The sequence below is a fragment of the Candidatus Neptunochlamydia vexilliferae genome (assembly GCF_015356785.1).
GTDB lineage: Bacteria > Chlamydiota > Chlamydiia > Chlamydiales > Simkaniaceae > Neptunichlamydia > Neptunichlamydia vexilliferae.
Genome location: NZ_JAAEJV010000012.1, coordinates 1 through 47,007, shown reverse-complemented (window position 1 = coordinate 47,007; position 47,007 = coordinate 1). Strand labels below are relative to the sequence as shown.

At 47.3% G+C, this 47,007-nt stretch carries 50 protein-coding genes and 1 tRNA gene; 15 read left to right on the top strand and 36 right to left on the bottom strand.

Going from position 1 to position 47,007, the window contains the following annotated elements; all coding sequences use genetic code 11:
• The 19 genes from NEPTK9_RS09630 to tsaD form a co-directional block, all read right to left on the bottom strand.
• The coding region (locus NEPTK9_RS09630; protein ID WP_228547008.1) for a hypothetical protein at positions 1-263 on the bottom strand (263 nt) is incomplete at its 3' end.
• 46 nt (positions 264-309) lie between these two features.
• On the bottom strand, positions 310-900 hold the full coding sequence (locus tag NEPTK9_RS03615) for a DNA-3-methyladenine glycosylase (RefSeq protein WP_194847464.1): 591 nt from the start codon (positions 898-900) through the stop codon (positions 310-312).
• Positions 804-2,795 (bottom strand): ribonuclease R family protein, encoded by a 1,992-nt coding sequence (locus tag NEPTK9_RS03610; RefSeq protein ID WP_194847463.1) that lies wholly within the window; start codon positions 2,793-2,795, stop codon positions 804-806. The genes NEPTK9_RS03615 and NEPTK9_RS03610 overlap by 97 nt, the downstream gene beginning before the upstream one ends.
• Positions 2,796-2,873: 78 nt before the next feature.
• On the bottom strand, positions 2,874-3,026 hold the full coding sequence (locus NEPTK9_RS03605; protein ID WP_194847462.1) for a hypothetical protein: 153 nt from the start codon (positions 3,024-3,026) through the stop codon (positions 2,874-2,876).
• A 191-nt stretch (positions 3,027-3,217) separates the two neighbouring features.
• Complete coding sequence (locus NEPTK9_RS03600; protein WP_194847461.1) at positions 3,218-4,006, bottom strand: FAD:protein FMN transferase; 789 nt, start codon at positions 4,004-4,006, stop codon at positions 3,218-3,220.
• A complete protein-coding gene (folD, locus tag NEPTK9_RS03595; protein WP_194847460.1) occupies positions 3,997-4,848 on the bottom strand; it encodes a bifunctional methylenetetrahydrofolate dehydrogenase/methenyltetrahydrofolate cyclohydrolase FolD in 852 nt (283 codons plus the stop codon). The genes NEPTK9_RS03600 and folD overlap by 10 nt, the downstream gene beginning before the upstream one ends.
• Positions 4,835-5,695, bottom strand: coding sequence for a nucleotidyl transferase AbiEii/AbiGii toxin family protein (locus NEPTK9_RS03590; protein ID WP_194847459.1), 861 nt, complete (start codon positions 5,693-5,695; stop codon positions 4,835-4,837). Before NEPTK9_RS03590 ends, folD begins: the two co-directional genes overlap by 14 nt.
• On the bottom strand, positions 5,688-6,302 hold the full coding sequence (locus NEPTK9_RS03585) for a type IV toxin-antitoxin system AbiEi family antitoxin domain-containing protein (protein WP_194847458.1): 615 nt from the start codon (positions 6,300-6,302) through the stop codon (positions 5,688-5,690). The genes NEPTK9_RS03590 and NEPTK9_RS03585 overlap by 8 nt, the downstream gene beginning before the upstream one ends.
• A 237-nt stretch (positions 6,303-6,539) precedes the next feature.
• Positions 6,540-7,364, bottom strand: coding sequence for an inositol monophosphatase family protein (locus NEPTK9_RS03580; protein ID WP_194847457.1), 825 nt, complete (start codon positions 7,362-7,364; stop codon positions 6,540-6,542).
• Positions 7,354-7,854, bottom strand: a complete 501-nt coding sequence (locus NEPTK9_RS03575; protein ID WP_194847456.1) for a hypothetical protein — start codon at positions 7,852-7,854, stop codon at positions 7,354-7,356. Before NEPTK9_RS03575 ends, NEPTK9_RS03580 begins: the two co-directional genes overlap by 11 nt.
• Positions 7,827-8,789 (bottom strand): UDP-glucose 4-epimerase GalE, encoded by a 963-nt coding sequence (galE, locus tag NEPTK9_RS03570; RefSeq protein WP_194847455.1) that lies wholly within the window; start codon positions 8,787-8,789, stop codon positions 7,827-7,829. Before galE ends, NEPTK9_RS03575 begins: the two co-directional genes overlap by 28 nt.
• The gene (locus NEPTK9_RS03565; protein ID WP_194847454.1) at positions 8,789-9,448 is read right to left on the bottom strand and encodes a sugar transferase; all 660 of its coding nucleotides are present in this window, start codon (positions 9,446-9,448) and stop codon (positions 8,789-8,791) included. Before NEPTK9_RS03565 ends, galE begins: the two co-directional genes overlap by 1 nt.
• Before the next feature lie 31 nt (positions 9,449-9,479).
• Entirely contained in the window at positions 9,480-11,060 is a 1,581-nt protein-coding gene (locus NEPTK9_RS03560) for an ATP-binding protein (protein ID WP_194847453.1), read from the bottom strand.
• A 634-nt stretch (positions 11,061-11,694) separates the two neighbouring features.
• Positions 11,695-12,531, bottom strand: coding sequence for a polyprenyl synthetase family protein (locus NEPTK9_RS03555; protein WP_194847452.1), 837 nt, complete (start codon positions 12,529-12,531; stop codon positions 11,695-11,697).
• Entirely contained in the window at positions 12,506-13,864 is a 1,359-nt protein-coding gene (locus tag NEPTK9_RS03550) for a UDP-glucose dehydrogenase family protein (protein WP_194847451.1), read from the bottom strand. The genes NEPTK9_RS03555 and NEPTK9_RS03550 overlap by 26 nt, the downstream gene beginning before the upstream one ends.
• Positions 13,865-14,030: 166 nt before the next feature.
• Positions 14,031-14,684 carry an ABC transporter ATP-binding protein gene (locus tag NEPTK9_RS03545; protein ID WP_194847467.1) on the bottom strand — a complete coding sequence of 218 codons (654 nt, stop codon included), beginning with the start codon at positions 14,682-14,684 and terminating at the stop codon, positions 14,031-14,033.
• Positions 14,685-14,847: 163 nt separating this feature from the next.
• Positions 14,848-16,857, bottom strand: coding sequence for an ABC transporter permease (locus tag NEPTK9_RS03540; protein ID WP_194847450.1), 2,010 nt, complete (start codon positions 16,855-16,857; stop codon positions 14,848-14,850).
• A 224-nt stretch (positions 16,858-17,081) separates the two neighbouring features.
• Positions 17,082-17,243, bottom strand: coding sequence for a 50S ribosomal protein L33 (gene rpmG / locus NEPTK9_RS03535; protein ID WP_194847449.1), 162 nt, complete (start codon positions 17,241-17,243; stop codon positions 17,082-17,084).
• Between the two features lie 11 nt (positions 17,244-17,254).
• Positions 17,255-18,253, bottom strand: a complete 999-nt coding sequence (gene tsaD, locus NEPTK9_RS03530; RefSeq protein ID WP_194847448.1) for a tRNA (adenosine(37)-N6)-threonylcarbamoyltransferase complex transferase subunit TsaD — start codon at positions 18,251-18,253, stop codon at positions 17,255-17,257.
• A gap of 72 nt (positions 18,254-18,325) precedes the next feature.
• On the opposite strand from tsaD, the gene NEPTK9_RS03525 reads away from it, so the two are divergent.
• A complete protein-coding gene (locus NEPTK9_RS03525) occupies positions 18,326-21,097 on the top strand; it encodes a hypothetical protein (protein WP_194847447.1) in 2,772 nt (923 codons plus the stop codon).
• Here NEPTK9_RS03525 and pgl read toward each other — a convergent pair whose 3' ends face one another.
• From pgl to zwf, 3 genes are read right to left on the bottom strand one after another with little or no spacing between them, the layout of a single operon-like run.
• Positions 21,098-21,856, bottom strand: coding sequence for a 6-phosphogluconolactonase (gene pgl, locus NEPTK9_RS03520; RefSeq protein ID WP_194847446.1), 759 nt, complete (start codon positions 21,854-21,856; stop codon positions 21,098-21,100). It abuts the gene before it with no gap.
• The gene (locus tag NEPTK9_RS03515; protein ID WP_194847445.1) at positions 21,849-22,871 is read right to left on the bottom strand and encodes a glucose-6-phosphate dehydrogenase assembly protein OpcA; all 1,023 of its coding nucleotides are present in this window, start codon (positions 22,869-22,871) and stop codon (positions 21,849-21,851) included. The genes pgl and NEPTK9_RS03515 overlap by 8 nt, the downstream gene beginning before the upstream one ends.
• Positions 22,872-22,897: 26 nt before the next feature.
• Positions 22,898-24,433 carry a glucose-6-phosphate dehydrogenase gene (zwf, locus tag NEPTK9_RS03510; RefSeq protein ID WP_194847444.1) on the bottom strand — a complete coding sequence of 512 codons (1,536 nt, stop codon included), beginning with the start codon at positions 24,431-24,433 and terminating at the stop codon, positions 22,898-22,900.
• 91 nt (positions 24,434-24,524) lie between these two features.
• Between zwf and NEPTK9_RS03505 the strand changes: the two genes are divergently transcribed.
• Positions 24,525-24,962 carry a hypothetical protein gene (locus NEPTK9_RS03505; RefSeq protein WP_194847443.1) on the top strand — a complete coding sequence of 146 codons (438 nt, stop codon included), beginning with the start codon at positions 24,525-24,527 and terminating at the stop codon, positions 24,960-24,962.
• On the opposite strand, the gene ruvX is transcribed toward NEPTK9_RS03505, so the two are convergent.
• Entirely contained in the window at positions 24,951-25,373 is a 423-nt protein-coding gene (gene ruvX / locus NEPTK9_RS03500; protein ID WP_194847442.1) for a Holliday junction resolvase RuvX, read from the bottom strand. The genes NEPTK9_RS03505 and ruvX overlap by 12 nt on opposite strands.
• 92 nt (positions 25,374-25,465) lie before the next feature.
• Here ruvX and NEPTK9_RS03495 point away from each other — a divergent pair, with 92 nt between their 5' ends.
• Positions 25,466-26,380, top strand: a complete 915-nt coding sequence (locus tag NEPTK9_RS03495) for a DMT family transporter (protein WP_194847441.1) — start codon at positions 25,466-25,468, stop codon at positions 26,378-26,380.
• Here NEPTK9_RS03495 and NEPTK9_RS03490 read toward each other — a convergent pair.
• From NEPTK9_RS03490 to NEPTK9_RS03480, 3 genes are read right to left on the bottom strand one after another with little or no spacing between them, the layout of a single operon-like run.
• Positions 26,337-26,936 (bottom strand): inverse autotransporter beta domain-containing protein, encoded by a 600-nt coding sequence (locus NEPTK9_RS03490; RefSeq protein ID WP_320412047.1) that lies wholly within the window; start codon positions 26,934-26,936, stop codon positions 26,337-26,339. The two genes, NEPTK9_RS03495 and NEPTK9_RS03490, sit on opposite strands and share 44 nt — an antisense overlap.
• On the bottom strand, positions 26,915-27,316 hold the full coding sequence (locus NEPTK9_RS03485) for a type II toxin-antitoxin system PemK/MazF family toxin (RefSeq protein WP_194847440.1): 402 nt from the start codon (positions 27,314-27,316) through the stop codon (positions 26,915-26,917). The genes NEPTK9_RS03490 and NEPTK9_RS03485 overlap by 22 nt, the downstream gene beginning before the upstream one ends.
• Positions 27,291-27,473 (bottom strand): hypothetical protein, encoded by a 183-nt coding sequence (locus tag NEPTK9_RS03480; protein WP_194847439.1) that lies wholly within the window; start codon positions 27,471-27,473, stop codon positions 27,291-27,293. The genes NEPTK9_RS03485 and NEPTK9_RS03480 overlap by 26 nt, the downstream gene beginning before the upstream one ends.
• A 795-nt stretch (positions 27,474-28,268) precedes the next feature.
• Here NEPTK9_RS03480 and eno point away from each other — a divergent pair.
• Positions 28,269-29,513, top strand: coding sequence for a phosphopyruvate hydratase (gene eno, locus NEPTK9_RS03475; RefSeq protein WP_194847438.1), 1,245 nt, complete (start codon positions 28,269-28,271; stop codon positions 29,511-29,513).
• 158 nt (positions 29,514-29,671) lie between these two features.
• Here the strand turns inward: eno and NEPTK9_RS03470 are convergent, their stop codons facing one another.
• Complete coding sequence (locus NEPTK9_RS03470) at positions 29,672-31,894, bottom strand: hypothetical protein (RefSeq protein WP_194847437.1); 2,223 nt, start codon at positions 31,892-31,894, stop codon at positions 29,672-29,674.
• Between the two features lie 114 nt (positions 31,895-32,008).
• On the opposite strand from NEPTK9_RS03470, the gene NEPTK9_RS03465 reads away from it, so the two are divergent.
• The 3 genes from NEPTK9_RS03465 to NEPTK9_RS03455 all read left to right on the top strand — a co-directional run bounded on the left by NEPTK9_RS03465 (position 32,009) and on the right by NEPTK9_RS03455 (position 33,048).
• The gene (locus NEPTK9_RS03465) at positions 32,009-32,422 is read left to right on the top strand and encodes a hypothetical protein (protein ID WP_194847436.1); all 414 of its coding nucleotides are present in this window, start codon (positions 32,009-32,011) and stop codon (positions 32,420-32,422) included.
• A 92-nt stretch (positions 32,423-32,514) separates the two neighbouring features.
• Positions 32,515-32,760, top strand: coding sequence for a hypothetical protein (locus NEPTK9_RS03460; protein WP_194847435.1), 246 nt, complete (start codon positions 32,515-32,517; stop codon positions 32,758-32,760).
• The gene (locus tag NEPTK9_RS03455; RefSeq protein ID WP_228547006.1) at positions 32,761-33,048 is read left to right on the top strand and encodes a type II toxin-antitoxin system RelE/ParE family toxin; all 288 of its coding nucleotides are present in this window, start codon (positions 32,761-32,763) and stop codon (positions 33,046-33,048) included.
• A gap of 23 nt (positions 33,049-33,071) precedes the next feature.
• On the opposite strand, the gene NEPTK9_RS03450 is transcribed toward NEPTK9_RS03455, so the two are convergent.
• The 8 genes from NEPTK9_RS03450 to NEPTK9_RS03415 all read right to left on the bottom strand — a co-directional run bounded on the left by NEPTK9_RS03450 (position 33,072) and on the right by NEPTK9_RS03415 (position 36,904).
• Entirely contained in the window at positions 33,072-33,656 is a 585-nt protein-coding gene (locus NEPTK9_RS03450) for a peroxiredoxin (protein ID WP_194847434.1), read from the bottom strand.
• Between the two features lie 42 nt (positions 33,657-33,698).
• Positions 33,699-34,328 (bottom strand): MBL fold metallo-hydrolase, encoded by a 630-nt coding sequence (locus NEPTK9_RS03445; RefSeq protein WP_194847433.1) that lies wholly within the window; start codon positions 34,326-34,328, stop codon positions 33,699-33,701.
• Positions 34,329-34,490: 162 nt separating this feature from the next.
• Positions 34,491-34,564: transfer RNA gene (locus NEPTK9_RS03440), tRNA-Arg, on the bottom strand.
• Between the two features lie 98 nt (positions 34,565-34,662).
• Positions 34,663-35,499: a hypothetical protein gene (locus NEPTK9_RS03435; protein ID WP_194847432.1), complete on the bottom strand. Its 837-nt coding sequence runs from the start codon at positions 35,497-35,499 to the stop codon at positions 34,663-34,665.
• A gap of 121 nt (positions 35,500-35,620) precedes the next feature.
• Positions 35,621-35,959: a hypothetical protein gene (locus tag NEPTK9_RS03430; RefSeq protein ID WP_194847431.1), complete on the bottom strand. Its 339-nt coding sequence runs from the start codon at positions 35,957-35,959 to the stop codon at positions 35,621-35,623.
• A 90-nt stretch (positions 35,960-36,049) separates the two neighbouring features.
• Entirely contained in the window at positions 36,050-36,322 is a 273-nt protein-coding gene (locus tag NEPTK9_RS03425; protein ID WP_194847430.1) for a DUF4160 domain-containing protein, read from the bottom strand.
• 27 nt (positions 36,323-36,349) lie between these two features.
• On the bottom strand, positions 36,350-36,625 hold the full coding sequence (locus NEPTK9_RS03420) for a DUF2442 domain-containing protein (protein WP_194847429.1): 276 nt from the start codon (positions 36,623-36,625) through the stop codon (positions 36,350-36,352).
• 9 nt (positions 36,626-36,634) lie between these two features.
• Positions 36,635-36,904: a DUF4160 domain-containing protein gene (locus NEPTK9_RS03415; protein WP_194847428.1), complete on the bottom strand. Its 270-nt coding sequence runs from the start codon at positions 36,902-36,904 to the stop codon at positions 36,635-36,637.
• A gap of 60 nt (positions 36,905-36,964) precedes the next feature.
• Here NEPTK9_RS03415 and NEPTK9_RS03410 point away from each other — a divergent pair, with 60 nt between their 5' ends.
• From NEPTK9_RS03410 to NEPTK9_RS03385, 6 genes are all read left to right on the top strand, one after another.
• On the top strand, positions 36,965-38,302 hold the full coding sequence (locus NEPTK9_RS03410; protein ID WP_228547005.1) for an amino acid permease: 1,338 nt from the start codon (positions 36,965-36,967) through the stop codon (positions 38,300-38,302).
• A complete protein-coding gene (locus tag NEPTK9_RS03405; protein WP_194847427.1) occupies positions 38,289-39,521 on the top strand; it encodes an HD domain-containing protein in 1,233 nt (410 codons plus the stop codon). The genes NEPTK9_RS03410 and NEPTK9_RS03405 overlap by 14 nt, the downstream gene beginning before the upstream one ends.
• Positions 39,518-40,750: a M48 family metallopeptidase gene (locus NEPTK9_RS03400; protein WP_194847426.1), complete on the top strand. Its 1,233-nt coding sequence runs from the start codon at positions 39,518-39,520 to the stop codon at positions 40,748-40,750. The genes NEPTK9_RS03405 and NEPTK9_RS03400 overlap by 4 nt, the downstream gene beginning before the upstream one ends.
• Positions 40,747-41,997 carry an Npt1/Npt2 family nucleotide transporter gene (locus NEPTK9_RS03395; protein WP_194847425.1) on the top strand — a complete coding sequence of 417 codons (1,251 nt, stop codon included), beginning with the start codon at positions 40,747-40,749 and terminating at the stop codon, positions 41,995-41,997. Before NEPTK9_RS03400 ends, NEPTK9_RS03395 begins: the two co-directional genes overlap by 4 nt.
• On the top strand, positions 41,994-43,697 hold the full coding sequence (locus NEPTK9_RS03390; protein ID WP_194847424.1) for an NAD-dependent malic enzyme: 1,704 nt from the start codon (positions 41,994-41,996) through the stop codon (positions 43,695-43,697). The genes NEPTK9_RS03395 and NEPTK9_RS03390 overlap by 4 nt, the downstream gene beginning before the upstream one ends.
• 68 nt (positions 43,698-43,765) lie before the next feature.
• Positions 43,766-44,059, top strand: coding sequence for a hypothetical protein (locus NEPTK9_RS03385; RefSeq protein ID WP_194847423.1), 294 nt, complete (start codon positions 43,766-43,768; stop codon positions 44,057-44,059).
• Positions 44,060-44,379: 320 nt separating this feature from the next.
• Here NEPTK9_RS03385 and NEPTK9_RS03380 read toward each other — a convergent pair whose 3' ends face one another.
• A complete protein-coding gene (locus NEPTK9_RS03380; RefSeq protein ID WP_194847422.1) occupies positions 44,380-45,165 on the bottom strand; it encodes a sulfite exporter TauE/SafE family protein in 786 nt (261 codons plus the stop codon).
• Between the two features lie 162 nt (positions 45,166-45,327).
• Here NEPTK9_RS03380 and NEPTK9_RS03375 point away from each other — a divergent pair, with 162 nt between their 5' ends.
• Together NEPTK9_RS03375 and NEPTK9_RS09840 are read left to right on the top strand one after the other, a co-directional pair.
• Positions 45,328-46,317, top strand: coding sequence for a nucleoside hydrolase (locus NEPTK9_RS03375; protein ID WP_194847421.1), 990 nt, complete (start codon positions 45,328-45,330; stop codon positions 46,315-46,317).
• Positions 46,318-46,709: 392 nt separating this feature from the next.
• Positions 46,710-46,838: a hypothetical protein gene (locus NEPTK9_RS09840; RefSeq protein ID WP_267239224.1), complete on the top strand. Its 129-nt coding sequence runs from the start codon at positions 46,710-46,712 to the stop codon at positions 46,836-46,838.
• Positions 46,839-47,007: the final 169 nt, after the last annotated feature.

Sequence of the window (47,007 nt, the reverse complement as noted above, 5' to 3'; positions counted from 1 at the left end):
CAAAAAAAATCCACTGAACCGACACAGCTTCGGAGCCGAAGGCGAAGAAAAGCTACGTCGTGAAGTGTTACCTCAGCATGCTGTATTTTGAACCATGCCCGAACCACTGCTTCTTTGGAAAATGCATCGCGGAACTCACTGCTTTCGAGGTAGAGAAAAATTTTAGCCACAAAGGCTATAATTTTTTCTATTACTCCTTCTTCTAAAGGGGTGCTTTCCCACCCTAAACAACTATATTTTTTTTGAATTCCTTCTGTAGTCATTAGTTCCCTACTTTTTTATTTGAATGGCTACTATTATACCATATTTTTAATTTAAAAGAAAGCGCCAAGGGAGATTTTTATGTTCTTCGGCGTAATCGATTCCAATTCTAGGGGTTGCGATAATCTTTCCAAGGGGTGCTCCATGGTCTTCAAGCCATATCTCATTGCCTGTCAGGGGGATGCCCGAATGGTGGGTCTGGATTCCAAGGGCTTGGGTGAGAGTTCCTGGTCCTCCGGTGAGCTTTTTAGCTCCTTTGCGCCGCTTTTCCATCGTTTCAGTGCCATGGGTGGGGGCTAGGGCGCGGACAAGGACGGCATGGGGTGTCCCTTCCTTGTGGGTGACGATATTGAAGAGGTGGTGGATTCCGTAGCAGAGGTAGATGTAGGCCACCCCCCCTGGCTCAAACATCACCTGGGTGCGGGCAGTTTTTCGCTCTCCATAGGCGTGGCAGGCTTTGTCCTCAGCCCCTTTGTAGGCCTCGGTTTCGATGATCATCCCACCGGTGAGCTGACCCTCAAAGGAGGTAAAGAGGTACTTGCCTAGGAGCGCCTGCGCGACTTCGACCACCTCTTCTTCTTGGTAGAAGAGGAGCGGGACCGTTTTTTCTTTGTTTTGCTTTGGCGGGGAAGGGCCCATTTTGTCTCCATCATGATGAGATCGACCTCTTCGAGAAGGATCTCGAGAGGAGAGTCCATTTTATAGGTTTTTCCTGTATCTTGTCCAACAAGGAGTTCTCTTTGCTGGTTATAGACATAGTAGTCATCTTCCAGATCGGAGAGGTGGAGGAATCCCTCATATTGGAGGGGAGCGACCTCAAAAAAGACCCCAAAGGGTTTGATTTTACTCACGACTGCTTGGTGGAGACGGGTGGGATCCTCCTGCTGGCACTTTTGGAGGAGGCGGAGTTTTTTAAGCATCACAACGCTTGTCTCTGCCTTAAAAGAGACCCGCTCCTTGTCGGAGCAACTTTTGGCAACGAGGGTGAGGTCTTCCTCGGAATCTTCAAAGAGGCGGCGGTGGATAATGAGGTCACTATAGCGGCGGATCGGGCTCGTAAAGTGGCAGTAGTTTTCAAGGGAGAGGCCATAATGGCCCACATTATTTTCAGAATAGACCGCCAGTTTCATACTCCGAATATAGGCGATCGAAAGTTGCTCGGCGTGGGGACTTCCCTTCGCCTTTTCAAAGAGCCTTTGGATGTCGTCGACTTCGGGCTTATTCGGTAGAGAAAAGCCTAAACTCCGCGCTAGGGCATAAAAAGCTTCGAGATTATCCTCTCCGGGAGGTTCATGGATCCGGAATATCCCTTTTTTGTTTTTCTTCATGAAGTCTTGGGCAACGAGCTCATTGGCTTTCAGCATAAACTCTTCAACAAGTTGGTGGGTGATGTCATATTCGACCACCTCATGTCCAGTTGGTTCCCCCTTTTTGTTGACCTTGATCACTATCTCAGGAAGGGCGAGGTCGACGCTGCCCCGTTCCCGCCGTTTTTTCTTTAAAAGAAGGCAAAGTTTTTCGAGGCGTTTCAGTTTTTTTTCATGGGGACTTTTCAGCTCTCCATCGAGCACTTTTTTCGCTTCTTTGTAGGTGAACCGCTTTTGGCTAAAGATGGCCCCGCGGACAATCCGATAATTTAAGACCGTTCCCTCTTCATCGAGATCGATCAAGACCGAAAGGGTGAGTCGGGTGACCTGCTCTTTTAAGCTACAGAGATGGTTGGAAAGCTCTTCGGGAAGCATCGGGACGCACTGTCCCGGAAAGTAAGTTGAGTTGGACCGTTTTTTGGCCTCTTCATCAAGAGGGGTTCCCTCTTTCACATAGTGGGAAACATCGGCAATGTGAACCCCTAAATGGAAGTGTCCTTTCTCATCTTCGGTGAGCGATAAAGCATCGTCAAAATCGCGGGCGGTATCGGGATCGATGGTGACACACTCGAGGTAGGTGAGATTCTCCCGCCCCTCAATATCTTTTTTGTCGACCTCAGGGGGGAGTTTTTTCACTTGCTCGATCACCTCCTTGGGGAACTCCTTTCGGATCCCAAAGTCACGGATGGCTGAGGGGATATCGGTCCACGCCTCGTCGATCGTCCCCAGCTTCTCAGTAACGGTGCAGGTGGCAGGGGACTTTTCATCTCCCCAGTCGTCGACTTTTAAGATGAGGCGATCACCAATTTGGTACGTTGCCTTCTTGTTTTTTTTAACGAGTGCTGCTTTAGAGGGACCAAGAGAGTGGACGTAGAGGAGGTAGTGTCCCTTCGGGTTGATGATCCAGACGATGCCGACGAGCTCTTCTTTTCCCCGCTCGAGGATGGCTTGGACCATCCCTTCGGGGCCCTTACCTGCCTTTTGCTCTGCCGCAACGGCGACTTCCACACGATCGCCATCGACCGCATTTCCCTTCAAACTTTTGGGAATAAAAATATCCTCAGGATATTTTTTCGGGTCATCAGGAGAGACGAAAGCGAAACCTTTGGGATGAACAGAGATGGTGCCGGCCATTGTTCCGGCAAATGTTTTGTTTAATTTTTTCATTACTATTCGCTATTATACTCCATTAAAAAGATAATAGCAAATGGTGGGGGAGAGAAGTCTCTCCCCCGCATCTAAAATTTAATACTTACGGCAAGGGCCACCAGGTTTTTCTGGTGTTTCTTGTTGTGGTTTAGTGGGCGTCGGCTTAGGCTCTTCCTTACTACAAGAGGCTAGAGCTCCTCCAGCAAGTGTGAGTATTCCAGCAAAAAGTAAAATGGTTTTTTTCATCATGAACCTCCAATATTAAGAGTTTTTTCTAGAAATAGAGGTTTTTGGTTTCCAATGTCAAGATATACCGAAAAAAGTTCAAAAATCGGTTTTTGCCTGCGCCAGCATCACCACCTTTAGCCCCCTCTGCATCGCTCCTATCTCCTCGATAGGAGACTGCTTCGATGGGACTAAATCTGGAGTGCTGGCTTTGGCTAATTCCCGGTTTTTGAACTTTTTTCGGTATAAACAATCCAAAAATCGACGGGGAGTTTTTCTTTCATCGCATCAGCAAAGGTTTCGGAGCCTGAAGCCATGCAGGCAGTGGCAAGGGCATCGGCGAGGGCGCAGGTGGGAGCGCGGACAGTAACCGAGTAAATGCCCACCCCCACCATCTCTTGAGTGAAGGGATTGATGATGTGGGTATAGGTCGTGCCGTCAATATCCCAGGTTTGTTCGGCACATCCGCTTGTTGCAATGGCTCCATTTTCAAGAGGCACGACTTCATCATTCAATAGGATTTGCCAGGGGCGTCCTGAAGGGTGCTTCCCATGGACGCGGAGGTCTCCTCCCCACTCGACATAGAGGTTTGTATACCCAAGGGAAAGGAGCTGTTCGACAATCTGGTCGATCACATACCCTTTCAGCATCCCATCGAGGTCGTAGCCAGGAGAGTGGGCCGTTTGTGTTTTGAAGGTTTGGATCGGGCCGCGCAAAGTGGGGTCATACCATCCGTTGGTTAGGGTGCAAAAAGAGTGAGCCAAGGAGAGGATGGGCTGGAGCTCTGGGGAGTCGGGGTTTTTCGATAAAAGGGAGTCGGGGTTCCAGTGGTTATAGAGGGTATCGACCTCTTCGAATATCTCTTCTAGAAGCGCTTGGACATGGGTTTTATTAGGGGAGCCGCCGATTTGGATCCGGTAGGGATGGCCATGGGCTACTCCTTGAAAGTGGGAAGGCTCTTTACTGCAGCCAAAGAGTAAAGCGAGAAAGAGAATCAGCCACATCGTTTTTTGTAACTTTCGTAGGTGTTTGCAAGGAGCATCGCAATGGTCATCGGTCCTACTCCGCCTGGCACAGGGGTAATCGCAGAAGCCACCTGCTTCACATTGTTAAAGTCAACATCGCCAACAAGCCCTTTATCTGTTCGGTTGATGCCCACATCGATCACGACCGCTCCTTTTTTGACCCTATCGGCAGTAATAAAGTGGGGGCTGCCCAGGGCGGCGACTAAAATATCGGCCTCCCGACAGAGCTCTTGAAGGTTTTGGGTTCCACTGTGGGCGATGGTCACTGTGGCATTGGCTCCTTGTTTTTTTTGCATGAGAAGAGCAGCAAGGGGTTTTCCCACAATGTTACTGCGGCCAACGATGACAACATGTTTGCCCGCGGTGTCGATCTTGCTTTTTTCAAGGAGGGTTACGATCCCGAGGGGAGTGCAGGCGGCAAAGCCTCCAGAGACGCCGAGAAGGAGTTTGCCGATGTTGATGGGGTGAAACCCATCGACATCTTTATTGGGGTCAATCGCTTCGATAATCGCAGCGGTGTCAATCTGTTTGGGGAAGGGTTGTTGAACTAAAATTCCATCGATGTGGTCGGCCCTATTAAGACGATCGATTTCTCCAATGAGCCCTTCTTGGGTGATATCTCCTGGAAGGGAAAGGACTTCAGAGTGGATGCCGATTTGCTGACATCCCTTTTTTTTCATCGCGACATAGGTTTGTGAGGGGAGATCTTCTCCAATGAGGATAAAGGCCAGGCCAGGCTTGCGCCCGTCGATCTGGACGATCTCTTGTTTGAGGTGTTTTTGGATCTCTTTAGCAATTTTCTTGCCGTCAATCAGCTGCATTGGTGCTTGCCTTAATTAATGGAGTTAAATGATTAGAAATCTCATGGATGACATCTTGAAAGTTAATGGTATTTTTTCCAATAGATGAAAGGAAGTTATCCCACCGCTTTAAGGTGTCTGTGGCTTCGTAGAAAACAGGAGTAAATGCAATAGGATACTTAGTTTCCGAGGCTCGATTCATGAATACATTCTTAACGGCTAGTTCGAGTGTTTTAGGATTGAGCTTCTCTCTTTGGACAATTGTCCAAAGATCATAAAAATCTTTCATTCGCGTATTGATAAGCCCAAGCTTTACAATTGACTCGAGTTTTTCGGCAATGACGGTTTCTAGGGTATACCCTAGTAGTTCTAAAGTGGGCATTCCTAATAAAGTGGGGTAGTGGATCTGCTGGGGCTTTGGGACAATAATGTCGTTAAAACCAATATCAATAAGGACAGGTAACTTTGCTTTAAATAGCTTTGCAGAAAAACTGGCTCTTATTTCCTCATAGTCTCCTGCCGTTTGGGTCCGGCGAATCGTTAGGTGCTGAGTATCAAAGGTAATAGCATCTTCTTCATAGGGAATTGCAGCAATCTCTGTAATCACTTGTTTGAGATCTTTTATTTGGTTGGAAATACGCCCTAAAAGGTCGATGTCCATTGTTGCACGATGGTCTAAAGGATCCCAGACCTTGAGAATTAAGCCTCCTTTTAGGAAGAGTTTGGTATTGTATGGACTAGTGCTTAACCGGAAAAGAAAACGCTCCATTGCATAATAGCGAAGGATTTCATCAAAAGGACGCTTGCGCTCTTTTGATAAGTCTTTTAGTCGTTGACAAATAGACTCACCAAGGTTCTTTTTATCCACTAGTTATCGTCTCCATGATTGGCCTTAAGACGTTTTCCATTCGGAATAGTTTAGCATATTTAAATAACTTGTCCAAGTTTGCCCCCTTGCGTTCCCAATACATTTTGAGGGCTTCATAAACAACATCGGCTCCAATTTTATTGCGGAATTTTAAGCAATCGATCAAAGTTTTTTCAATATCAAAGATCTTAATAGTGCATCCGTCAACCATATGTTTTTCGACTCCGGTCATAAGAAGTTTTTCAGTATACCAAAAATAGCGCATTAGGGGATAGGAAATAGCAGGTTTATGAGCGCTACGAGGAAGTGCAACATAAACAAAGTGGGGGATTTGTGTTGTGATTTCATGAAATGATAAAGCAGAAATAAGACAAATAACTCCGCTAGGAACTTTTTTAGCTATAGGGATAAAGTCTGGCAAAGAGGGAAGAGGTATTTCAGTTAGCCGATATAAGCCTCTACTAATGACTTCTAATTCTCCGCTGTCTCTAAGGGAGTAGAGTTCTCTGCGGTGGATTCCTAGCTTAAGAGCTTCAGACATTCTAAGGATTCCTCCCGCTTTTCGGAAAATTTCTTTGGCAAGAGCTCTTTTTGATTTTTTCTTCATGGACCAAAATCTAGGACATTATTTGCTATATCCGTGATATTGTACCAAAAAAAGTGATAAGTCAACACAAATCAGCTGTATCGGTGGTCGCCTTATACCAATTCGGAAAAATAAATTGCAAAATTAGCTTGAGAGTTTTCGAGGAAAAACTGCGTTTGGAGATCGATGTAACCACTTGTTGGTTAGTGAGATCGAAAATGCAGTTTTAACCGAAAAGGCCAAGCTCAATTTACCAAGTTATTTTTCCGATTTGGTATTAATCCTCTTACTCATCTGCTCGTGCAGGAGTCCATTCGAGGCGATCACGGGTCCCTCTTCTAAAGAGGTATAGGGGCTACCCTCAAAGTTGGTAAAGGTGCCTCCTGCTTCTTCGATCAGGAGTTTTCCTGCAGCATAGTCCCAGGGTCTTAAAGAGGCCTCCCAGAAGGCGTCAAAACGGCCTGCTGCCAGGTAAGCTAAATCAAGAGCTGCCGACCCGATCCGTCGAATGGGAATCTCCATCTTAGCAAATGTGTTAAAATGATCCAAGCAAGAGAGGGGATTTTCATGCACATTATAGGGAAAACCGGTTGCAGCGATGGCGCTGTCGATAACCGCCGTCTCGGTGACTTTGAGTTTTTCTCCATTGAGGAACGTTCCCATCCCCTTTTCAGCAATAAAGAGCTCGTCGGTCATCGGATTATAGACCACTCCGGCGAGGATATCTCCCTGAAAAGCAGCGGCGATGCTCACCGAAAACATCGGAATTTTATGGGCAAAATTGACCGTTCCATCAATAGGATCGATCACCCATAAGACCCCCTCTTTTTGGGTTCCCGATTCGCCACTTTCCTCAGCGAGGAAAGCATGCTCCGGAAAGTGGGTCTTAATCGTTTTAATGATCGTCTCTTCGACCTTTTTATCCCACTCGGTGACAATGTTATGACGCCCTTCTTTATTTTCAAAGCGCATCTCGGTGCCAAACCCCTTTTTCAGCACCTCACCTGCTTGCAGGGCAGCAAGGGTGGCTACCATCGTTAGGCGAGAACGGAGAAGATTGGGTAGATCGAGCTCATTCGGCATGGACTTCCTCCTCTTCCTCCTTATACCACCATCCACGCAAAAGTAAAGGTTTTGCTAATCGCCAGACAGTCAAGGGGAAAGAGAAGAAGAGGTAGCCGTAGAGTCCATCGATCAGCGGAAAAATCATCAGGTCGGTCGCGACTCCCTTAAAAGTGAGGGGGAAAGAGAGATCATACAGGAAAAGGGAGAGGCGGGCCAGGAGGGTCCAGGTAAAGGCAATAAGCGCAGTATAAGAGACAAAGCCAATGGCTTTGTCGATCACATAGATCCGGTAGCGGTAGAGGATGAGGGTGACGCAGACTGCAATGAGGGGCTGAAGGCCAAAAGGGGAGGTGGAAAGAAGATCGAGGATGAAGCCGCATCCCGCTGCCACCCAAAGGGATTTGAGAAGCGAGGCGCGTCGATACAAAAGGGCAAAGAAGGGGGCAAAAAACTGAAGGGGAAAGGGGAGTAAAAGGGCGCTTAAGAGAGCGACGAAGAAATAGGGCACTGGTGCCACCTCCAAGCGGTTTCTAAAATGGTCGATAGGTCAGAATATTTTGGCTCCCAACCTAAAACGTCTTTGGCTTGACTGGCACCTGCCACCAAAATGGGGGGATCACCCGCAAACCGCTCCCCTTGGATAAGGGAAATTGGGTGGTTAAGTGTTTCGATCACCTCTTGCACCGAGTATCCTTTCCCCGTTCCTAAGTTGAGGGTGAGCGCTTTTTCTCCTTTTAGGAGTTTTTCAAGGGCAAGGACATGGGCATCAGCCAGGTCGGTCACATGAATGAAATCGCGGATCGGTGTGCCGTCTGGAGTGTCGTGGTCATTCCCATAAAGGGTAAAGGTCTCTCTTTGCCCCATTGCCGTTTGAATCAAAAGGGGAATGAGGTGGGTTTCTGGGGTATGGCATTCGCCGATTTCCCCTTCGGGATCAGCTCCGGAAGCATTAAAGTAGCGGAGGGTGGCAACTCTTAAGCCTGTTTTTTGGAGGGCCTTTTCAACCATCCACTTTGACTCTCCATAGGTACTGATGGGATACTGCGGATGGGTTTCCTCTATCGGAACGTGCTGGGGTATTCCATAGACAGCGCAGGTGCTTGAAAAGACAAAGCAAGGGACCCTCTCCTCTAGAACCTGAAGAAGATTAACCGTTTTTTCCACATTGTTTTGGTAGTAGGCTAGGGGGATTTGCTCAGACTCTCGCACATTCGAAAGGGCGGCGAGGTGGATTGTGCCGACAACTTGGTAGTCATCGATCACTTTCCGGACAAGCTCTTGGTCTCCAATGTCTCCTTCGATAAGAGGACCCCACTTGACGGCCCACGCATGACCTAAAGAGAGGTTGTCGAGCGTGACCGGCTCGTACCCTTTTTGAGCAAGCGCTTTACAGATGTGACTTCCAATATATCCCGCCCCTCCAGTGACAAGGATGCGGTCCACTACACTGCTCCTCGTGAAATAAGAACAAGAGGAATCGTCTTTAGCACAACCATCAGATCGTAGAAAAACGATTGTTTTTTGTAGTAAAGGCTGTCGAGCTCCACCCGATCCTCATAGGAAAGATGGTTCCGTCCAGAGATTTGCCATAGACCCGTAATACCCGGTTTGACCGACAAGACAAACTGGGCATATTTTTTTAAGGGGCTGTTCCTCTCTCCCTCAAGCTCTTCGATGTAGTGAGGGCGGGGACCGACAACGCTGAGGTCACCCTTAATGACATTCAAAAACTGGGGAAACTCATCGAGCGATGTTTTTCTTAAGAATTTTCCGATCGGGGTGCAGCGAGGATCATCTTGGAGCTTTTGGTACACCTCCCACTCTTCCCGCATCTTCGGGTTATTTTTGAGCATTTCCTCGAGTCGCTCCTCGGCATCGAGATACATCGTCCGGAACTTGTAAATCGTGACATGTTTTCCCCCTTTTCCGAGCCGCTTGCCGATATAGAAGATGGGTCCCTTCGATCCCAGCTTAATAAGGAGGGCTAAAGCGAGATACACCGGTGAGAAAATGGTGATGAAAGTGGTGCTAAACGCGAGATCGAAAAGGCGCTTGAAAAAAGGGTAGAAGGGATGGGTGTTTTTTTCTATCACTGCTTCCATAGGAGGCATTGTACATTTTTTAAGATATATTTCAAAGATCTTGGAGTTTCTGGCCCGTTTCGGAAAGAAGCTCTCCCTTCCAAGCAGAGATAGAGCGAGACTCTGACGAAAAGTTTACACCTAGTAAAGCAATTTTCTTTTTTTTGTGGGTGTAGCGCTCGAAATATTTTCGCTTATGGATTTGTGCTAAAGCTTCTTCTGGAGAGCCATTGAGCTTTAGTTCGAAGATGTAGGTGGTGTGCTCCATTTCTATAATGAGATCTGTCCGTCCTATATTGGTTGTCTGCTCAGCCTCCACCTCAAAATCCATCTCCTTAAGGATTCCTAGAAGGACAGACTGATAGGTTGCTTCAGTTGCTTTGACGAAGAGCTGATAGGGGAAGGCGGCAAGCATCGCTTTCATTTCGTTACAGAAGGAGGTAAGGTCTTGGTTTGTCAAAAAATCTTGCCACTTGGAGGAGACTGTTGGATTAATCGTTGCAAAATGGCCGAGGAGAGAGTCTAGGAAGGCCTCCTTAACTTCCCGGTTAGGAAAACCTAAGAAGTGCCGTTTGGTTGAGGTGTTATAGCTCTGAATCGTGAGATAACCGGTTTGAAACATCAGAGCTGCTAGGTCGATTTTCCCCAAGCTGCTGATATTCATCAAGTCGCTTTTTTTTGCTGAAACTCCATTTAAGGGAACAACAGACTGTGGGTGCTTTTCTACTTCGCGGATGAGAAACGAGGGAGTTCCACTGCTGTACCAGTAGGGCTCAGCCTCTTGTCTATCCATGAAGTTGAGGGTAGAAAAAGGGTTGTAAACGCAGGCATCGCTATTTGAAAACCGATATCCATTGTACCACTCCTTTGCTTCAGCAAAGATCTCGCTCTCTTTTTTGCCTTGCCTTTTTACCATTGCTGCAATGTGCTCTTGAAAGGTAAAGGCAAGCTGTTCTTGTGTATAGCCCACCATCGTCGCATATCTCGGGTCCATTGTGATGTCTTTGAGGTTGTTGAGGCCCGAGAAAAGAGAAACCTGAGAAAATTTACTAATCCCTGTCACAAATGTAAATCGGAGGTGCGCATCTGTCCCTTTTAACGTTCCAAAGAAACCTCTAAGGAGATCTCTATTTTGCCTGGCGGTATCGATGTCACTTAAGCGATCGATAATGGGTTTGTCATATTCATCAACAAGAACAACGACTCTACTCCCATACTTGTTTGATAATCCAACGATAAGTGTGTCAAGAGCCACTTGGACATCGGTTGTGATGATAGAGATGTCATGCTCTTTGGCAATGATTTCAAGGCGAACTTTTAATGCTGTCTCAAGATGTTCGAAGGTATGGTTTGCAATTTTTGAAAAGTCTAAATGAACAACGGGATGTTTTTCCCAGCCGTAGTCGCTTTCGTAAATAGCACATCCCTTAAATAGCTCTTTATTCCCCTTAAAAATTTCTTCTAATGTATTTAGGAATAAAGACTTTCCAAATCTTCTGGGACGAGAGATAAAGTAGTAAGGAGCTCCTTCATCGATGAGCTTTTTAGCAAACCCGGTCTTGTCTACGTAGACATAGTCTCTATTTGCGAGGATTTTGCTTAAGCTCTGGATGCCAATGGGTAACTTTTTCATTCCCCCATTTTACAGCATACGAGTAAAGGGATCAATGGTAAAATTTTTAGAATAATGAAACCTCTTCAGGGAGGATGCTGATCGCTTCGTCCATAAAGGGCCTGGCAAGAAAGTCGCTTTCTTCAGATTTTGGGCATGGTTCAAAATACAGCATGCTGAGGTAACACTTCACGACGTAGCTTTTCTTCGCCTTCGGCTCCGAAGCTGTGTCGGTTCAGTGGATTTTTTTTGTTAAGCTGAAAGTCGAGCAAAGCGAATATGGTAAGTGGCTAAAAACCTGGAAAAAAAGAGGCTTGTTCCTTGGTGAAAGATGTGCAAGGTTTTCTAGGAAAGAACCTTTCCAGCGAACTGACATGGCTTCGGAGCCGAAGGCGAAGAAAAGCCATGCGGTGAGCTGTCCGCGGCTTCAAAATGGCTCTGCAAAATCGCCCCGCACGAGGGGTGGAACAGTGCTTTGCACGGCCCCCCGAGGAGGGTCGATTTGGCTTGCCAGATTGAAGCTCAAGGGGGCAGCAGGGGGCTTGCCCCCGACGTATCTTTCATAAGACCAAAAATTGTTACCCTATTTTGAACTATGCCAGATTTTGCAATAATTTTCGAGAAAAAATGGAGAGTCTGCAAATCGACATATGCCTTAAGTATAGGAGATTTGCAGACTCTCCATTTTTCCCGAAAAGGATGCACAAGATGGAGGAATGGATTTTTTTGCCAGGCCCATAAAGGTTTGGGCCAGCGCTTCTGCGCGCGCCCGGCCAAAAAGAGTAAGGATATTGGCTTTACGGTTGGCAACATCGGAGCCCACCGGCTTTCCCATTGATTCTTCGGTTCCTGTTTCATCCAGGATATCGTCTTGGATCTGGAAGGAAATTCCATAGTAGTTTCCCGCCTCTTTGAGGGCGGCTTGGTCTTCAGTGCTTGCCCCCGCAATGACGCCACCTGCTTCAAGAGCTGCGGAGAAAAGGGCGGCGGTTTTTCCGAGGTACATCTGCTTAAGGGTGTCCCAGTCGATCTCTTTTCCTTCGGAAAGGAGGTCGATCACCTGCCCGCCGATCATCCCATGTCCGCCAGCCGCTTTTGCAAAGATCGTGATCACCTCGCGGGGGACGGCGCTTTTGGCAAGGACTTCAAAAGCGTAGGTAAGGAGGAAGTCTCCGGCAAGGACCGCTTGCCCTTCGTCGTAAACCTTGTGGAGGGTCGGTTTTCCTCGGCGGAGGTCATCATCGTCCATGCAGGGAAGGTCATCATGGATTAGGGAGTAGGTGTGGATCATCTCAAGAGCGGCTGCAGCATCGAGTCCCTCATGGGCTGGAATGTCATAAGCATCGAGCACTTTGAGGAGGAGCTCAGGGCGGAGCCGCTTGCCAGGAAGGAGGAGTGAGTAGCGAGCCGCTTCAAATAGGGGAGCGTGGGGTCCCTTTCCTGGAGGGAGAAGTTTTTCTAGGTGTTTATTGATCAAGGAGCGCAGTATCATAGCTCTTTTGGGTCCTAAGGAGTTTCTTTAAAAGAGCTCCCTTAGTCGGGGGAACTCCAACGCCCACATAGTGGAACCCCTTCGCCCCCATCTCTTGAGGGTTGTACTGGTTCCGTCCATCAAAAAAGGCGCTCCCTTTCATTTTAGACAAAACAGTCTTTAAATTGACAAACCGAAATTGTTTCCACTCGGTCACCAGAACGATCGCATCGGCATTTTGGGCCGCTTGATACTCGCTCAGACAAAAGCGGACAGGGCCATCGATCGCCTTTTTAGCATTTTCCATTGCTACGGGATCATAAACGCGGAGGCGCACTCCCTTCTTTAAAAGAGCGTCGATCAGGGTAAGAGAGGGCGCTTCGCGCATGTCATCGGTGTTGGGCTTAAAAGCAAGGCCCCAAATCGCAATCGTTTTTCCCTCTAGGCCACCTTTTTTAGAAAAGTAGCTAGAAAGTCTTTTGAAAAGGCGTTTTTTCTGTTTTTCGTTGATCGTTTCAACCGCTTCGATAAGGGGGGTGTCACAGCCAAGCTCTTCAGCAAGGGCGCGGAGGGCGCGGATATCCTTCGGAAAGCAAGAACCGCCGTAGCCTGCCCCTGCATAGAGGAAGTGATACCCAATCCGGTGGTCCCCACTCATCCCGATCCGGACCTGGTTAATATTCGCCCCCACCTTTTCACAAATTCCTGATAGCTCGTTCATAAAAGAGATGCGGGTGGCAAGCATCGCATTCGAAGCATACTTGGTCAGCTCTGCCGAGGCGAGGTCCATCACCAAAATCCGATCGTGATTGAGGGTAAAAGGGATGTAAAGCCGCTTTACAACTTGGGTGGCTTTCTCACTATCGCTTCCGATCACAATGCGGTCGGGCTTCATACAATCTTCGATGGCTGTCCCTTCTTTGAGGAACTCAGGACAAGAAACAATATCAAAAGGATGATTGGAGAGGATATGGTTTTTGAGTTTTTTGGCGGTTCCGACAGGAACGGTTGATTTGTTGACGATGACGGTGTAGCCGGTCATCTTTTCGCTGATCGCTTCCACTGCAGCTTCGACTTGAGAGAGGTCGGCAGCGCCCCCTTTTTTCGAGGGAGTGCCAACGGCGATGAAGTAGATCGCTGCTTCGGACAGCTTGGTGGTAAAGGTGAGGCGACCCTCTTTTTGGTTCCGGGTGACGAGCTCTTTGAGTCCTGGCTCATAGAAAGGGATGGTCCCTTTTTTAAGCCCTTCGATCTTTTCTTGGTCAATATCGACGCAAGTAACCTCATGCCCCATCTCTGCAAAACAGGTTCCCGTGACAAGCCCCACATATCCCACACCAATAACAACTATCATTGTGAACCTATCTGTGAATTAGAATACTCTTGATTTTTGATTGATTTTCTAGCAGATTTTTGGAAACTGATTTGAGGACATTGTCCAAAAGACAAGGCCGAAAAATCAGTTTCCAAAAAGATGCAGAAAGCACGAAAAGAAAGGGTGTTTGAATTTGCAGATAGGCTCACGTTAATACTCCGTTATGCAAAGTATAGGTGAAGTCACACTGCTTGGCAAGGGCTTGGTTGTGGGTAACGACGATGAGCCCTTTCCCCAAATTTTTTGCAGAAGAGATAAGAAGCTCATGGATCCTCTCCGAATTTGCATCATCCAGATTTCCGGAAGGTTCGTCAGCTAAGATGAGGTCGGGATCGTTACAGAGCGCTCGAGCAATCGCTGCCCGCTGCTTTTCCCCACCTGAAAGTTGCTTGGCGAGGTGATGCAGCTGAGGAGTCAGCCCTACCTCTTCTAAAAGGCCCTTGGCGACCTTTTCCTTGCCGCCGATCCGTCCAATCCGGGTGGGCATGAGAACGTTGTCGAGGACCGAATACTCGTCGAGGAGGTTGTAGTTTTGGAAGATAAAGCCGAGATGCTTGTTGCGAAGAGAGGGGGCATTTTCGCTAATTGCTGGCGTTCCCACAATTTCAAGGGTTCCTCCTGTGGGAAGGTCGAGCGTTCCCAAAACATGGAGGAGGGTACTTTTTCCAACACCTGATGGTCCCATAATGGCGACCGTTTCTCCCGCATGGACGGTCAAGGAGACCCCTTTTAAGATCTCTGTGGGGACCGGTTTGTCAAAAACCTTGGTGAGATTGGTTGCTACCAGTAACTTCGGTATACGATGAGAGGAATTTTTGCTCATATTTGCGCTCCTATTTTGCCGACATTTGTTCTCCTAAAATTGAGAACATTGTCCAGAAGACAAGGCGAAATTTTTGGAGGACAAAGGGCGGTTAAAAGAGAGGCCAAATAGGGGTGAAAATTGCTCTTTTCGTATACCATTATTCAGACCTCAGGATTTGGGAGGGGGCTAGTTTTGTTGCCTTTAGTGCTGGGACCAGCCCTGCAAGAAGAGAGATAATCGGTGTGGCGATGAGGATAAAGGTCAGCGCATGGTTGCTCAGCTCGTTGGGAAGAGATTTTCCATAAAAGACGGCGTTAAAGGCGTCGTGTCCTTGCAAGAAGCTGAGGAAACTGACCACCCCGTCGATATTGTGGAGGGTGAGCATCGCTGCAACCGTTCCGATGAGGGTGCTGAGCGTTCCCATAATGCCGCCGCAAAGGGTGAAGATGAGGGCGATACTTTTCTTCGACGCTCCCATGGCACTTAAGATGGCGATCTCTTTTTTCTTGTCGTTGACCAAGATAATCAGGAGGGAGATGATGTTACTGCAGGCAACAATTAAGACAATCGCTCCGATCAAGGTGAAGAGATACTTGTCACTTTGGAACTGCTGGAGAAGGTCCTTGGCAAAGTCATATTCGTGGAAGGTGGTGATCTTCCAGTAGGGGGAGAGCCCTTTTTCCACAAAGGCTGCTTCAAGAGCGGCTTTGGTCTCTTTGGCTTTATCGAGATCGCTCAAGTAAACCTGGATTCCATTGATCATATTAGGGTCAATGGTCCCATCGGTTGCAGCGTTGATCGCGTGGGGGAGGTCGGAGCTACTGAGGATCACTTTGGCCCCAATGGCCATCACACCGGGATCGTAAAAACCGGCAACGGTGACGGGAAGACGTTGCTCTTGGACCGAGCTACTTGTTGCCGCTCCATAAGAGAAGTAACCGATATCGCCCACTTCGACCTGACTATTTTGAAAGTGTTTGGGGAGGACCACTGCAGGTGCCTCTGTTTCAGGAAGGAATGCCTCTTCTCCCACAAAGTAGGGCCAAGGAGGAGAGATTTCGGGTTTTGTTTCAAAGTGATTTTTCACCTCTGCTGCAGCAATTTTGACCCCATCCCAAGGAATTTGTCCTTTCAGGGTCTTCCCTTGGAGGGGCATCTCCACCGCAAAGCGGAGATCGTTTAACCCTTTGAGTTTTTCGATTTCGTAAGGGCATAGGGCCGCTTCCATGGCAACCTTTCCTTCGACAAAGATCGGTACCGATAGGCTCACGATATGGCTACTGCCGTCCCGCCCCACATAGTGGAGACGTCCTTGGCTTTTTTTCACCTTGCCGGTGCATGGTTTTTTTTCGGTGGGGAAAACCAGCTGCGAAACCGCTCCATGTTTAATCGGAGCGTAGACATCGAACTCCTCTCCTTCGGAAAGTAAAGAGGCTAGGGGTTGGAGACGGTGAGAGGTCATCTCAAGTTTTTGAACTTCGATATGGGTTAAAAGGCTCTTGACCCGCTCTTGAAATTCCCGCACGGAGACTTTTTGGATTGCTTCGGGGGTGTCTTCAGAAATGCCCTGCGCCGAGACATCGGCGAGGAAAAAGAGGTGGTTGAGATCTTCCATCCGCGTTGGTTCTAAAAGGGAGGGGAGCTGAGGGCTTTGTCCATTGAAGGTGGAGATGTAAGAAACTTGGGTGAGAAATCCTTGCCCCTTTTCTTGATCTCTTGAAAAGGCGATGCCTTGGGGGCGGACCATCCGGAGTTTAAGAACGGCGCCCGACACTTCATAATCTTGCGCTTTGAGTCCCATCTCTCCAAGGACTCCAAAGGCCTCTTTAACGAGGTCTTTTGGGGTTCCATCTTTATGGACCATTTTTTCAGGCCACCGTTTCGGGATGGCTTGGTCTTCTTCAGGGGCATAAGGGTCGGTCAGAAGGGCTGACTGCTTTTCTCCGATGCTCTTTAGTGTATAGTCGGAGCCGCTACTGATACTATCGATCTGATAGTAGTAAGAGTGGTAATACTCTTCAGTCGGGGTAATCCGAATCGGAGCGTTTAAAGAGGTGAGTTTTTTAAGCCAATTCTTTTCGATCCCATCTGTCACAGAGAGGAAGACGAGGACGAGCCAGACGACGAGGGAGATCACCCCGACCGACATCAAAGCGATCAGAGACATCGACAGCTGCCGTCTCCTCGGAACGAGGTACTTACGGGCAATCGAAAACTCGAACATTACGTGAGGCAATTGCAACACTCCTGATCAGTTGATTTTTAGGGCATTTTTGCGAATTTGGGCACGTAACACAAATTCACATACCTTATTAAGGTAGGGTATTTGTGTTACGTGTTCAAATTCGTGAAAAGGGCCAAAAAGCAACCATCTAGAGTATTGCAATTGGCTCACTTAGCTTCTTTAAAAATGACGTGACGTCTTACTTTTTTATCAAACTTCTTTAGCTCAATCCGGTCAGGGGTATTGCGCTTATTCTTAAAGGTCCAATAGGTTTCTGCACTTTCGGTGCTCTTGAGTCTAATTTTTTCGCGTGCGCCTTTCTTTGCCATGATTCAAATCCTTAGTTGTTTTTCATCCGAGTGTAGCATTTTTCTGGAAAGATGTCTACCAAATGATTTCTTTGATAGAGATGGTAGCCGAGACCAGCGATCATTGCGCCATTATCAAGGCTGAGTCCTGGCCCGGGCCAGAAGGTCGGGTAGGGGGCTGTTTCAAAGAGCTCTCGTAGCCTTCTATTCTGGGTGACACCCCCTCCTAAATAAATCGCTTGGCAGTCAAAACTTTTTGCAGCAAGCAGAGCTTTATTAAAAATATCTTCAATGGCAGCCCGCTGAAAGCTCGCCGCAATATCTTTTTTTGCCGCTTCATCGATCACCGTTGGCCCTTTTCGACTTCCTTGCGCTCCCTTCACCTGGTAAAGGACATTAGTTTTAAGACCACTAAAGGAAAAGTCGAGGGGACGTCCCTTCACCCGCCCACCGCGGAAGCTATACCGCTCGGGGTCTCCCTCCTTAGCCAAAGTTTCGATATGGGGACCACCTGGGTAGGGGAAGTCTAAAAGGGCAGCAACTTTATCAAAAGCTTCGCCCACTGCATCATCGACGGTTGTTCCTAAAATTTCATACTCGCAAATGTCGGTCATCTTAGCGAGGAGGGTGTGTCCCCCCGAAACGACCACTCCCAACGCGGGAAAACGGGGCTCCTCTTCCATCATAGCGGCGTAGAGGTGGGCTTCGACATGGTTGACCCCAACCAGCGGTTTTTGCCACCCATAGGCAAGGGCTTGTGCGCCGGTCACTCCCATTAAAAGAGCTCCCATAAGACCTGGGCCATTCGCAACCGCAATGAGATCAATCTCATGCTCTTTAGTGGCCTCTTCGACAAGGGGGAGGAGCTGATCGACATGGTGGCGTGACGCCACCTCTGGGTAGACGCCCCCATACTGCTCGTGGATCTTTGCCTGCGAGGCGACTAAGTTGACTAAAATGTGTTTTCCTTCTGCAACAACCGCAACAGCCGTTTCGTCACACGAGGTTTCAATGCCTAAAACTTTTTTCATCTGAATGCTTGCTAAAAACTCGAACAGTATTTTAGCATAACGATTTATTTTCACTCAAGGGTGTATGATTCAATGAGTATTACTTTTATTAAAGCCCCCCCGTTTAGGGTTGATTTTGAGCAGTATCGCAAAGAATCCATAGAGCCAATACTCTCCTTAGAAGACCAGATTTCCAGGGTAACGGGGATCATCCTGCGGGCAGCGGGCTACTCTGCTTTTGAGACCCTCAAACATTTACCCACTTCTTTTAAGCATATCGCCCTTGGATACCGCGGTTCGATAACGGTCTGGTATCCTCCTAAGAGTCTTCATTTCGCTGTTTTTAAGATGTTTTTTTGGGTTCTCCGAATAGGGCTTTCTTTCCTTGAAATGACCTATCAAGAGGTGATGCAAGCGCTCGGTCCTTCTCACCACCTTTACCTCCAAAAGTATGCGGGGGAAGATATCGATCCAAGACATCTCCGGACAACACATCTTGAGATCGATGTAAGCCATGTTCCTGCAGATGTGACGATCAGCCGCCTTTTAACTGAGTTCGATAAGCTTAACTTTGACCGGTCCAAAGAGCCTGGGCACCGCAAATGCCCTGATGGCTTTACGGTGGAGCGACTTCGGGCAGGACTGAAGAGATTTGTTGACAATGTCAATGGACGGGTGCCCTTCCTTGCAACCCCACCTGCCTCCCAGACTGCTCATCTTTTGGCCTTTTATGACCATATGGAGCGGGCGACGCGATGCGCTTTTCATGCGGTTCTCAAAGCTCTTGAAGAGAAAGCGGATGAAAATACTCTTGAAGATCACTCGCGCTTCCTTATTGATTTTGCAATGTCTGGGGAGTATTGTGGAACTCGCTTTATGTCACAGGCAATGAGGGCTTATGGCCACTACTGTGGAGGGAGTGTTCCAAGTGGGACCCTTGAGGATTCGATCGTCGAAACCTTGGCTCAGGCAAGAAATGATATTGCCAGTAAGCAGATAGCTAAACATTTTGGAGGCGATGTTCATGGTCATGGAAAGTATATGGACCACTTGGGAGAGCTATTAGGAATTCCGGGAACAGCTCATGTTATTGAAACCTTGTCTCAGGACTTTGATACAGATCATTATCTAAAACTGTTCTTCGAGGCTTATACCCCTAATTTTATCATCAAGACCATTCAGAAAAAAGTGAAGAAGTCTGCAGTGCTTCGGGAACAGGTTTTCGATTGGTTAAAAGACCAAAGGGGGAACTGGGTTGCGAAGAAGCCTGACAGTGCCAAAGAGCTTGAAGAAAAGATTCAAGCAGTCTTGGAAAAAGAACCTTCTGTTGATGGTTCCAACCTTTGGAAGGGGGTCTCCCGATTTTTAAATTTACTTACACACCTTAAAAACAAGGGAGTTAAGTTTCCCAAAAGAACCGACTGGCAGACATTCGTTTTTAGATTATTTATCCTAAAAGAGTCTAAAAATTGGATAAAGGATAGAGGGCTGATTATGAGAGCTTGCAATCACCCTCACTTAGCCCCTCTTCTTAATCAGGATAATATTGATAAAGAAGCTCTTCGTCCAATAATTGCTAATCTCGTTAAGGTGGAAGAAATACGAAAAATTGCCTATATCGGCACAAGTGATTTGCTACAAGTGATCGACAATCAAGCTGATCTATCTAAGGTGGTTAAAAAGTTTCTAGAGAGTTGCCTGAATGTTACTGAATCTCATGTGGAGTTTCTCCAAGCTCTTGATGTCGGAGAAGCTGCTAAAAATGGCTTTTCCACTGAAATTATTGAATGGCTTCTTGTTCACTATAAAATCTTTCGTCCCCAGGAGGTACCGAAAAAAACTGAGCAAGCAGCAGACACCACTTCAACCCAAAAGATAGACCTCAAAAAAGTAGAACTCTCGGAACTAAACCTCCCGATGAATGATGCTGTTCATGTAGCAATTGGGGTCGATGCTTTTTTTAAAGATAGTAAATTAAAACAGGAGCTGAAAGCTTCAATCAAAGTACTTCCCTTCATCTTGGATCCTCTTGCAGCGGTATTGCTTCCCTGTATTGAGTTAGGCCGTTCTAGAAGGTACTCTTTTGAGACTTCGAGTGCTAGAAGACTTCGAAAAGTGCTTTTTAATCGCGCTTTTAAAATAAATTCACAAATAGCTGATCAGCAACTGTGCAAGGAAAGGCCTGAACTGCTTTCTTCCTATCCCGAGGGGAAGTCTCGCCTTATTAATCACCTGAATATAGCGGCATCGATCATAGATGGATGTCCTTGGCCTTTGGTCTGGATAGCGGCTATTTTTTTTGCTGAGAAAGCTTTAAAAGAGCTCTATCGAAGAGTGTCCCCCCTTGCTAAGCGTATTGAAGGTCACTATACGACCTATTTAAAGCCTCATATTGATAAGGTGCGAGACTATTCTATATCGCTCTATCAAACGAGAGTACCTCCCCAAGTAAAAAAGGAGGTGAATCGGGTGGTAAAGTTAGCATCCTGGATTCATCGCTACAGCCTTCCCTTTTTTGTTATTTCTTCAATATTACAAGAGGTTGGAAGGTATCGGAATCTCCAACTCGTTAACCGTTTCTTTCATTGGTTTAATCCAGAGATTTTTTTGATCGGCTTTCAAAGCTTATCTAATTTTTCTGGGGTTCAGGGGAACCTCTTTTATAAGTATATCTATTATACAGTAAGGCCAACGCTCAGTAGGGCTTTAAGGGAAAAAGCGCACCAGATAGAAGTAGAGAAGCTGCAGGCCTGGCGCTCCAATGTCTACCAGCTCTGGAATAAAGAGCTGGCAAGATTTCCCATCCTCCGACAAAAAAAAGCTAATCATGCGGCTTCTTCTAGCTCTTCCAGCAGTAACAAGTAGCTACTTTTTGAGAAGAGGACCACCGGCTTCGCTATCAACCACCCAGAGCGCTTTATTTTCGGGGGTGCCGATGGCAGAAACGGGGAAAGGTGGTGTATGCTCCTCGAGGAAGACCTGCCGGACCATGGCTTCCTTGGACTTGCCAAGGACGTAGATGACGGTGTTGCTGGCCCGGTTGATGCAGGGGTAGGTGAGGGTCATCCGCCAGGTGTTTTTTTGAGGGACTTCATTGGCAACAACAAGGGCCTTTTGTTCTTCAAGGGCGCGGGTTCCGGGAAAAAGGGAGGCGGTATGGCCATCTTCGCCCATCCCGAGCATGATCAGGTCAAAGGGGTGGGGGCCCAGAGCCTCCTTGATTTTTGCTTCGTAGGCGTGGCTGTTTTCTTCGATACTGTCTTCCGCTTCCATTCGGAAGATGTGCTCCTTGGGGATTGGAAGGGTTTTAAGGCCGGCATCCATCGCCATCCGAAAGTTGCTCTCGGGGTCAGTAGGAGGGGCGGAGCGCTCATCGCCCCAGAAAAGGGCTACTTTGGTCCAGTCGATGGCGGTTGAGTGGGGGGCAGAGGCGAGCATCTCAAAGATCTTTTTGGGGGTGGAGCCTCCAGAAAGAGCAACGGCAAAGTGGCCATGACTTTTGATCGCCTCTTTGGCGCAATTGAGGAAATGTTCAACGGCAAAGGCGAGGGTGGCATCCCGATCGCCAGGGTGAGCGATGTCGCGCCGCTCGTCCCAGGAGAAAAAGTGGGGATCGTCAGCCATGGGGCGCTCCCTCGATAAGATATTTGAGCATATTGGTGTAGTGGGCGCTCGTCCCTTTGTGACAGATCTCTTTGACAAGGGATTGGCCAGAAGTGGCTTTATCGAAGACGTGGATCGTTGGAACCTCGCACGCTTCAGGGCTCGACTTTTCAATCAAGATATGTTCGGGCCGTCCCTCTTTCCGTTTAAAGAGGTAGTGATATCCTTCACTGGTTTCAACGGTGATTGCAAGGAGCCTTCCTGGGTGAACCTCTTCCATCTCACCCGCAACAAGCTCGATCTCTGTCTCAAACCCAAGCTGAACGGTGAGCCATCCTTTGAAGTAGATCGCTTGGACGTCGGTGTGGCAGAGGTAGTCGGCTGTTTTGCTGTTATAGGTGATGGTGATCTTTTTGGCTTTTTGGATGTGGCTCAGCGCCTCTTCTGATTTAAAGATGTTGGCAAAGAGTTGTCTCCACCCTTCGGTGCGGGCCCAGTTGAGGTCGGCCACATCGGCATGGAAGGTCTCCATGTGAGAGAGGACCGCTTTAGCATAGGCCTGAAGATCGGAGGCCGCCTCCGAGTCAAAAATGATCCGGTCGGCAAGGTTTTCGAGCTGCTTGGCAACAGGGTTTTTATAGGTTGGGTCATCGGCATGGACGAGGTAGATCGGAAGGTCGGGTAAAATATGGGGGAGGATGACAAAAGGGACGCGGGGATGATCTTTACTACACACCTCGATATCGATCAAATCGCAAACAATCTCACACTCTCCTTCGTCGGCAGTCATCACCGAAACGGAAGCTTTGAGCTCTTTACTGGAGCAGGCATCGTCATAGGTGATAAAGATAATCCGAGAGGGAAATTTTTCGATCACCTTTTGGACGATATCATTGAGGTAGCCGCTTCGCTGACACTTTTTAGCGTAGACGATCAGGTTAAAAAGACACGCCCGCATCTTGTTGGTTCCCTGAAGGGAGTCCCAAATCTGCTGAAGCTGCGATTCAATCTGAGCGGGGTGAACTGTCTCTACCATAGATCTATTTTATACCTTTGAACCCCTTAAATCAAGCGCCACTTTCGGCCATCGCGGGCAAGCATCTCATCGGCCGCCTCTGGCCCCCAGCTCCCTGCTGCATAGTTGGGGAAATCTTTCGGAGGGGTGTTCGCCCAATAGTCGAGCAAGGGGGTGAAAAATTGCCATGAGTGGAACACCTCATCGATCCGCGCAAAGAGGGTGCTATCACCAGCAATACAGTCGCAAATCAGCCGCTCATAAGCATCGGGAGGGGCGAGGCCAAAAAAGGCGCCGTACCGAAAGTCCATTTTCACCGGCTGGATCGGACTGCTCGGCCCCGGAACTTTACAGTTAATCTTTAGAGAAATCCCTTCATTGGGCTGGATCCGAATCGTCAGGACATTGGGATCGTTGTGCTGCCCATGCTCATGGAAAAGGACCCCTGGGGGATGCTTAAAGGTGACCGCAATTTCAGTGGTCCGTCTCGGCAACCGCTTGGCTCCCCTTAAGTAAAAGGGAACCCCGTCCCACCGCCAGTTGTCGATAAAGAAGCGGATCGCTCCATAGGTTTCGATCGGGGAGTTGGGGTCGACATTGTTCTCTTCTCGGTATCCTTTGACCTCATCGCCTCCCACAAACCCTTTTCCATACTGCCCGCGCACGGCAGACTTTTCAAAATCCTCTTGGGTAAAGGGGCGAAGGGCTTCTAAAACCTTGACCTTTTCATCGTGGATGGCCCCTGCACTTAAGTTGACCGGCGGCTCCATCGCCAAAAGGGAAAAGAGCTGCATCATATGGTTTTGCATGATGTCCCGCATGAGCCCCGACTCTTCGTAGAAGCGTCCCCGCGTTCCAATGCCGATATCTTCGGCGACGGTGAACTGGACATGGTCGATATAGCGGTGGTTCCACAGATTTTCAAAGATCGAGTTTCCAAAGCGGAAGGCCAAAAGATTTTGCGCCGTTTCTTTCCCCAAGTAGTGGTCGATCCGGTAGAGCTGCTCCTCACTGAGGTGGTCCATCAGATCTTTTTGCAATTCCTTTGCCGAGTTTAGATCGTGACCAAACGGCTTTTCGATGATCACCCGCGACCACCTTTCCCCTCCATGTTCATAGAGGAGCTTGTGTTGCTTCAGCTTTTCGATGATCGTTGTAAAGTAGCTCGGCTGCGTTGACAAGTAGAAGATCCGGTTACCTCCCGTTCCCATTTGCGCATCCAAATCAGCCAGGTGTTTGGCAAACCGTTCGTAGCCTGCATCATCGTCGAATTCCGACTGGTGATAGAAAAGTTCTGATTGAAACGCATCCCAAACCGACTCATCCAAAGGCTTAATGCGCGAATGTTCCGAGACCGCTTTTTTCATCTCTTCACGGAAAACCTCGTCACTTTTTTCCCGTCGGGCAAAACCGCAGCAGGCAAAATGGGTGGGGAGTTGCCCCTCCCTTTTCAGGTTGTAAAGGGCAGGCATGAGCTTCCGCGCCGTTAGGTCGCCTGTCGCCCCAAAAATAACAACGATGCAAGGGTCTAAACTGCGCGACGTTTGTCCCGGTTCTTCGAAGGGGTGTACGTTTTTGTCCATACTTCCAAGGTAAGTCAAAGAGATTTTTTTAGCTACCTATTTATCGGCGAGTTTGGTAGAATCTTACCAAAAATAATGTTTTGAGGAAACAATGAAGAAAAAAACTATTTTGCTTTTTTGCTTAGCTGGGGCACTGATTGTGGGGTGTACTTCCTACCGAGGAACGAGGGAGCTTGCTGAGCTTACAGTTTATGATGTGGAGCAGGCAATTATCGATGGAAAGACCCATAAGCACGAAGTGATTGCCCGCTTTGGAACCCAGTACGAATTGGAAGAAGACTTTGAGGGGCGGGAAAAATGGGTGTACTCCCTTTCGACCTATAAGCCGAAGCTGACCAACCTGATCCCGATCTATGGAGAGATTAATAAAGGAACCGATAACAAGGACTATAAGCTAACCATCTTTTTCGATGAGAAGGGGATAGTGATCCGCCACCGCTTCCATCAAAAGGAGTATGAGAGTACCCGCTGGCATTCCTACCATCCTGCTCCCGTTGCTCCTTCTTCAACTTTAGAGTTAGATTGGTAGACTATCGAGATAATTCTGGAGGATGAGGGTAGCGCTCATCGTATCGACGTGGGCAGCCCGTTTCTTTCGGCTCATTTTGTCCTCCATGAGGAGGCGCTCCACCTGCTTGGAGGTGAGCCGCTCATCCCAGAGGATGAGGGGGAGGCCACTGGCCTCTTCAAGGAGGGTGGCAAACTTCCGGACAGTGGTGGTGGTTTCGCTGTCTTTTCCAGAGAGGAGAAGGGGGAGTCCCATAACGATGGTGTCTACTTCATCAAGCTCTTTGAGAATCAGGTCGACCGTCCCTTCGAGGGTTTTAGCAGCGAGGATCGTTTTGAGGGGAGAGGCGATCATCCGGGAGAGATCGGAGCGGGCAAGCCCAATCCGCTTCATTCCAAAATCAATCCCCAGTACACGAGTTTTTTTTGCCATTTGTTTTCCTTTACGATATACAGATATATTATAGACTTAAGCGAAAAAAAGCAATGATACAGCACTTAGAAAGACCCAAAAAACGGTTCCCTATGGCAGTTGGTCTCATGGTGGGGGCAACGGTGGCCTTAGCTGCGCAGGCAACTTGCGTTAAGCTCGCCTCCCCCTACTTTAGCACCAATTTCCTCTGCTTTGCCCGCTCCCTTGTCAACCTTGTCATGCTCATGGTCTGGGTTTTTTGCTCAGGCTCAGCGCCTAAAGTTTCTCAACTGTTTCGGACAGAGAACTACCGCCACCATGCGGTTCGCTCGATCTGCGGAGTTGCTGCTCTTTACTGCTTTTACTTTAGTATCACCCACTTTGCCCTTGCGGAAGGGACGCTCATTTTCTACTCGTTTCCCCTCTTTGTCCCCATTGCCGCGCGGCTATGGCTTCGAGTGAAGCTCGTCCACCGCCTTTGGTGGGGGCTCGGGATTGCATTTTTGGGGCTTCTTTTTGTCCTGCGACCGGGCAAAGACCTCTTTAACCCTTGGGCGATTGTCCCCTTGATCGGGGCGATGCTTTCGGGAACGGCTGTGGTCGCCCTTCGGACCCTTAACTATACCGAGCCATGGGAGCGGATCACCGCCTACTACTTTACTTTGAGCGTTCTTGTCACTGCGGTGGTGTTTTATCTTTTTCCAGCCCAGCAAGAGACCTATACCTTTACAAGCTTGAGCCTCGCTTTATTAGCGGGGATTTTTGCGGCGTTTTTCCAGGTGCTCTTGACATTGAGCGCTAAGTTTGCCCCGATGCGTCTCATCAGCCCTTTTATCTACCTCAGCTTTATCTTTGGAGCGATCATCCAATACTTTATCTGGGGAGAGGGGATTCCTGCAGGGGTGATCATCGGCTTCTTCCTAATCATTGTGGGCACGGTCCTTCTGATCTTCCTCTATCCAAAGAACGATTTGCAGTTTAAGCCTAAAGCTTCTTCTTCTCGAGGGGGACGATCTCGCGGCGGATGATGGGGCGGGAAAGCTTTTTTTTCCGGCTACCGATTGGAATGGTAAGGGCAAAAATCCCTTGGAAGGTAAAGTCAAAAATCTGGTCGTAAGTGGTTTCAAAGAGGAGCTCGACCCACTGCCAGAGCTGGACGCTGGCGCGGATCTCGGAGCCCCACGCTTTCCCAAAGGTGCGGTTTTCAAAGGCCCGCCCGGTCAGGTAGTAGGCGCCGATCGCCCCTGAAAACTGGTGGATTTCTCCTGTTAGGAGGACCTTTTCCACCTCTCCCTGGAGGTTGGCCAGGGCAACAGCAGCGCGCTTGCCTTCGGTTTTCTTGACGGTCCCGATTGGGGCATATCCATTAAAGCGGAGGACATAATCGGAGATGAAGAGCTCAAACCCTCCGCCGAGTTGTGAGGGGGAGAGAACCGAACTACTCTGGTAGTCGTAGTAGCCATTGAGACCAACGGTCCATTTTTTGCTCGGAGCGGTCACCCGCCCGCCCAGGCCGAGGTTGAGGGCAAACTCTCCATTGTTAAAGACGTGGCCCCGCGTATTTAAAAAGAGGAGGGGGTTGATGTTGAGATGGAGGTCAATGGTCGAATAGCCCCGGTCATAACCGACCCCTTTATGCTCGCGATGCTTGAGCCTGGTAAAGGAACCATCCCCATTTTTTTAATAAGCCTATTTTTGCTGATTGATCGTATTTGCTCACATACCGCAAAACTAGGGACTTTGATCCCTCCTTCGGGGGGATCAAAACGGACGTGAGAAAAAATGCCTTGATCCTTGCTAGTCATTGGAACAACAATGACTAGTGCTGAAAGCCCCTCATTAAAAGAATCTGCCGAAATAATAAGTGCTGGACGAACCTTTGTTCCTACTTCTCTTCCATTGATTGGGTCAGGATCAAAGAGCCATATTTCCCCTTGCTTAGGGGTAGTTTTCTTCAAAGCCATCTTCTAAAGTTCCTTCAAGTTCTTCTCGCTCTTTTAACTCTTCTTTCCAAGCGGTTTTGTTTGATCTAATCTGTCCGTAACTTTCATTTAGAAGGCGCATCCGTTCCTTATGCCGATAAATCTCTAGAGCAGACTCGATAATTTCGGCATGGTTCAAAATAGGGTAACAATTTTTGGTCTTATGAAAGATGCGTCGGGGGCAAGCCCCCTGCTGCCCCCTTGAGCTTCAACTTGGCAAGCCAAATCGACCCTCCTCGGGGGGCCGTGCAAAGCACTGTTCCACCCCTCGTGCGGGGCGATTTTGCAGAGCCATCTTGAAGCCGCGGACAGCTCACCGCATGGCTTTTCTTCGCCTTCGGCTCCGAAGCCATGTCAGTTCGCTGGAAAGGTTTTTTCCTAGAAAACCTTGCACATCTTTCACGAAGGACCAAGTTTTTTTTCCAGGTTTTTAGCCACTTAGGATCGACGAATTTCGACAGCTTTCGCGTTGCCTAAAACCAATTCTTGAGCTTGTTTGGGTATAACAAAAAAATTCACTGAACCAACACAGCTTCGGAGCCGAAGGCGAAGAAAAGCTGCGTCGTGAAGTGTCCACGGCTTCAAGATGGCTATGCAAAATTGATCTGAACGAGGGGCGGAACAGTGCTTTGCACGGCCCCCCGAGGAAGGTCGATTTGGCTTGCCAGATTGAAGCTCAAGGGGGCAGCGGGGGGCTTGCCCCCGACGTATCTTTACCCTAAATACTCCCGATTAACTACATAAGGTGGAAAGGCCTCCATATTTCGGGAAGTGTTACCTCAGCATGCTGTATTTTGAACCATGAGGAAAATTTCATCGTTGCCTTCCTTCGAGAGCCCAATTCGGGCTCCCTGCATCAGGCGCCTTGAACTTTTCTCCCCTGAAAAACTCTTTCAACTTGTTTTAATTAATGATACGCCCTAAAACAAAGGGCATGGCAAAGATTAAAAAGATTCATGCACGTGAGATTCTTGATTCTCGGGGCAACCCCACACTAAAAGTTGAACTCACCACCGATACCGGCATCACTGGCCGAGCAGCTGTCCCTTCAGGAGCTTCGACCGGCGAACATGAAGCGGTTGAGCTCCGCGACAACGACCCCAAACGTTACGGGGGCAAAGGAGTTCAAAAAGCGGTCGCCAATGTCAACGGTCCCCTTGCCAAGCTTCTTAAAGGGCAAAGCGTTCTCGAGCAAGAGACGATCGACCGGATGATGATCGGCGCAGATGGAACCTCGAACAAAGGAAACTTTGGAGCCAATGCGCTCCTCGGCATCTCCCTTGCTGCCGCCCGCGCTCGCGCCATGTCCCAAAAAATCCCCCTCTACCAAGCTATTACCCAAGACAGTGCCACCCTCCTTCCCATCCCCATGATGAATATCCTCAATGGGGGTGCCCATGCCGATAACTCCCTCGAATTCCAAGAGTTTATGATCCGCCCGATCGGCGCACCCACCTTTTCCGAAGCGCTCCGCTATGGCGCCGAAACCTTCCATGCGCTTAAAAAACTCCTCCAAGAAAAAAACTATGCCACCTCCGTCGGTGATGAGGGAGGCTTTGCGCCCAACCTTTCTTCCGATGAAGAGGCCCTTGACTTTATCCTCAAAGCGATCGAAAAAGTGGGCCTCACCCCCGGCAAAGAGATCACCCTAGCCCTTGACTGCGCTGCCTCCGAGTTTTACGACAAAGAGAAAAAGCTCTACCTCGGCAAAAACACCGCTGCCGACCAAGTGACCTACCTTAAAAAGCTCTCCGACAACTACCCCATCGACTCGATCGAAGATGGCCTCGATGAAAATGACTGGGAGGGGTGGGAACATCTCACCAAAGAACTTGGTGATAAGATCCAAATTGTGGGCGATGACATCTTCGTTACCAACACCACTTTCCTCAAAAAAGGGATCGATACCCATGTCGCCAACTCTATCCTGATCAAGGTGAACCAGATCGGCACCCTAACCGAAACGCTCGAGGCAATCGCCCTTGCTAAAAAGAATCACTACAGAACGGTGATCTCCCACCGCTCGGGAGAAACCGAAGACACCTTCATCGCTGACCTCGCCGTCGCGACCCGCGCCGGCCAGATCAAGACCGGCTCTCTTTCCCGCTCCGACCGCGTTGCCAAGTACAACCGGCTCCTAGCGATCGAAGACCAGCTTGGCAATAGCGCTGAGTATTAGGGCCCATCAAGAAATAAATGCTACAGTTTGACTCAGCGAGACACAGCAAAATTAAGCTGAATGAGGAGCATCATTCCCAATAGGGAAGGGCGACGAAGAAGCTTAATTTGGCAAAGTCGCAGCCAGTCAACTTGTAGCATTTATTTCTTGACGGGCCCTTAGTTGTGACTGCTGCTAGACGCAGCGTTGTTATTGGGTTTAGAAATCCTCTCCAGAGCTTTTTTCCTGTTTTGCTCACCCTCTAAAAGACCTGCAATGGTCTTTGCCTTTTCCACTTTGCTATTTTTAATACATTGATCCAAATAGGTGGCAAGAGTCTTATTTCTTTTAGGATCAATTTTGATCAACAGTTCTTTAAATCCTCGTGGCAAATGAGTATCAATCTGAATCCAAGCTTTGAGAATAGCTTCCACACACTGGATCCGCCTGCCTACATACATAATTCCTTTTCCTAGGTCACAAACCTTCTGAAGGTCATCTTCTGTCTTGACCTTTTTAATGTGGCAATTGTACTTTTCGTCTCTCAATTTTTCATCGACTAAGAGTCCTATTATTTTTCCCAGCTCCTTCCACTCTTTAGCTTTCTCACACCCCTTGATGTAAGGCTTAAGAAGGGCATCCCTATCCTCATTATTCTCTATTAAGCTGATAAGCGCATCTGGCAAAAAGCTTGCTGACTCTGGCAAAACTTTGAATAAACATTCAATATAGGTTTTTTGCAAATTTTTGTCGGTTAACCACTTTAAGAGTTGAGATGCTTCCGGCAAATGGCTTTTCTCTTTTATAAACCGATCAATTAACTTCTTCAGGTGTGGTTGGAGGAGCTTTTCCCCATCCTCTTGCTCTTTCACAGCTTCAATAAAAGCATCCTTTAAAGGTTCCCCTTTTTCTACACAAACCATAATAAGTCGCGTCGAATACTCAGCCCTCTCCTTAACTGGAAGAGCCTTGATGAGCCAAGCCGCTTGACCAGTAAAGCCTTTATCGATACAGGCATCAATATAACGTTTAAAAGGTTGTCCTTTTTCCCAAATAAAGGGGAGAATCTGCTCATTCAAAAAATAATCACTTTTTTCAAGACATTTATCCATAAATCGATTTGCCAAGACTACCTTTTGATAGGGATCTTGGCACTCCAAAATAAAATTTTCCGCTTTATCTAAACTTTCTTTTGATAAATCTTCAAATTTAGGATCTATTTTCTTGAACTTTTCTAAGTTGGTTGGAAAATCTTTCCCCTTTTTTGAACAATAATCTTTCAGTTGTATTGTGTAGCCAAATTTAAGCTTAGGCTCTTTAAACATCTCAATCAGCTCAGTCGCCCACTTAACATCTCCTTTCTCAATACAAAAACTCACATAGCTCTTGAAAACTTCGCTTTGTTTTGAAGTGTGTTTGACTACTTGTTGCGTTTTTATTCTTTTATACAGTCCTTTTTTTATACAATAGCCCAAAAGAATCTCTGCAAGCTCTGGTTGAGCCTCCTCTTTTTGTTTATTAATATAGCCCATGGCTTGAAGCGCAGAGTCCTTTATGTCCTTACACAAGCGCTCAAATTCTTTATCTCTAAAGTCTAAGCTCTTAGGTTTAAGTCCTCTACGAGAGCTGCTCGACGCTTGATCTTTTTGAGGCGTTGGTCCAAAGCTTTTCCTTCTTTCATACATAGTTGAAGCAATGGTATTGCCCAACTGATTCTCGATATTGTTTTTTTCTGATTGGTTAACAGGAGGTTTAGAGGTTTTCTTTTGCCGCATTTCTCGGCGTCTTCTCAGTATTTCGTTCATGTCAATCCCACCTCTAGAAGAAGACCCCGTAGCAGGTGCTTTACCAGGAACCTTCTTTCCTCTTCTTATCACAAGCTTCTTAAAAATTAGTACAGGAGGAGGGGGAGGAGCAGCAATTGGTGGAGGTGGTGGAGGCAAAGCGGGTTGATTCTCTACATTTAGCTGTTCGTTAAGTCGGTCTTGATAGGTTTGCTGCCTTTCAATCAATCGAGCTTGGTCTTGTCTCTGATGCTCTAGCTGTTGAGCTAAAAAAAAACTCCGACAATCACCTATAAAAAAGTTACTAAGAGAGATCAGAGCATCCTCTACATCATTCGCAAAGCCATGAGTCTCCCGTGCCAATTCCTGAAACATAACCAGCGGATCCAATGACAAAATTCCGACCGCAACCATCACGACCCCTGCCGCTACCCGCCAAATGGGCATGAAAGTAAGGTTAAATAACGCTGTAGGTAAGGCCATGGCTTTTCGACCTAACCACTTACTGCTACCCTCTGGTTCAACCTGATAAAGCAGAGAAAACTGCTCATATACGGATTGGGGACTTGTGGGGTCTGCACTATTTGCTAAAGCTTTTTCATAAAGGGAAAGGGGCACGTCTAATACCTTAAGGTAAATCAAATGATGATTCAGTTTACTCCAAAGACAAAATTACTTCAATATTTTTCTGGCTTTAAATTACAAAAGAACGCTATGGAAATCTATTGAGGTATGACAAAGTTATCCAGACAAACAATTGCTCTTTTTGGTGAAGCTGAAAAGGGGGAGATCGGCACCCCCCTTTTTATGAAATCGATCACGCATTTAAGTGAAACGCTCGGTCATCCCCCTTACGAAAGCCGGGGGATTTTCTTTGCCGTTCAGTTCCTTCTTTATGAGCAAGAGGTGATCTTTATTCGGGTCAAAGAAGAGGGGTTTAGCACCAAGGATTATCTAAAAGGGATGAACCACCTCTTGAGTAAAAAAGAGGTGGTCCACCTCACCGCCGTTTGCCTTCCCGGCGTGGGCGATGCGCGGATCATCGATGCAGTCCACCCCGTCACCGATGCTCACGGTGCTCTTGTCGTCACCACCGAGAAAGATCTCTACGACTATCTCACCTCGATGCAACTCCCCAATCTTTAGAAAGACAAGCTGATAACAGCAAACGACTTAGAATTCATTATTTCAGTAAATCAGCAATTATGTTATAATTAGATGTAACAAGGAGACAGAAAATGTCAGCTAGACAAGAAACAACTCGACTAACGGTCGATCTTCCTAATAGAGCACATAAACGGGTAAAAACCGTTTCTGCGCTATTAGGAATTACAATTTCGGACTTTGTTAGAGAAAGTATTGAAGAAAAACTCAATAAGAAACCCAATGCCCTTACAAAAAAAGTCCTTCACGATACCGATGAAAAACGTCATTTAAAAAAATTCAAAAATACAAAAGAGCTCTTTGAAGATCTGGGAATCTAAATGCTAGAAATTATCCGAACGACTCAATTCAAAAGAGACGTTAAAAGGTTGATAAAGCAACGAAAAAAACTAGAGAAACTAAAACAGGTGATCAATAAACTTGTTGAAGAAGAACCTCTTCCAACAAAACTTCGAAACCATAAGCTTTCAGGAAACTATAGAGGACGTTGGGAATGTCATATTGAACCTGATTGGCTGCTTATTTATAAGCTCGAAAAAAAACGATTACTCTGGAACGAACCGGTTCTCACTCAGAACTGTTTGACTAAAGAACTGCTTTCTAATTAGAAAGCAGTTCTTTTAACTGAGGGCTAACCAAAGTAAGCAGTCAACCCTTCTTGGTTAGGCGTCATCGACTTTTCCCCTTTTTGCCAGTTGGCGGGACAAACCTCTCCATTTTCCTCATGGAAAATAAGGGCGTCGAGGAGGCGAAGGGCCTCATCCACCGAGCGGCCTAAGGGAAGATCGTTAACCAGCTGGTGGCGGATGACCCCTTCCTTGTCGATGAGGAAGAGTCCGCGGAAGGCCACCCCCGCTTCTTCGTTGAGGACATGGTAGTCGCGAGCGATGTTTTTATTCAGATCAGCAACGAGAGGGTAAGTCACCCCTTCAATGCCCCCGCGGTTTTTTGGGGTATTGACCCATGCCAAGTGTGAAAAAGCGCTGTCGACCGAACAGCCGATCACCTGCGCTCCTCGCGCTTCAAACTCTTTTAGTTTTGCTTGAAAAGCATGAAGCTCTGTCGGGCAAACAAAGGTGAAGTCAAGGGGATAGAAAAAGAAAACAACATATTTTCCAGAGAAAAGATCGAGTGAAAAGTCTTCGTTGATCTTCCCATTTGCGACCGCTGCCGCTTTAAAGTTTGGGGCTTTTTTTCCAATAAGTAGTGTATTCATAAATACCTCCGTGTATGGCGGCATTATACACAACCGAAGAGTTTAACTAAACATTTCTCGCGCTTTTGGAAGCCAATCTTCATCCCCAATGGTCGTAGCGGGTCCATGCCCCGAATAGACCACCGTCTCAGGGGGAAGTTTTGCTAGTTTGTCTAGGGAGGTCCACATTGCTGAAGGGGTTGCCTTCGGTAAAGAAAGATTTCCAATCGACCCTTTAAAAAGGGTATCCCCCGCAAATAAAATTTTCTCTTTCTCCAGATAAAAACAGACGCCGCCTGGCGTGTGGCCCGGCGTTTCAATAACGCGGAGCTGAAGGTGGCCCACATCAATCACCTGCCCCTCTTTTAGCTCAAACTCAGCGACGCTCCCCTCAATCAGAAACATCAGCGGAAGGCCATCGCTTCCAGGTTTTTCGACATTGCCCCGATCGGCAGGGTGGACATAGACAGGGATCCCAAAGTTCCCCTTAACTTTCTTTAGGTCACCGATATGGTCCCAGTGGGAGTGAGTGAGCAAAACCGCCTCCATCTTAATGGCTGCTGCTCCATCAAGAAGCTTTTCATAACTCCCCGGCGACGGATCGATAAAAACTCCTTTACGGGTCTCCGAACAGGCGAGGATGTAGGCATTGGTTTCAAAAGGTCCTGAGGGAAAACATTCAATGATGGGCATGGTGGCTCCTCTATTCAGCCAGTCTTTCTAAAGCGTTCCCATATTTTTCTTGGAACTGTTTTAGGTGTCTTTTATCGAGTCTTCTAAAGTAGATTCTTCGCAGAAATGGAATGTATTGAATAAATTTTTTCAAACGGATCACATGTTCACCACAGAAAGAAATACACCGGAGAGGACTTGAACCTCTGACCTCCTGGTTCGTAGCCAGGCACTCTATCCAGCTGAGCTACCGGTGCACACTGTATGATGCCTACATTACAAGACACCTTGGCTTTTTTCGCAAGGAAAAACTCAGTTATGGGTGTGATTGAAACCCGTACTCTATGGAACTTGCTTAAGCAGCTTCTTCCCATAGCTCCTCCCAAAAGCCGTTTGCACGTAGGGTTCTAAGTTGGGCCATATCATCGGCATTTTCAGCTAACCACCATGCTCCAGGTATTTTTAACCTTTTTTGTATTAGGGATCTATTGGTGCTTTCTATTAACCCCGAACCAATAGGTAAATCTTTTTCTATTGCTTCTTTATATTTAAATTGGCCTGGGCGATTTTTAATATACTTTAGGCATTTCATAATACCTTCGTGTTTTGGGTTTAGCTTTTGTCGTCTTTTCAGCCTTTTTGCTACCTTCTGGATTTCCCCTAACCTGATCTCTTGTTGTGATCTCTTCAGCATAAGCGCTTTTTTACTATCTCCTTCAAAGGCATCGCTGAGATACTCGGAAAGATGATAAAAGTCTATTAAGTGCCCATATCGACTTCCTCCAATACGTTCTCCCTGTTCTATAGTCCAAAGCGCCCCATCCGCAAGACCATGAATATTAGGGATAAAACTCCCCACTAATCCATGCATTTGAATAATTAGCCTGTCCCCTAAAGCATCAGCTCCTTCCATTGAACAGGCAAACTTAGGCTCCACACATTTAGGATCTTGAATAGCTCCAACCTTGATTTCCTTCCATTGCAGTGTCTTTGCTTTTCTCCTGTCTTTAGAGTCTTCATATTCAACAGTAGGGACCATGACTCCATCCATTTCTAGATTCACTAAATCTGAGCCAGTCTCCAATGAGGTTTTCCTCTCTTTACTCAAAATCTTTTTTGATTTTTGCGCATTTCTTAGAGTCATTTCCCTGATAGCACTAACAGAAACTTCCACTCCATGATGCTCTAACATCCGGTCTCCTGCCTGCCTAAAAGACGATTCTGCTGACATATCTACAGTTAAACGGCTTAGTCGTTTCGAGTAACCTAAGTGCCTCACTCCAGTGTTTTTAGTGAATGGAACAATTCTTCTATTAGGGGCTTTCTTTTTTTTGAAAAGAAAGCCCTGTGTCACCAGCTTTATATCTCCAAGGGACGTGTGCCAGCAAATTTTTTTTTTCGTGAGGGCGAACTTCTCCTTCTGCGACTGCTTGAGACTCTGCTTCACGGCTTTTCTTTTCTGCCCACTTCTCCAGCATCATTACTCCGGCTTTCTGTATAACTCCAACAACCGCTTCTTCTGCATCGTCACCTGAGTTCAGATTTCCTTCTTTATTCTCGATTGTGTCAACCATTTCTAAAACACAATTTAAGATGCTCTCATCACTTTTTATAGCCCTAACGGCTTTTTCGAGTTTATCTTCATTTTCCATGTTATCAAATCCTCTATTGGGTATCATTTTGTCAATTTAATACTTAATTTGACGAAATGACAAAAAAACCTCTACAAAAATTTCACTTTTTTATAGAGTACGGATTTTAATCACACCCCGTTGTGGGGTCTCTCCTTGTTCCATTCGCTCCCATTCTCTTAGAACTTTAAGTCTATTTTTCTTTAACCAATCTTGAGCGATCCTACGAGCTGGCCTAGGGAGGCGGCCTTGGATAATCTCTCCTGTTTTAATGTCCATACTAGCTTCATATTCTCCATATTTAACATGCACATGTGGAGGGGGATGCTCCCTGCCAGTATAGATAACAAAAAAAATTCCATGGACAATATCGATGATAGGCATAAGCAGTTCTCCTCAGGATCAAGTCGGTCAGTCGTTAGTTAGACTTTCTAAAATTTCCTTTCTAAGTTCAGCGGGGTTAACATCTACTTCATATCCTGTTTCTCCCCAAGCAACGGTATGGGTAAATGGATCAATGCGGGCTTTACTAAAATCTTCTTCGCTTTTCCATACTCTTTTGAAGGCGGGCTTCTGCCTAAGACCTCCAAGATTCACTATCCCCTCAAGTCCATCTTGAAAACGAACCCAGATGTGGTAGTTTGGGCTTGGCTGGCAGCTAATAATGCGTTCGTTTGACGAATTCATAACACCCTCTTATTCAACAAATGGAGCAATAGGCTCTGGTTTCTTGTTTTCTAATAAAAGCTTCCAGTTATGAGTCAGCTCTTCGCGATGTTTAGGGAGCCATTCTTTTATGATATCCTGGCCAATTTCTCCAAGACTACCTTCATACATCTCGTCCGATGAAATATTAAATTTAGAAATTTCACCCTCATAAAGAACTTGAATATGGGGAGTCTTATCGGAAGGGTCTAACAGCATTAAAATAGTCATCCCATAAAATTCGGAAACTACGTTCGACATTCACACCTCTTCTATTTAGGCCAATAAAAATAGGTTAATTTTTACTTGAGGTTAAAGTCAATGAAAAATAGACTGATGCACATGAAAAAACAATTAGGTATTTGGATGCTCACCGCCCTTGTGGTGGGCAATATGATCGGCTCGGGGGTCTTCCTTCTCCCAGCCTCACTGGCAAGTTTTGGAAGCATCACCGTCTTTAGCTGGGTGGCCACAGCGATTGGGGCGATCCTCCTTGCGATGGTCTTTGCAAAACTGAGCACCCTCTTCCCCAAGACGGGAGGGCCCTACCTCTACTGCAAAGAGGGGTTTGGCAACTTCATTGGCTTCCAGGTCGCCTACAATTATTGGATCTACATGTGGGTCGGCAATGCAGCGATTGCGGTCGCTTTTACCGGCTATTTGGCCACCTTTTGGCCAGCGGTTGCCCATAGCAATCTCTTAGCTTTTTGCATGGCGGCTGGGATCGTTTGGTTTTTTACGATCGTCAATATCATTGGTGTTCACCTGGCAGGCCGTTTTCAGCTCATTCTGACCATTTTAAAATTTGTTCCGCTCCTACTCATTGCCTTTATTGGGATCTTTTTTGTCGATGGGCACAACCTTGCCTACTTTAATGTGAGTGGAAAGTCGAACTTTTCCGCCCTTTCTGGGGGAGCGATGCTCACACTTTGGGCCTTTTTGGGACTGGAGTCAGCTTCGATCCCCGCAGACAATGTGAGAAATCCGGAAAAAACGATTCCCCGAGCAACCATTTTAGGAACGACGCTGACCGCTCTTGTCTACATTGTCAGCACGGTGGCGATTATGGGGGTCATTCCGATGCCGCAGCTTCAAGAATCGACTGCCCCTTTTGCCGACCTGGCAGGACGGATATTCGGTGGCTGGGGCATGTATGTAATGGGAGCAGCAGCGATCATCTCTTGCGCCGGTGCTCTCAACGGGTGGATCCTCTTGCAAGGGCAGATCCCGATGGCAGCGGCCCGTGACCGCCTCTTCCCGAAAAAGTTCACCCACCTCTCTAAAGGGGGAGCGCCGATCTTTGGAATTTTGCTCTCGTCGGTGCTAATTACTCTGGTCCTGATCCTCAACTTTAATAAGAACCTCGTCGACCAGTTTACCTTCATCATTTCCTTGGCAACATTGGCAGCGCTGATCGCTTACCTTTATAGTTCGGTTGCCGAGTTTGTTATTTACCTCAAATACCCCGAGAAAAAAGAGACGAAAACGGTCATTAAGACACTTACCATCTCAGGCCTTGCTTTCCTCTATGCCTTTTGGGCAACGGTGAGCGCTGGGCAAGAGATCGTTTTCTACGGGGCCCTACTCATGTTTACGAGCATCCCCATTTATGGGTGGATGGAATGGAAAAAACACCTGGAGTCCCATGAAAATTTATGATCCTGTTCACCGCTTTATCCACCTCGATAAGCTCGAAAGTATGCTCATTCACACCCCTCCCTTTCAGCGCCTTCACTATATCCACCAGTTAGGGGTGACCTTCTTCGTCTATCCTGGGGCAACCCACCGCCGTTTTGAGCACTCTTTAGGAGTGATGGAGCTGGCGACGCGGATCTACGATCAGATCACCTTCGAAGAGCTTCCGAAAGTTTTAGAGGGGTTGGTTCCTAAGTGTGGAAGCGACGAGCATCGCTATTGGCGGCGGGTTGTGAGACTCGCGGCCCTGTGCCACGACCTGGGTCACCTTCCCTTTAGCCATGTGGCAGAACACCGCCTCCTCGGCAAAGGAGGACATGAGGTGTGGACCCAAAAGATCATGGAAAGTGCGTTCCTATCTCCTGTTTGGGAAGCTTTTGCAAAAGAGGCGCCTGGCCATGATGTGAAGCAAGATGTGATGAAAGTCGCCCTTGGCGAAAAGAAGTTTGGAAAGGAATTCACCCCATGGGAGCGGGTTGTTACAGAGATCATCACAGGGGACTTTTTTGGATCGGATCGTATCGATTACTTGCTGCGCGACTCGCAGTGCACAGGTCTTGCTTATGGCCTCTTCGACTACCATCAGCTGATCGAAATGCTCAAAATCATCCTCACCCCTGAAGGAAACCTCGTCCTCGGCGTCGAGGAAAATGGGGTCGAGTCGTGTGAAGCGCTTCTTTTGGCGCGCCACTACATGCACAAGCGTCTTTACCAGTATTCAAGTGTCAAATCGTATAGTTACCACTTAGCCCGCTTTATGGAGACGATTTACTACGATCTGGGCGAAGATTTAGAGCGGTACGTTTCGATGACCGATAATGAGGTCCTCGCTGAGCTCAATGTTGCCTCGCGCGATGAAAATCATCCCGGCCACTTCGATGCAAAATGTCTCTACATCCGCAACTACCGCTTCCGCGCGATTGCTCTCTCGGCTCCTCCAGAAGAAGAGGAGCTCCGCGCCCTTAACATCCCTGAAGATGAAATTGCCTGGGAGCTTACCCCTGTAGGAAAGAAAACGATCGGCCTCAATGTCCCTGTTTTAAGGCAAGATGGAACGATCGACGTTGGGGAAAACCTTTCAGAGATCTCTGTCCCTCCCAAAGAGCGGAGCTGGGTTTACGTTGCTCCTCAGTATGAGGCAGAAATTAGGAAAAAACTGAGCCATGTGGATGCGTTGCGATGAAAAAATTGATCCTTTTTTTACTCTTTGCGGTATGCGGATTTGCTGCGGAGTGTGACTTTACACCGGTAGCGGTTCCAGAATCCACTCCTGAGGCAGTTTCCTTCTACAAGTCTGGAAATATTCTTTGGGCTATCCAGCTTCTTTGGAGTTTAGCCATCCCTGCCCTCATCCTCTTTAGTGGTTTTGGGGTGAGGTTGCGCAATTTTTGCCAAAGGATCACCGGGATATGGCTGTGGAAAACGGCTCTTTTTGCCCTCTTTTTCCTTTTGATTGTCACTGTCCTAACCCTCCCTCTCGATTTTTATACCAGCTACATCCGCCCCCACTCCTATGGCCTTTCTAACCAGCCCCTCGGCCGCTGGCTCCAGCACTACCTAATTGGAACGGGGATGTCGACAGGGGTCGGGATCATCCTTGTTTGGATCCTCTATGGAGTGATCCGGGTCAGCCCCAAGCGATGGTGGCTCTATTTTGGCCTGTTAAGCTTTCCTATGACCCTTTTCTTTGTTTTGATTTATCCCTTATGGGTCTCCCCCCTTTTTAATCAGTTTGGACCGATGCAGGACAAGCAACTTGAGCAAAAAATCTTGCACCTTGCCTACCGCGCTGGGATTGAGGGGAGTCGCGTCTACGAGGTCAATAAAAGTACTGATACGAAAGCAATCAATGCCTACGTCACAGGGATCGGAACCAGCAAGCGGATTGTGATCTGGGATACCGCGATCAAAGGGTTAAGTGAGGACGAGCTTCTTTTTGTCATGGGGCATGAGATGGGCCACTATGTGCTTCACCATATTTGGTGGGGGATCGCCATCCAAACAGCTCTATCTATTGCCATCCTTTCCCTTGTTTACATAACAGGCAATCGCTATGTCCGCAAGTTAGGGGGTTGGAACGATATTGCTTCGCTTCCTCTCATTATCCTTCTCTATACGTTTTACTCTTTTCTCCTCTCACCCATCTCGAACCTCGCCTCGCAAAAAAAAGAGCACGATGCCGACACCTTCGGCCTTGAGCTTACCCACCTCAATGAGGCGGCAGCAACCGGCTTCGTCAAGCTGCAGTACAACAACCTTGGCTATCCCTGGCCGGGTAAGCTCTATATGCTTTTCCGCGCCTCCCACCCCTCGATCGGCTCCCGCATCACCTACTTCAACACCTACCACCCCTGGTGCGAAGGGAAGAAGGGGAAGTATGAAAAGCGCTTTCATGCTATAATAGGTGAATGAAAGTTAAAAATTGGATTCGACAGCTTCATGGGGAAAAGCTCTTCCTCCTTTTTGCGATGCTCTCTGGCTTTTTTATCACCGCCGAGTATGCAATTACTAAGCCAACGAGTAACTCGATTTTTCTGGCTCACTATAATGTGAGCCTTTACCCTTATGCGTGGCTTCTTACCATCCCTCTGAACCTTCTGGTCGTCACCTTCTATAACCGCTTTTTGGAGCGGTTTGGCTGCTTTCGGATGTTCCTGATCACCGTCTTCGCCACGATGGGGATCAATGGGATCTGTGGCCTCTTCGTGAGAGAACACCCCTCGCTCGCTTTCCTCCTCTACATCTGGAAAGATATCTATGTGATGCTCATGTTCCAACAGCTCTGGTCGGTCATCCACACCAAAACATCGCTGAATAAGGCCAAGTACCTCTATGGAATTTTGTTTGGAGTGAGTGGGATTGGGGCGATCTTTGGAAGCATTGTTCCGGGCTTTTTTGCCGTGAAGATGGGTTCAGAGCACCTTCTTTTCCTAACCGTTCCTCTCTATCTTTTATTCATTGGGGCTTACTACGCCATGCTACGGCGGAGCGGGGGAGGGCTCTCTGCAACTAAAGAGCGGACACGGGGAGGTCTCCAGCTTATTAAAAGCTCAAAAGCACTGAAGTTTATCCTCATAATTGTGGTTTTAATGCAGCTGTCAACCACCATTATGGACTACCAGTTTAGCTCCTTTTTGCAGGAGCGATTCCCGGTTCAGGATCTCCGAACAGAATTCTATGGGCGCCTCTGGGGGCTCATCAACGCTTTTAAGCTCTGCCTCCAGTTTTTTGCCACCTTTCTCTTGGTCCAGTTTTTAGGGTTTAGACGGAGCCACTTTGTCGTACCGGGAGTTTTATTTGGAAATGCGATCCTTACCATTTTTAACCCGAGCTTTGCCTTTATTACCTATAGCTTTAGCGTCATCAAAACCTTCGATTACTCGGTCTTTAATATCTTAAAAGAGATGCTCTACGTCCCTCTTAAAACCGAAGAAAAATTTAAGGCCAAGGCGGTTATCGATGTCTTTGCCTATCGCTCTGCCAAGGGGCTTGCCTCTTTATTTGTGATTGGGATGGGAGCCCTTTCTGCCGACAAACTCCCTTATGCCTACTCGTGGGGTCCCTTTGCTTTATTTGCAATTTGGCTTGCAGTGGCCTTTTTGTACTTCCAAAAGAAAGAGACTTTGGATACACTTGATGGATCAAGGAGAAGAGCATGACAGAAATAAAGCGTAGATTTGAAAACGGAGAAGAGGTTGTTGAAATCGGCTTAGAGGCAAGTGATATCCTCCATGACCCCGTCCTCAATAAAGGAACCGCCTTTACCGAAGAGGAAAGGCACGAACTCGGTCTTCACGGCCTTCTTCCCTTCCACACCTCAACCCTCGAAGAGCAACTGAAAAGAGCCTATGGCAAATTCCAGAAAAAAGAGACCGATATTGGGCGGTATGCCTTCTTAGCATCCCTTCAAAACCGGAATGAAACCCTTTTTTACGCCCTTTGCTCTGAGCATCCCGAAGAAATGCTCCCTTACATCTATACGCCAACAGTGGGAGATGCCTCTCTAAACTACAGCAACATCTACACCGAAAATAGGGGAGTTTATATCTCCTATCCCCATAAAGAGCGGATCGAAGAGATTGTCAATAACATCCCGCGCGATCGGGTCGATGTGATCGTGGTCACCGATGGGGCCCGCATCTTAGGGCTAGGCGATCTCGGCATGGGAGGGATGGCAATTCCTGTGGGAAAACTCGCCCTTTACTCTCTTTTTGGAGGCGTTCACCCCGCCTATACCCTTCCGATTACCCTTGACGTTGGCACAAACAATCAAAACCTTTTAAACGATCCCCTCTATCTCGGTTGGCGCCATGAGCGGCTGAGCGGCCCTGACTATGACGCTTTTGTTGAAGCGTTTGTTCAAGCGGTGACCAAGCGGTTCCCCAACGTCCTGATTCAATGGGAAGACTTTGCAAAAGACCAGGCCCAACCCCTCCTTGACCGCTACCGAGAAAAGGTTTGCTGCTTTAACGATGATATCCAAGGAACGGCAGGCGTGGTCGTTGCAGGCCTACTCGCAGCGATCAAAGGGATGAATGGCGATATTAAAGAGCAACGGATTGTCCTTTTCGGAGCAGGTTCTGCCGGTATCGGGATTGCTGAGCTCCTGACCCAAGCGATGATGCTCGAAGGGGCCTCCAGAGAAGAGGCCAAAGAAAAGATCTTCGTCATGGGAAGAAATGGTCTTGCCCATACGGGTTCAGAAGGGCTCGATGATCTCAAAAAGCGGTTTGCCCAAAAAGAGGAAGCGATCGAGAAGTGGGGAGTTAAGGATATGCAACATATTCCTCTTCTTGAAACGATCCAGCATGCCAAGCCGACGATCCTGATTGGGACCTCCACACAACCGGGGACCTTTAACGAAGAGATTGTCACCGAAATGAAAAAGCATGTCGCCCGTCCGATTATCTTCCCTCTATCTAACCCCACCTCCCGCTCAGAAGCCCATCCAAAGGACCTTCTAAAGTGGACCCAAGGACAGGCGCTGATCGCTACTGGTAGTCCCTATAAGCCGATCGAACATGAGGGGAAGACCTATGTGATCGGGCAGTGCAATAACGTTTTTATCTTCCCCGGCGTGGGCCTTGGAGTAATCGCTGTAGGAGCTACCCGTGTCACCGATGCAATGTTCCTTAAAGCAGCGGATGTCTTAAGTAAGTATGCCCCTGTTCTAAACAATCCGTATGCTTCCCTTTTCCCCCGCTTAACCGAACTGCGGGCGATCTCTTTAGATGTCGCCATCGCTGTCGCTAAGCAAGCAGTGGAAGAAGGTGTCTGTCAGAGCCCACCAGCCGATCTTGAAAAAGCGGTGCGTGAGGCGATGTGGGAACCGAAGTACGCCCGCTATAAAAAGAAATAATTACACTCAAAACCAATTCTTGAATTTTTTTGAGTTTACTTTTTAAGAGTTAAAATGAGGTTTAAAAAATGAGTAGCATAAACGCAATAAATTTAAGAAAAAATATTGATAATATACTAAATTTTAATGATTTAAAAAATTTAGGACTAAAAAACCGTGTTCGTATTGACCACAACCTTTATCCTGAAGACCGTCAGAAGCTTATAGACTTATTCACCAGTCAGGTTATACTTCAATTAAAGTTGAGCGATTCAGCCGAGAAAGAGAAAACGTTGATCTCCAATCGTGTTGCTGACTGGATTGATTCGAATTGTACTATGCAAGAGGATACTTCAGGTTTTGCAGACCCTGCCCCCATATAGAAAATATTCGGAAAATTATGGTCTTGGTGGACTCAAGATACAGCAAAATAAGCCGCGTTGCTAGGTCTTCAGGGATCTTTCCAAAAACTTGCGATTTTTTTGCCTCAAAAATAGCACCTGACTATTTACATTCGGCAAAAAAATCGCAAGTTTCAAGAAAACCTCCTCTGAATTCCTTAGCCCTAAATTTCGAGAGCAGAACCTAGTGCTCTGTCAACCCTAAAATTGAGAGTAGATTAGTTGAGATTTTTTCGGCTGACAAAGTGTGGAGATCGAACATAAAATTAGACAGAGCAATAGACATGTAGAATCGGTGTAAGCTATAGAATCATTGAGAGTCCAATAACAACAAGGGCGACCCCAAAGATCTTCTTTAGAACTCCCGCGGGAAGACGGTGCGCTAGCTTTACCCCAAGAGGGGCAAAGCAAAGGGCAAAGACCGCCACAAGAAAGAATGCGGGGAGGTAGATGTAGCCCATGCTATAAGAGGTCTCAGGAGCATTAAACCCTAAGAAGAGATAGTAGATGGCTCCAAAGGTGGTGATGCAGAAGCTGAGCGCTGAGGCCGTTCCAATCGCTTTTTTCAAGGGAACTTTAAAGTGGTGGAGGATCGGAACATTTAAGATCCCCCCTCCGATACCAAGCATTGTTGAGAAGGTGGCTACCCCAAAGCCGATTCCACTAAGGGCCCAGAAAGGGGGAAGGTTTGCTGTATCGACATAGTGCTCTTTTTTAGGAATGAGGAAGCGGATCCCTACGAGACATTCAAAAGCCCCAAACAAGATTTCGAGGAATTGACTCGAGAGCATCCGAGCAATAGTCACACCTAAAAGAGCCCCAACAGCAATTCCAAGAAGCATCGGTTTAACCGCAGCAAAGAGAACCCCTTTTTTTCTTTTATGGGAGTAGCTTGCCGATAGGGTATTAAAGACCATTGCAGAAAGGGAGGTTCCAATCGCCAGGTGCATCAGCATCGATGGAGCAATATCGGCGCGGGAAAAGATAAAAAGGAGACAAGGGATGGTGACAAGCCCTCCTCCAATGCCGAGAAGACCGGCAAGAGTCCCTGCTAAGACCCCTGTAATGGCAAAGCCTATGAGTTGCATCAACATTCCCTAATCATAACCTAATTTTTTTTTGCTTGCAAAAACAAATCGCAATCGTTTATCACAGTATGGAAGATAAATAAAATGTAAAGAACGTTGAAACTGCACCCTTTTTTCTTTAGCCTGGTAGCTCTCTTTACGTGTCATCTTGGACACTGCAAGGTGACCTCGGACCTCTCCCATCCTATCCCGATGATTGTCGACACCGATGTCGACCTTGATGATATGGTCGCAATTCTCTACCTTCTTAAGTCGCCCCGCGGAAACATCAAAGCAATCACCGTCGTTGGTGGGGGAATGTCTCGGTGGGAATATGGAGCCAAAAACATCTCCAACCTTTTGGAGCTTGCTGGCCGATCTCATGTTCCCGTTGCCTATGGGGCCAAAAAATCGCTCAGCCCCGCGGGGAGCTTTCCAAAAGAGTGGCGCGATGAGGCCGATGCCGTGCGGGGGATTAAGCTCCCACAAAACCCGGTCCAACCGGTCCGCGTCTCTGCAAGTGACCTCATGGTCGATCTCATTATGAATAGCCCCAATAAAATCTCCCTTTTCTGCATGGGGCCGCTGACAAATCTCGCTATCGCCATGGAAAAAACCCCAGCCATTAAAGAGAATATCGACCATCTCTACATTATGGGAGGGGTTATTGTCCCACCAGGAAATATTGAGGGGCGTCCTCAAGGCTTCCGAAACACCACTGCGGAATATAACATTTTCCTCGATGCTAAGGCAGCCTCTGATGTTTTTAACTCAGGAGTTCCCATTACACTCATTCCTTTTGATGTGACAGAACAGGTGCCGATTACCAAAGCCTTTTTCGACCGCCTGTCGAAAGACCGAAAAACTCCTTCTGCTAACTTTGTCTATGAAGCGATCAAGCCCTTTAGCAAGATGCATGCACGGTTTAAGGACTACTTCCTAGATTCTTTAGCAGCAGTTGTCATCACCCATCCTGAAATTGCCACCTACCGCACCTTGAACCTGACGATTAACATGCGAAAAGGGCCCGAGTATGGACGGCTCATGATGACGAAGAAGGGTGTGCCGATTAACGTTTGCACCGAAGTCGACACCGATGCCTTTTACAAAATCTTCCTCGAAACGCTCAATCTTCCCGAAAACATCAAGCAAAATCACACCGAATCACACTAGTGATTCGCAGAGGTTTTCAAAAAGTTTCACAAAAAGGTTTGCTAAAATAACTCCTATCATGTAAAGTTTGTATTAATATTTACTAAAGCAGAGGTAAAGAACTTCTGCCTAAGGGTCGGTCAAGAAGTAAATGCTATAATTTGAATCAGCGAGACGCAGCAAAATTGAGCTGAATGAGGAGTATCATTCCCAATAGGGAAGGGCGACGAAGAAGCTTAATTTGGCAAAGTCGCAGCCAGTCAACTTGTAGTATTTACTTCTTGACAGACCCTAAAGATCCATACCTCAATCCATGAAGAGGGCCACCTGTAAAAGGGTGGCTTTCTTTATTTATTGACAAAAACAGTTGGCCCGGATAATTTGAAGTTGAATTGCAGATTTGCCAGGTTATTATGTATAAGAGATTTATAGAAGAAGAGCTCCAAGGATTAGCCCAAGGGTACCCTGTTGTCACAGTGGTAGGCCCTAGACAATCAGGAAAAACAACGGTTGTGCGCCACACCTTTCCAGATAAGCCTTAGGAGCTGGGCAAAAATAACTTATACATTTCTGCAACCATAACATCTTCATCTGCTTTGTTGCAACTCCTTGTGTTTTGCGTCAACTATTTTTGCCGGTTAGCGACAATTATCTTTGCCGCTTTACCTCTCTCAGATTAACTGCGTAATTTCTGTATAATCTGTTCCTGTT

Coding starts and splice junctions, on each gene's coding strand:
- NEPTK9_RS03615 (WP_194847464.1), bottom strand. CDS start 900: ATGGGCCCTTCCCCGCCAAAGCAAAACAAAGAAAAAACGGTCCCGCTC.
- NEPTK9_RS03610 (WP_194847463.1), bottom strand. CDS start 2,795: ATGAAAAAATTAAACAAAACATTTGCCGGAACAATGGCCGGCACCATC.
- NEPTK9_RS03605 (WP_194847462.1), bottom strand. CDS start 3,026: ATGATGAAAAAAACCATTTTACTTTTTGCTGGAATACTCACACTTGCT.
- NEPTK9_RS03600 (WP_194847461.1), bottom strand. CDS start 4,006: ATGTGGCTGATTCTCTTTCTCGCTTTACTCTTTGGCTGCAGTAAAGAG.
- folD (WP_194847460.1), bottom strand. CDS start 4,848: ATGCAGCTGATTGACGGCAAGAAAATTGCTAAAGAGATCCAAAAACAC.
- NEPTK9_RS03585 (WP_194847458.1), bottom strand. CDS start 6,302: ATGAAGAAAAAATCAAAAAGAGCTCTTGCCAAAGAAATTTTCCGAAAA.
- NEPTK9_RS03580 (WP_194847457.1), bottom strand. CDS start 7,364: ATGCCGAATGAGCTCGATCTACCCAATCTTCTCCGTTCTCGCCTAACG.
- NEPTK9_RS03565 (WP_194847454.1), bottom strand. CDS start 9,448: ATGGAAGCAGTGATAGAAAAAAACACCCATCCCTTCTACCCTTTTTTC.
- NEPTK9_RS03560 (WP_194847453.1), bottom strand. CDS start 11,060: ATGAAAAAGTTACCCATTGGCATCCAGAGCTTAAGCAAAATCCTCGCA.
- NEPTK9_RS03555 (WP_194847452.1), bottom strand. CDS start 12,531: ATGATACTGCGCTCCTTGATCAATAAACACCTAGAAAAACTTCTCCCT.
- NEPTK9_RS03550 (WP_194847451.1), bottom strand. CDS start 13,864: ATGATAGTTGTTATTGGTGTGGGATATGTGGGGCTTGTCACGGGAACC.
- NEPTK9_RS03540 (WP_194847450.1), bottom strand. CDS start 16,857: ATGTCTCTGATCGCTTTGATGTCGGTCGGGGTGATCTCCCTCGTCGTC.
- rpmG (WP_194847449.1), bottom strand. CDS start 17,243: ATGGCAAAGAAAGGCGCACGCGAAAAAATTAGACTCAAGAGCACCGAA.
- tsaD (WP_194847448.1), bottom strand. CDS start 18,253: ATGAAAAAAGTTTTAGGCATTGAAACCTCGTGTGACGAAACGGCTGTT.
- NEPTK9_RS03525 (WP_194847447.1), top strand. CDS start 18,326: ATGAGTATTACTTTTATTAAAGCCCCCCCGTTTAGGGTTGATTTTGAG.
- pgl (WP_194847446.1), bottom strand. CDS start 21,856: ATGGCTGACGATCCCCACTTTTTCTCCTGGGACGAGCGGCGCGACATC.
- NEPTK9_RS03515 (WP_194847445.1), bottom strand. CDS start 22,871: ATGGTAGAGACAGTTCACCCCGCTCAGATTGAATCGCAGCTTCAGCAG.
- zwf (WP_194847444.1), bottom strand. CDS start 24,433: ATGGACAAAAACGTACACCCCTTCGAAGAACCGGGACAAACGTCGCGC.
- NEPTK9_RS03505 (WP_194847443.1), top strand. CDS start 24,525: ATGAAGAAAAAAACTATTTTGCTTTTTTGCTTAGCTGGGGCACTGATT.
- ruvX (WP_194847442.1), bottom strand. CDS start 25,373: ATGGCAAAAAAAACTCGTGTACTGGGGATTGATTTTGGAATGAAGCGG.
- NEPTK9_RS03495 (WP_194847441.1), top strand. CDS start 25,466: ATGGCAGTTGGTCTCATGGTGGGGGCAACGGTGGCCTTAGCTGCGCAG.
- NEPTK9_RS03485 (WP_194847440.1), bottom strand. CDS start 27,316: ATGGCTTTGAAGAAAACTACCCCTAAGCAAGGGGAAATATGGCTCTTT.
- eno (WP_194847438.1), top strand. CDS start 28,269: ATGGCAAAGATTAAAAAGATTCATGCACGTGAGATTCTTGATTCTCGG.
- NEPTK9_RS03465 (WP_194847436.1), top strand. CDS start 32,009: ATGACAAAGTTATCCAGACAAACAATTGCTCTTTTTGGTGAAGCTGAA.
- NEPTK9_RS03460 (WP_194847435.1), top strand. CDS start 32,515: ATGTCAGCTAGACAAGAAACAACTCGACTAACGGTCGATCTTCCTAAT.
- NEPTK9_RS03455 (WP_228547006.1), top strand. CDS start 32,761: ATGCTAGAAATTATCCGAACGACTCAATTCAAAAGAGACGTTAAAAGG.
- NEPTK9_RS03450 (WP_194847434.1), bottom strand. CDS start 33,656: ATGAATACACTACTTATTGGAAAAAAAGCCCCAAACTTTAAAGCGGCA.
- NEPTK9_RS03445 (WP_194847433.1), bottom strand. CDS start 34,328: ATGCCCATCATTGAATGTTTTCCCTCAGGACCTTTTGAAACCAATGCC.
- NEPTK9_RS03435 (WP_194847432.1), bottom strand. CDS start 35,499: ATGTTAGAGCATCATGGAGTGGAAGTTTCTGTTAGTGCTATCAGGGAA.
- NEPTK9_RS03430 (WP_194847431.1), bottom strand. CDS start 35,959: ATGGAAAATGAAGATAAACTCGAAAAAGCCGTTAGGGCTATAAAAAGT.
- NEPTK9_RS03425 (WP_194847430.1), bottom strand. CDS start 36,322: ATGCCTATCATCGATATTGTCCATGGAATTTTTTTTGTTATCTATACT.
- NEPTK9_RS03420 (WP_194847429.1), bottom strand. CDS start 36,625: ATGAATTCGTCAAACGAACGCATTATTAGCTGCCAGCCAAGCCCAAAC.
- NEPTK9_RS03415 (WP_194847428.1), bottom strand. CDS start 36,904: ATGTCGAACGTAGTTTCCGAATTTTATGGGATGACTATTTTAATGCTG.
- NEPTK9_RS03410 (WP_228547005.1), top strand. CDS start 36,965: ATGAAAAATAGACTGATGCACATGAAAAAACAATTAGGTATTTGGATG.
- NEPTK9_RS03405 (WP_194847427.1), top strand. CDS start 38,289: ATGAAAATTTATGATCCTGTTCACCGCTTTATCCACCTCGATAAGCTC.
- NEPTK9_RS03400 (WP_194847426.1), top strand. CDS start 39,518: ATGAAAAAATTGATCCTTTTTTTACTCTTTGCGGTATGCGGATTTGCT.
- NEPTK9_RS03395 (WP_194847425.1), top strand. CDS start 40,747: ATGAAAGTTAAAAATTGGATTCGACAGCTTCATGGGGAAAAGCTCTTC.
- NEPTK9_RS03390 (WP_194847424.1), top strand. CDS start 41,994: ATGACAGAAATAAAGCGTAGATTTGAAAACGGAGAAGAGGTTGTTGAA.
- NEPTK9_RS03385 (WP_194847423.1), top strand. CDS start 43,766: ATGAGTAGCATAAACGCAATAAATTTAAGAAAAAATATTGATAATATA.
- NEPTK9_RS03380 (WP_194847422.1), bottom strand. CDS start 45,165: ATGCAACTCATAGGCTTTGCCATTACAGGGGTCTTAGCAGGGACTCTT.
- NEPTK9_RS09840 (WP_267239224.1), top strand. CDS start 46,710: ATGTATAAGAGATTTATAGAAGAAGAGCTCCAAGGATTAGCCCAAGGG.